Source organism: Frondihabitans sp. GW821-FHT04F02 (assembly GCF_059420045.1).
In genome coordinates, this window is sequence record NZ_JBWKSZ010000001.1 from 360,219 (window position 1) to 417,889 (window position 57,671).

The window sequence follows — 57,671 nt, forward strand, 5'->3', positions numbered from 1 at the left end:
GGCATCGGCCGGGGCAGGATCGGCGTGAGTGAGCAGCGACGCCACGAGGGCGCTTGCCGCGAGCGTGGCGATGGTAAAGCGACGGAACATGGAAACCCTTCTCACGTCACGGGTTACCCTGCCGACTCCGCGAGAATTGATGTATCGCGTCTAACCTATCCGGTCCAGACCGGTCGGTGCCACCTGCCCCGTCTCACACTGCCGAAACGGCTCGCCCCCGCCTGCGCAAAGGCGGGCGCATGCCAATTTGGCGGGGTGTCGCGCCGGAGAGACGGGCGCGTGCCGATTCGGCGGGGCACCGCTCCGGGGCGGAGGGGGTGAGCCGTTCCAGCGGGGCGCAGCGGGTCAGAGCGCCGCCGGCAGCCCCACCATCTCGGACGACTTGTTCCAGACGACCTCGGCGAGCTCGACGTTGCGCGCCTGCGGCGACTGAAGGCCCCCGGGCTTGAGCTGATCGAAGTAGGTGCCGCTCGCGACGCCGATCGTGGTGGGTCCGGCCAGCTGGATCAGCGGCACGGCTCCGGCGTCGGCCGAGATGCCGTAGTTGCCGTTCGTCAGGAGGTTGACCATGCGCATCGACCGCGAATCGCGACCGAACCCCGTCGACACGAACCCGGGGTGGAACGCGAACGCCTTGACGGGGGAGCGGCGCGCCAGCTGCGAGATGAACATGTTCGTGAGCAGCTTGCTGGTGCCGTACGCACCCCAGCCGCCGAGCCAGGGGCGCTTGGCCCAGTTCAGGTCGTCGAGCCGCACCCGGCCGAAGAAGTTCGCCGTGCTCGAGGTCGACACGACGCGCCCGCCCGATTCGACGATCCGGTCGAGAAGCAGACGGGTGAGCAGGAACGGCGCGAGGTGGTTCGACTGGAGTGTCCGCTCGAAGCCGTCCGCCGTCGTCGAGCGCTGGCTCACGAGGCCGCCCGCGTTGTTGGCTAGCACGTCGATGCGGGGGTGGGCCGCCAGGAGTTCCTGCGCCAGCGACCTCACATCGTCGAGCCGGTCGAAGTCGCACACGTGCGCCTCGCCGCCCACGTCGCGCGCCACCTGCTCGGTGCGCTGCCGGTCGCGGCCGACCACGACGAGGTCGGCACCGCCTTCGGCGAGGGCGATCGCAGCCTTGCGGCCGATGCCGCTCGAGGCTCCGGTCAAGACGATGGTGCGGGGTGCGGTCATCGGTAGCCGCCCTTCTCGAGGCCTGCCTCGATCTCAAAGCGATTGTTCAGAGGGTCCTGGCCGGCGATGCCGTAGAGCAGAGGCATGAGCAGGCCGTAGCGCTGCCACTGGCGCACGTGCACGGCCTCGTGCTCGAGGACGTCCGGCCCGAAGTTGCTTCGAGTCAGGTAGACGCGGCCGACGCAGGTGCCGCCGCGCCGGAAGACCCCCTTCGGCAGGCCGCTGCAGACGATGAGGTCGCCGACGAAGCGCACACGGCCGGTGCTTAGAGGCACGCCGATCGCCAGGCCGATGGCCGTGGCGACGGCGCAGCCCGCCCGGGAGACCGGGGAGTCGAGGAGGGGGTTCTTCACTCCGGACGGCCGTAGGCGTCGAGCAGGCGGAGCCAGATCTCGCTGACGGTCGGGTACGAGGGAACAGCGTGCCAGAGGCGGTCGATCGGCACTTCGGCGACGACGGCGACGGTGGCGGCGTGCAGCAGATCGGACACCTCGGGGCCGACGAACGTCGCTCCGACGAGGACCTTGCGCGACTCGTCGACGACGATGCGCGCCTGGCCCTTGTACGTGTCGGACTTCAGCGACGACCCGGCCAGCGCGGCGAGGTCGTAGTCGACGACCTTGACGTCGATGCCCTGCTTCGCGGCGGCGTCGGCGGTGAGCCCGATGCTCGCGACCTCGGGGCTGGTGAAGGTGACCTGGGGGACGGCGGCGTGGTCGGCGGTCGCGACATGGGCGCCCCACGGCTCGGCCTGGACGGGCTTGCCGAGGGCCCTCGCGGCGATGACCTCGCCGGCGGCGCGCGCCTGGTACTTGCCCTGGTGGGTCAGGAGGGCGCGGTGGTTGACGTCGCCGACGGCGTAGAGCCAGTCGGTGCCGTGCACGAGCAGGGTGTCGTCGACCTCGAGCCACTCTCCCGGAGTGAGGCCGACGTTCTCCACGCCGAGGTCGCCCGTGCGGGGCACTCGGCCGGTCGCGACGAGGATCTCGTCGGTGACGATCACGGAGCGGTCGTCGAGCGTCGTCTCGACGAGCCCGTGCTCGGTGCGGAGCACGGAGGTCGGCGACTGGCCGAGGCGGAGGTCGACGCCGAGCTCGCCGAGCGACTCGCCGACGAGCTCGCCGGCGAAGGGCTCCTGCCCGCCGAGCAGGCCGCTGCGGGCGACGAGCGTGACCTTGGCGCCGAGCTGCTGGTAGGCCGTCGCCATCTCGGCCGCGACGACGCCGCCGCCGACGATGAGGATGCTCGCGGGGACGACCTTGACGCTCGTGGCCTCGCGGCTGGTCCACGGCTTCGCGTCGAGCAGCCCGGGGATGTCGGGGAGGAGCGCAGCGGAGCCGGTGACGGCCGCGACAGCGTGGGTCGCCGTGTAGACGGTGCCGTCGATGGTGACCTCCTTGACCCCGGTGATGACCGCGTGGCCGCGGATGAGGTCGATGCCGGCGCTCGAGACCCAGTCGGCCTGCGACGAGTCGTCCCAGTTGCTGGTGAACGAGTCGCGGCGGTTCAGGACCGCCTGCACGTCGAGCTCGCCGGTGACGGCCTCGCGTGCGCCGCCCACGGCCTTGGCCGCGTCGAGCGCGGTGCTGCTCATCAGGAGCGCCTTCGAGGGCATGCAGGCCCAGTAGGAGCACTCGCCCCCGACCAGCTCCGCCTCGACGAGGGCGACCTTGAGGCCGCTGCGGGTGGCGTAGTCGGCCACGTTCTCTCCGACGGCGCCGGCGCCGATCACGATCAGGTCATAGGTAGTCGTCATGTAGTGACCGTATCGCCCGCGTGATTGCGGCGCCCTGCCAAATCCTGAGAGCGAGGGGGACACTCCGGGGTAACGTCCACGGCATCGATGACGACCGTCATCACCCGCAGAGCAATTGGAGGATCGCATGGCACTCGGAGACAAGATCCAGAACGCAGCCCAGGACGTCGCCGGCAAGGCCAAAGAGGCCGTCGGCAAGGCCACGGACAACCCCGACCTCGAGGCCGAGGGACACTCCGACCAGGCCAAGTCATCCGTCAAGCAGGCCGGCGAAGACGTCAAGGACGCATTCAAGTCCTGATTCGTCCGCACTGCACTACCGCGAAGCCCGTCCCGTCCTGGGGCGGGCTTCGCCGTGTCAGCGCCCGATGAAGGTAGCGTCGCCGCGAGCCTGGAACGACTTCATGCCGATGGCGGCGTCCTCCGTGGCGAGCAGGCGAACGAGCTCCGACTGCAGGATCGCGTGGGCAGCCGCCTCGCCCGACGACTCGGCGAGATGCGCGTTCGCGAGCACGGCCTGGACGGCCAGCGGCGCGGCGGTCCCGGCGATCCGATGGGCGATGTCGTAGGCGCGGTTGTAGATCTGATCGTTCAGCACGACCTCCTGCACGAGGCCGATCCGCAGTGCCTCGCGCGCGTCGAAGAGGTCTCCGGTGAGCATCCACCGCATGGCGTTGCCCCAGCCGACTCGGGCCGGGAAGCGCGTGGTGGCTCCGCCGAAGGGCAGGATCCCGCGCCGCACCTCCATCTGGCCGAACCTCGCGTTCTTGCCGGCGACCACGATGTCGCTGACCAGCGCGAGCTCGACACCGAGGGTGAGGCAGGTGCCCTGCACCGCGAGGACGACGGGCTTCGTGAGCTGCACCCCGTCGACCTGCCACGGGTTGATGCCGCCCTCGGGCACCGCGTCGAGGCCCTCGGGGGTGATCGCTGCCGCGACGTTGCCGAGGTCGAGGCCGGCGGTGAAGTGCTCGCCCCGCGCAGACACGAGTCCGCACCACAGGTCGGGGTCGGACTCGAGGCGACCGTAGGCGAGCGCGAGCTCGTGCAGCATCCGGAGGTCGGCCGCGTTGCGTTTCTCCTCGCGGTCGAGTCCGATCAGCAGGACGTGGCCGTCGACCTCGACGGTCACGCGGGGACGGGCGTCGTCGAGCGCGGCGAGCTGGGACTTGGTGCGGGGCGCGTGGGCGCCGGGAGGCGGGGCGGGGCTCATGGGTCGATGCTACGGCCGCTCGACGCACAGGACTCGGGCCGAACCGGCCCGAGCAGGGCTCCGCGGGGCGAAGACGCGTGAAACCGCCACGTGGGGCAGGAGATGCGCCTAGCGGGCGAGGGCGCCGATGACCCGCAGGATGGTCCCGAGGTCGTCCGCCGCAGACTCGGCCGTGGCCGGCGCGAACGAGCAGATGCCGGCCCCGACGAGCTCGAAGCGCTCGCGCAGGGCTCCGATGGTCGCGACGAGAGTCGCCGGCTCCAGCCCGAACGGCTGCGGGTCGAGCAGGCCGCCGAAGGAGCTGGGATCGAGCACGTCGAGATCGATGTGGATGTAGACCGACGTGGCGCCGCTCGCGGCGACGGCGTCGACGACGTCGGCCGGGTCGAGCTCGAAGGCGCTGACGCTGCGGATTCCCTGCTCGTCGGCCCAGTAGTCCTCGGCATCGTCGTAGCTGCGGGTGCCGGCGAGCACGACGCGTCCGGGGGCGAGCGGAACCGCCGCCGGCTCGAAGCCGCCCGAGCTGAGCTCGGCGTCGGCGCGCCCGAGCAGCGCGCCGACCACCATGCCGCTGAACGCCCCGCTCTCGCTCGAGTCGGGGGAGTGCAGGTCGGGGTGCGCGTCGAACCACACGACGCAGGTGTCGTCGCGGAGGGCGTGGCGTACCGCCGCGAACTCGACACCGCAGTCGCCGCCGACCACCAGAGCCGTCTCGGACGATCGCTGAAGCTCGTCGGTGAGAGCATGTGCCACGGACGCCACCGCCGAGAGGCGATGGATCGTGGTGCCGAGGGCGTCCCCGGCGCCGACGGGCACCTCGACCATGGTACTGGCCTTCGACGGAAGGTCGCCGAAGATGGCGCCCGCGCCGTCGGACAGCCTCATGGCACGCGGCGAGGGCGACCCCTGCCACTGCGGAACTGCGACGAACCTCACGATCGACAGTCTGGCACGCCCGAGCGCCGCGGTGGCAGAGGCTCTACGAGCCGACCGGCTTCGAGTCCCAGTGCTCGACGGGTGCGGCGCCGCCGCCCAGCTTGAGCTGAGCCAGCCGCGCCTCGACCTCGGTCTGCGCGTCGAGGTTCTCGAGGCTCTCGAACTGCGCGTCGAGGCTCGACGACTGGAGCTCCTGCTGGCCCATGACCTTCGCCTCCTCGCGTCGGATCTTGTCCTCGAAGCGGCCGAGGTCGCTCGTGGGGTCCATCACGTTGATGCTGCCGATGGCGTCGTTCACCTTCGACTGGGCGTCGGCCATCTTGGAGCGAGCGACGAGCTCGTTGCGCTTGCTGCTGAGCTCGGTGAGCTTCTGCTCCATGTTCGTCAGGCCGGACTTGAGCTTGTCGACGACCTGATTCTGCTGGGCGATGGTCGGCTCGGCGTCCTTCGCCTCCTTCTCGGACGACATCTGGCGGCCGATCGCGACCTTGGCGAGCGCGTCGAACTTGTCGGCCTCCGCAGCCTGGCCGCCGGTGCGGAGCTCGTCAGCCTTCTTGCTGGCGGCCAGGGCCTTGGTGCCCCAGTCGGCCGCGGCGTCGACATCCTCCTTGTGGTCCTGCTCGAGCAGGCGGAGGTTGCCGATCGTCTCGGCGACGGCGCTCTTGGCGTCGGCGATGTTGTTCGTGTAGTCGCGGACCAGCTGGTCGAGCATGAGCTGGGGGTCCTCCGCCTGATCGATCAGGTTGTTGATGTTGGCCTTCGTGAGCTGCGCGATGCGCCCGAAGATCGACTGCTTTGCCATCGGTGTTCCCTTTCGTCTGTGTCCGGTTATCTGTAGGTGAATCTCGGGTCAGAAGCGTCCACCGCTGGAACTGCGGCCGCCGCCGCCGCCGCCGCCGCCCCCGCCGAAGCCGCCCCCGCCGCCGAAGCCGCCGCCCCCGCCGAAGCCGCCCCCTCCGCCGAAGCCGCCGCCCCCGCCGCCTCCGTTGAGGAGCCCGCCGATGATGACGCCCGTCAGGATGCCGCCCAGGTTCGCTCCGCCTGTTCCGCGGCCCGCGCCGCCGCCGAGGAGCCCGCCGCCTCCGCCGAACATGCCCTGCTGCTGATAGCTGCCCACCTCGGAGTCGGCGTCGCGCAGGGCGGCATCGGCCATGGCCGCGGCCTGCTGGGCCTCGGCGACCGCCGTCTGCGGATCGGTCGTCGCGAGGCTGACGGCCGCGCCGAGGTGGCGCTCGGCCTCCGACAGGCGGGTCCGGGGCCCTGCGCTGATCGCGCCGCGGCGCGTCTCGATGAAGTCGCGCGCCTGGCTGATCTGCCCGCGCGCCGCGAGGAGCGCCTGGTCGAGTGCCTGCTGCGCGCGCTTCTGCGAGACCTGGGCGTCGCGGACCTTCGTCATCGCGGCATCGATCCTCGTGTTGGCGGTGGTCAGGCGGTCGAGCACGGTCAGCGGATCGTCGGGCGTCGCCTCGGCGAATGCGAGAGCGGCGCGGACGACCGAGACGGCTCCCGGCAGGTCGGTCCCGGCGGTGGCTGACTGCGGAGCCGATCCGGCGGTCTGGAGGTCGGACTGCAGGTCGGCGACCGCCGCGCTGATCGTGCTCTGTGCCGTGCGCAGCGACTCGCCGGCCGTGTCGACGGCGCCGAGAAGCTGCTCGACCTGAGTCAGGGCCTGACGGCCCTGAGCGACAGAGCCGACGGCCTCGCCCCGCTTGTCCGCGCTGATCTGGCCGTCCGCCTGCGCCGCGGCCTGGTCGGCGAACTCGAGCAGACGGTCGGCCTGGTCGGGATTGCCGGCGATGCTGCTGACCGCCTTCGCGGAGTACGTGCTGGTCAGGGACGCGACGGCGGTGTCGGCGTCCGCGGCGCGCTGCCGGAGGGCGGCGGTGTCGGTGCGGAGCGCGGCCGCATCCTTCTCGACCGTTGCCTCGGACGCCCGGAGCTTGTCGTAGGCCTCGGACTGGGCGGCGATGTCGGCGTGCGCCCCCTCGCAGAGCGCGATGATGCGCTCGGTCCACTCCCGCTTCTGCTGCGGCGTGTCGGGGACGGAGTCGTCGAGCTTCTGGCGCAGCTCGAACGCCTCCCTCGCCTTCGCCTTGGCCGCCTCGACGGCCGCGGCGAACGGAGCCGCGGCGGCGTCTCCGAACTGGGCGGAGGCGAAGCCGACCTCCTGGGAGGCCTGGGTGATCTGGTCGTCGATGCCGACGAGCAGCTCGCCGGCCCTGCGGTCGAGGCCCTGCTGCGACTCCGCTGCCGAAGCGGCCGCGGCCCTCCGGGAGCGGCTCCGCCTGACGACGACCAGCACGACGATCAACGCGACCACGATGACGACGACCAGGAGGACGATCGGGACCCAGCTGAGGTCGGCCGGACCCTTCGCGTCGTCGATTCCGCTGGTGAAGGCCGTGGCGGCGGCCGCCCAGTCTCCGGCCTGGAGCTGGGGAACGAGGTCGTCCTTCTCGATCGAGGCGAGCTGGGAGTCCGACAGGGAGGCGCCGGAGTCCTTCGAGACGTCGTACAGCTTGCTCTGAACCGCGACCGAAAGGAGGATATCCTCCTGACCGAGCGAGTTGACGCTCGCGGTCTCGGCTCCCCACGCCGCGCGGTCGCTCGGATCCGTGAAGGTCGGCACGAACGCCACGAGCACCGTGATGCCGGTGTCGGTCTGCGTCTTCTTGATCGCCGCGGTCAGCGACGCCTCGTCAGAGGCGCTCAGCGCATTGGCGGAGTCGACGACGTACGCGCCCTGGAAGTCGACCGGAGCGGTGGCGTGCGCCGCCGACGCGGGCAGCACGATCGCGGCGAGGGCCGCGCCGACCAGTGCGGCGAGGACCGCCAGCCGTGTCGTGACGCGAGGCGCCCGGTCGTCTCGAAGCGCCTTGCCGATCACGTGTCTCCCCAGATTCGAACAGCTCGGCGGGCCGACGTCGCCGCCGGATCCCGCCCTTGCCCCGGATTCTAGCCACGCCGGGTGTCGCGGGTGTGGGTTAATTGGCAGGTGCTCCGCATCCCCGCCCCGCTCCTCGCCGTGGCGGCGATCCTCTCGGTCCAGTTCGGCAGTGCCTGGGCCCGCACGCACTTCGATGCCGTGGGCCCGACGGGTGCGGCGACCCTGCGGCTGGTGTTCGCGGCGGTCATCCTGCTGGCCGTCGTCCGGCCGAAGGTGCGCTCGTGGAAGCGGCAGCAGTGGCTTGCGGCCGTCGTGCTCGGCCTCGCTCTCGCCGGCATGAACTCGCTCATCTACCTCGCGCTCGCCCGCATTCCGCTCGGCGTCGCCGTGACGCTCGAGTTCACCGGCCCGCTCGTGCTCGCTCTGGTGCAGACGCGGCGAATCCGCGACGCGCTCTGGGCGGCGCTGGCCTTCGCCGGCGTCGTGCTGCTCGGCGTCGGATCGACCGGGCAGGTCGCTCTCGCGGGAGTCCTGCTCGCATTCGGCGCCGCGGCGTTCTGGGCGACGTACATCATCGCGAACTCGCGGGCCGGCAGGGCCATCGAGGGGATCGACGGCCTGGCGGTGGCGGCGACGGTCGCCGCTGTCGTCGTTGCCCCCTTCGGAGCCGGGCAGGCCGCCGACGCCATCGTCGGCGAGCCGTCCCTCGTGCTCGTCTTCGTCGTCGTGGCGGTCCTGACCTCGGCGCTGCCGTACGCCCTCGAGATGGTCGCCCTCCGGCGGCTCAGTACCCGCGTCTTCGGCGTGCTCTCCAGTCTCGGCCCGGGCGTCGCCGCCCTCGCCGGCTTCCTCGTCGTCGGCCAGGCCCTCGATGTCCGGGAGATCGTCGCGCTCGCTCTCGTGACAGCGGCGAGCGTCGGCGTGACACTCGGAAGCGGTCGAGAGCCGCCGGCACTCCACCCGGTTGCCGGATGACCACGTTGTCGTGAGCGCTCACCTGAGCGTCCCCCGGAAATACGGGGCACGACGGGGGTTTTTGCGCGCGGACCCAGTGCTTTGTACCCCGGTGTCGGGGTACTCTTCGACATAGACCACCTCGGATTGTCCCGGGGCGACAACGATGTTGACGGAGAAGACAATGGGAGCAGTATTGGAGCGCACGTCCCGAGCGGAGATCGTGCCGCTGGGAGACGGCTACAGCCGGGTCTCGACGCCCACGGCGGGCGTGATCGGATTCATCCGCGAGAACGAGGGCCGATTCGAGGTCCTCCGAGGCCGCGTTCGCAGTGCGACACGCGCCGAGGGTGCCTACGGCTCGCTCGACGTCGCCGTGATCGCGCTGACCTACAGCTGAGAGATCACCACCGGGCTTCGCCCACGGCCTGGCACGCGAGTGTCAGGCCGTTTTGCGTGGGGCCGGGGGAGCGACGTCGGCCGGGAGCTGACTCCGCACGTGGGCGAGCAGGCGGCGGGCGGCCCTGGTCCGGAGCAGCGGCCGCGAGGAGTCGGGGTTCGTCGGCGTCGCGGCGAGTTCCTGCGCCAGAGCCCTGAAGGCGGGCGCGACGTCGTCGAGAGTCGACGAGCCCAGAAGGCGCAGGATCAGCTCCACTCCGTCGAACCGCCCCCACACGTAGTCGTTCTCGCGTCGCGCCCGCGACAGGAAGCCGCCGAAGTTCCGCACCGCCGTGCCCTGCAGCTTCGCGCGTCCCGGCATCGGCTCCAGGAGGGCGGCGTCGACCGGGCTGAATCGGCTGAGCCCGATCGGCGTCAGCTGCGGCAGCTTGGCGAGGGCGATGGTCGGGAAGACGGCGGCGTCCCACACCGGAAACCAGAGGAAGTCGCGGATGATGCCCTCGAACAGCGCGTTCGGCTCGCGGTGCTCGAAGAACTCCGTCAGGTGGGCGAGGCCGTCCCAGTGCTCCCAGAGCGCGTCGGCGTAGTCGGCGATCAGGGTCGTCAGGTCGGCGTCGTGCGCGCTGGCGAACGCCCGCGGCATCGCGACGTCGTCGGGCGTGAGCGACGGTGTCGCGAGGAACGCCGCCGACGACGCGACGAGTCGCTCCGCCACGTCGGCGCGAGCGCGGACCAGGTCGACCTGCGCCGCCCAGAGCGCGCCCTTCAGGTCGTCGAGGTGCCTGCGGTCGTCGAGGTGCCTGCCGTCGTCGCTGCTGGTCGCGGTCGCGTACAGATCGTTGACCCGGGAGATCAGGAACTGCAGGCGGCGCTCCTGGAACGGCAGGTCGGCCCGGCGCAGGAACGGCGTCGGGTCGTCGCCCTCGGATGAGAACGCGCCAGACGACCACGTGCTGAGCAGGTGCTCGACGCAGACCAGGTGCTGCGTGCCGGCCGGGTAGCCGAGTGCCGTCGAGAGATCCGAGCTCATCATCGCGCCGATGGCGTCGACCTTGAGGCGCTGGTAGGTGTCGCGGTTCCAGCCGTCGGCCGAGGCGCTGTCGTACACGTGCGGCGCCCACGCGGTCGCGGCGCGCCAGTAGTCCGGGCCGCTCGGAGCGGCGAACGCCGCCAGGGACGCATCGGCCGTGTCGTGGAGCCGCGCGGTCAGGGCGCCCACCCGGTCGATCTCGGCGTTCATGGCCTGGACGTCGGCGAGGTCGCCGAGGGTCGACCGCGACTTCATCAGGCCGAGCGCCGTCTGCAGCGCCGAGACGAACCCGTATGTCGGCAATGGTGCCGACGGCTCCTCCCAGGTCGCCGGATCCGGGTCGATGTGCACGATCCTGCGGTCGACCCGGGTCTGCGCGCTCTTCGACGCGATGGCGCCGATCATGACGTCGAACGGCCGGTTGTCGAGCACGCCGCCGTCGACGAACAGGCGCGTGCCGCCGTCGGCGCCGATGAGCCCGTACTGGGCGAGGTGCTCCCTCTCGAAGTCGGCCCTCACGAGCGGCACCGCCGCCGGAACCCGCCGCACCGCCTCCTCGAAATGGGCGACGCTCACCGGGGCGAAGGCGCCCGGGAAGCACGACGTCGCACGGGCGGCAAACGCGAGCCCGCCGTTCGCGCGGGGTCCGAAGCCGGAGTCGCGCGGCGTCGGCGCGAAGTGGAACACCGTGCGGTTCTGCCGGTCGACGTCTCCCTTGCCGCCGTCGTGCGACGGCACGCGTCTGAAGTAGCCGTGGAGGTCCGTCGCGGTGACGAACAGGTCGAGCTCCTGCCCGGTGCGCAGAAGGGACGCCGGATCCGCGGAGCCGGGCGTCGCCAGCCCTGTCGTCGCGTCCATCGCCTCCAGGGCCTCCAGCACCCAGCGCGCCATTGCATCGCCGTTGAACGGCGACCACGCCGGCTTCGGCGCGCGTGCCGCATCGGCGAGTCCCCGCCGCCGCGCGGGGCCCGAGGGCAGCAGCAGCCTCAGGATGCTCGCCTTGTCGAGCCACAGTGACGTGAGCGCGTCGGTGGCGTGATTGCCGCTGAGCGCCTTGGCGAGGAACACCCCGTTGATCCCGCCCGCCGACGACCCGGCGACGACGTCGACCACGACGGTGCGCAGAGGGCCGGCGTCGCGGGGATGCCGCAGGGCGTCGAGGTAGGCGGCCTGCACCGGGGTCAGGCTCGCGACCAGCTCGGCGTGCGGGCCACCGGGGTCGTCGCTCGTCTGGATGAGATCGAAGACCCGCGACGCGATGACGACGTTGTCGAGCTCGCGGGCGATGCCGTGCTCGTAGATGGCGAGGGAGACGCCGCCGTCGCAGACCAGGGCGAGGCGGAGCTCGTCGACGGGGGTGGAGTTCCTGCGCCCCGAGTCGGTTGCCCCTCGGGTTCGGGCTCCTGCTCCGACCTCGGTGTCATCAGGACCATGTCGGTGTCGCGATCGGTGAGAGGGAGGAACTGAAGGGTGGCGCGCTATCGAAGACGGGTGAATGAAAGCACCGTCGATCGTCGCCCGTCAAGGGTCGCTCGTGGTCGGCCGGGGTCAGTCGGCTCTGCGGCGGAGGCGGATGAGCAGGGCGCGCAGGGCGCCGAGCACGACGAAGAAGGCGACGGAGGAGAGCGCGTCGCCGATGCTGCGCTCGTGCCACACGCGCAGGACGAAGTAGTCGGCGCCGACGAACATGCCCGTCGCCAGGGCCGTCATGACGACGCCGTCGCCCGGCATGGTCGCGTTCTCGTCGTCCAGGTGCACGAAGAGGAAGTCGAAGAGCGCCACGCAGAGCCCCGCGCCGATCAGGCCCGCGTGAGCGGGAACGTCGCCGTCGTTCGCGAGGCCGATGCTCCCGGCCGCGATCAGCACGGCGCTCCAGATTCCGAGCAGGAGAGCGATGAGGCTCGAGAACGGGAAGCTCGACCGCCTCTCGCCGCTGTCGACGTCCGTCACGCTGTCCCCCCTGCGTCGCGCCTCGTGCGCGTCAGCCGATGGTATCCGCTGTCGGGCCATGGCAGGACTGCGGGGAGCTCTCGCGGTAGGCGCGAGAGGATGAACGGCGGGCGACGGGTGACACGCGAACGGGCCGACGGCAATAGAGTTGGACGCGGTCCGCCAGGCAACGCTGCGTGAGTCGCGGGCCTCGCACTGTTCAGGCGTTCTGGAGGACCCCTTGACCGATTCCGCTCCCGTAGACCCCACTTCGACGACTGGCTGGCAGACCCTCGCCGGCATCGCCGACGGCTTCACGCCCGACCTTCGCGGTTGGTTCGACGCCGAACCCGGCCGTGCCGACAAGTACACGTTCCAGGCCGCCGACCTCACCGTCGACCTGTCGAAGAACCTGCTGACCGACGAGATCCTCGCCGCCCTCCTCGAGGTCGCGAAGAGCGCCGACGTCGCCGGCCGCTACCAGGCCATGATCTCGGGCGAGCACATCAACGTCACCGAAGACCGCGCCGTGCTTCACACCGCGCTCCGCCGCCCGAAGAACGGCGAGGGCCTCGTGCCCCCGGCCGGCTTCACGGTCGACGGCCAGGACGTCGACGCCGACGTCCACGCCACCCTCGACAAGGTCTACGCGTTCGCGGAGAAGGTCCGCTCGGGCGAGTGGACGGGCGTCACCGGCAAGCGCATCGAGACCGTCGTCAACATCGGCATCGGCGGCTCGGACCTCGGCCCCGTCATGGTCTACGAGGCGCTCAAGCCCTACGTGCAGGAGGGCATCGAGGCGCGCTTCGTCTCGAACATCGACCCCAACGACGTCTACGAGAAGACCGCCGGCCTCGACCCCGAGACCACCCTCTTCATCGTCGCGTCGAAGACGTTCGGCACTCTCGAGACCCTGACCAACGCCCGCCTCGCCCGCGAGTGGCTCTGGGATTCGCTGACCGCGGCCGGAGCCATCGACGCCTCGGACGCGTCCCGCACCGGCGCCGTCGCCAAGCACTTCGTCGCCGTGTCGACCGCCCTCGACAAGGTCGCCGCCTTCGGCATCGACCCCGAGAACGCCTTCGGCTTCTGGGACTGGGTGGGCGGCCGCTACTCCGTCGACTCCGCCATCGGCACCTCGGTCGTCATCGCGATCGGACCCGACAACTGGCGCGAGTTCCTCGCCGGCTTCCACGCCGTCGACGAGCACATGCGCACCACCCCGCTCGAGCAGAACGTGCCCGTGCTGATGGGCCTGCTGAACGTCTGGTACTCGAACTTCCTCGGCGCGCAGAGCCACGCCGTGCTGCCCTATGCGCAGTACCTCCACCGCTTCGCCGCCTACCTCCAGCAGCTCACCATGGAGTCGAACGGCAAGAGCGTCCGCTGGGACGGCACCCCCGTCACCGTCGACACCGGCGAGGTCTTCTGGGGCGAGCCCGGCACCAACGGCCAGCACGCGTTCTACCAGCTGATCCACCAGGGCACGCGCATCATCCCCGCCGACTTCATCGCCGTCGCCAACCCCGGCCACCCGCTGAAGGACGCCACCGGAGACGGTGCCGGCGTCGCCCCCGGAACCGACGTGCACACCCTCTTTATGGCGAACTACTTCGCCCAGACGAAGGCGCTCGCGTTCGGCAAGACCGCCGATGAGGTCCGCGCCGAGGGCACGAAGGAGTCCGTGGTCCCGGCCCGCGTGTTCAGTGGCAATCGCCCGACCACGTCGATCCTCGCCCCGGCCCTCACGCCGAGCGTCGTCGGCCAGCTCATCGCCCTGTACGAGCACATCGTGTTCGTCGAGGGCACCATCTGGGGCATCGACTCGTTCGACCAGTGGGGTGTCGAGCTCGGCAAGCAGCTCGCCCTCCAGGTGACGCCCGCCGTCGGCGGCGACGCCGAGGCCCTAGACGCGCAGGACGCCTCGACGAAGTCGCTCATCGAGAAGTACCTCGAGCTGCGCGACTAGCGGCACCGTCGAATAGCGCCGTCGAGTAGCGCCGTCGTGTCGAACCCTCCCTTTCAGCCAGAATCCTCGTCCGCAGACGACAGTTCGGGCCGGACGGGAGGGTTCTGCCGTGCCGGGACGGAGCCCGCGGCGGGGGTGTGGCCGGCGACGGGCGGGGAGTTCCTGCGCTCGGAGGTCTCGGCCGTGATCGGATCGGGCGATGCCGCGTTCGAGCAGGCGGCCGATGAGGTGCTGCGCTGGGTGGTGAAGACCCGGAGCGGGTTTCGGGTCGACGACGAATCCGTCGTGGTGCCGGGGCGGCGGATGACGGTGACGGCGCGCGTGCTCGGCGTGACCGTGATCGAGCCGGTGGAGGTCGTCGACGTCGTGCAGACGGCTGACCGTGTCGGCTTCAGCTACCGGACGCTGCCCGGACACCCGGTCGACGGCGAGGAGGCGTTCGTCGTGCACCGGACCGGCGCCGTCGTGCGGCTGACGATCCGGTCGCTGACGAGGGCATCGGAGACTCAGCCGTGGCGGGCGCTGTTCCCGGTGCTTCGAGTGGCGCAAGTGGTCGCTCGCCGACGGTACCTGCGGGCGCTGTCGACGCTCTAGTGGGAGGGACTAGTCGGCGGGACTAGTCGGCGGGGCGGTCGGTGTAGGCCGGGTTCGCAGCGCTCGCCTGGACCGTGACGTCGGTTGCGGTGCGGGCCGCGCGCCAGCGGTCGAACCGGCGGCGGGCGAGGCGGAAGAGGACGGCGACGACGATCGCGGATGCCAGCGCGATGGCCGTCGACCACAGGAAGCCGAGCGAATCGGCGAGCGACTGGTACACGACGACGAACGTGGCACCGGGCACGGCCTGCTGGACGAACTCCCGAAGCGTCCGGCCCTTCTCGACGGGGACGTCCTCGACGCGCACCGGGCGCATGGGCTTCACGCCGTCGATGGTCTCCATGCCGAGAGTGTGACACGAGGCGAGCGGGGTGTCCATGGCGGCCCCGCCGGACTGCTAACGTGGATACCGCTCCTGGCCCCCATAGCTCAGGGGATAGAGCACTGCCCTCCGGAGGCAGGGGCGTAGGTTCGAATCCTACTGGGGGCACCGACTAGGGCTCTGCGTGTTCGTCGGCTTCGCGGACTCCCCCCGGCCCACCTGGTGCGTGTCTGTGCCCGCGAGTCGTTCCGCCTCGCGCGGGGCGCACGGCGACGGGCGCGATGCGGGGGACCGGTGCAAGGTGGGGGAGTGACCTCCGAGATCCGACAGCTGCTGCGCAGCGCCAAAGTCTTCCACCCCGACCTCCCCGACTTCGACACCGACGCCGCTCCCGACGAGCCGATGACCCTCTTCGTCGAGTGGCTGACCGCCGCGATCGACGGCGGAGTGGGCCAGCCCCACGCCATGACCCTGTCGACATCCGACCGAGCCGGCGCGGTGACCGCCCGCACGCTCCTCCTCAAAGACGTCGACGACGCCTTCTGGTTCGCCACCTCCTCGCTCAGTCCCAAGGGCCGGCAGCTCCGCGAGAACCCGCGGGTCGCGCTGACCCTCTTCTGGCGCGAGCAGGGGCGCCAGATCCGCATCTGCGGCGAGGCGAGCCCCGGGCCCCGCGACGTCTCGACCGCCGACTTCACGGCGCGGCACCCTGACTCGCGGGCCGTGGCGATCGCGATGCCGCAGAGCAGCCCCGTCGACGACCCGGCCGCGGCCGACGCCGCACTCGACGCGGCGAAGACGCGGATCGCCGACGACGACGAGTTCGCGCCGGATGACTGGACCGCCTTCCGGGTCGCCCCGATGCAGGTCGAGTTCTGGCAAGCCACCACCGGGCGCGACCAGGTGCGGCTGCGGTACGACCGGACCGACCCGAGTTCCTGGGCGAAATCGGTCCTCTGGCCGTAACGAGGCCCGGGCGGGCGTAACAGGGCGACACCTTCGCGACAGGGGCGCGCGCGGCGAGGCACAGTGGGGGCATGTCCCGCACCCGCCGCAGCCTCGCCGTGATCGAGGTGACCCGTTTCCGCCCGCACGCCGCTGAGTACCACGCCTACGTCGACACGTTGAACGGCCGCGTGCAGGGCATGGCCGAGGCCACCGGCTGGGAGGCGAGCCGCTACGGCGCCGCCGATCTGGGCGAGGCCGCGCTGCTTCAACTGACGGACGCCGCCGACGCCGTCGTCCTGATGGGCGGCGAAGACCTGGCGCCGGAGTGGTACGGCGGCGAGTCCGGCTACACCCGAGAGGGCCGGCACTACGAGGAGGCCGACGCGGCGCAGATCGCCGTGCTCCACCGTGCGCTCGACCGGGGAACCCCGCTGCTCGGCGTCTGCCGCGGCCACCAGCTGATCAACGTCGCGCTCGGCGGAGGGCTGATCCAGCACCTCGAGGGCGACACGGTGCACCTCAACGCCGGAGCATCGATCGATGCCCTCATGCAGCGGCACGCCGTCGACCTCAGCGAGGGCAGCCGTCTGGCCGCGATCCTGGGCGGCCACGCGTCCGTGCAGAGCGCCCACCACCAGGCGATCGGCCAGGTCGCGAGCGGCCTGCGGGTCGTGGCGCGGGCCCAAGACGGCGTCATCGAGGCCGTGGAGCACAACGTCGCCCCGATCACCGGAGTGCAGTGGCACCCCGAAGACCGGAAGGCCGAGCCGGCGCAGCTGCTGTCGCTGCTCGACGGGCTGGCCGGGCAGGTCGCCCTCGCCGCCTGAGCCCGCGGGAGTCCATGGCGAGGGGCGCAGGAACTCGAGGCGGTCGCCTCAGCAGACGGCCTCGCCTCAGCCGCCGGCCTGGAGCGCCGTGATGGCGGCATCGACGAGGGGCTCGGCGCCCCCTGGCTCGCCGAACACGGGGTCGTCCGACACGGCGACGACCCAGTACGACCCGGTGAACGCCTCGGCGGTGCCCGTCGTGCCGACGAGGTCGAAGTAGCCCTCGCCGTCGTAGGTGGGCACCGCGTTGCTGGTGCGGATGAGGCTGTTCTTGAGACGCGTGAGGCTGTCGTCGTCGAACCGGCCCACGGCGAGCGTCATGACGGCGGTGTCGCTCTTCCACTGGCAGACGGTGCCCTCGTAGGCGCCGATGACGGCAGCGTCGGTCTTCGCCGGAACGTCCGGCTCGGTCACGGGCGCCATGCCGGCGTAGGCGGCGGTGACCGCGGCGTCGGGCGCGAGCGTGTCGCAGGCCACCGACAGGGGCGTCGCCGTGAGGGCTCCCGCGCCGCCGGTCGGGCTCGGCGAGGGCGTGGCCGGGTCGGAGGACCGGGACGTCGCGCCGCCCTGGCCGACCCCCGCGGCGGACGACGCCGTCGGGCCCGCACCGGTGCCGCCCGAGGTGCAGGCGGCGAGCACCACGCTCGCGGCCGCCACGCTGAGAGCGAGCGAGAGGGCACGGACGGTTCGGGTTCGACAAGCCGTGGGCATGCCTCAATCTTGGCGGATCGACCCTGTGGAGAACGAGATCGCCGCACCATCGTGACCGGTAGGATTGACGACCGTGACTCCAGCCGAACTCTCCGCCACCCTGCTCGCCGTCGTCCAGGGAATCGCCGAGCGCCGACGCGAGTCCGACCCGTCGCTGGAGGCCCTCGAGGCGACCGTGGCCGACACCGTTCTCGAGCGGCCGAAGAATCGCGATCACGGCGACTGGGCGTCCAACGTCGCCATGAGGTTCGCGAAGCGCCTCGGCACGAACCCGCGCGAGCTGGCCACGGCCATCGCCGGCGAGCTCGCCGAGACCGACGGTGTCGCGGGCGTCGACGTGGCGGGCCCCGGCTTCATCAACATCACTCTCGAGGCGGCCGCCGCTGGCGCTCTCGCGAAGACCATCGTCGAGCAGGGCGAGGCCTTCGGCCGCGGCACCTACTACGACGGCGTGACGATCAACCTCGAGTTCGTCTCGGCCAACCCGACGGGGCCGATCCACATCGGCGGTGTCCGCTGGGCGGCGGTGGGCGACAGCCTCGCCCGCGTCTTCCAGGCGGTCGGCGGCATCGTCACCCGCGAGTACTACTTCAACGACCACGGGGCTCAGATCGACCGCTTCGCGCGCAGCCTGCTCGCGAGCGCGCTGAGCGAGCCCACGCCCGACGACGGGTACGGCGGGGTCTACATCAGCGAGATCGCCGCCCGCGTCATCGAGACGTACGACGGCGACGTGACTCAGATCCCGCGCGACGAGGCCCAGGAGCTCTTCCGCGCCGTGGGCGTCGAGTTCATGTTCGGCGACATCAAAGAATCTCTGCACGACTTCGGCGTCGACTTCGACGTGTACTTCCACGAGAACTCGCTGCACGAGTCGCACGCCGTCGAGCGCGCCATCGAGCGCCTGCGCGAGCTCGGCCACGTCTACGAGGCCGACGGGGCGACCTGGCTGCGCACGACCGACTTCGGCGACGATCGCGACCGCGTCATCATCAAGAGCGACGGGGAGGCCGCGTACATCGCGGGCGACCTCGCCTACTACCTCGACAAGCGCGAGCGCGGCTTCGAGCGCAACATCATCATGCTCGGCGCCGACCACCACGGCTACATCGGCCGCATGATGGCCATGTGTGCCGCCTTCGGCGACACTCCCGGCGTCAACCTCGAGATCCTGATCGGCCAGCTGGTCAACCTCGTCCGCGACGGCGAGCCGATGCGCATGTCGAAGCGCAACGGCACGGTCGTCTCGATGGAAGACCTCGTCGAGGCCGTCGGCGTCGACGCCGGCCGCTATTCGCTCGTGCGGTTCTCGGCCGACTCGATGATTGACATCGACCTCGATCTGCTGACCAAGCGCAGCAACGACAACCCGGTCTTCTACGTGCAGTACGCCCACGCTCGCACGCAGGCCGTCGGCCGCAACGCGGCGGCGTCCGGCGTCGACCGCAGCGTGTTCGACGCCTCGCTGCTCACCGACCCGACGGAGGCGTCGCTGCTCGGTGCGCTCTCCGAGCTCCCTCGCGTGGTGCAGCAGGCCGCCGAGCTCCGCGAGCCGCACCGCATCGCCCGGTACGTCGAAGAGGTGGCCGGCACCTATCACCGCTGGTACGACGCCTGCCGCGTCACGCCGCTCGGCGACGAAGAGGTCACCGACCTCCACCGCACGCGACTGTGGCTCAACGACGCCGCGGGGCAGGTGATTCGCAACGGCCTCGGCCTCCTGGGCGTGTCGGCTCCTGACAGGATGTAGCTCATGAGCTCGCAGACCCCAGCGCCGAACGGCTCGACCTCGTCGCCGAAGAGCTCGACCTCGGCGAGAGGGCGGCGACGTGGGCATCCTTTTGTCATCCTCGTCATCGTCGTCGTCCTTCTCGCCGCTCTCGTCGTGGCCGCGGACTTCGTCGTGCGCTCGTACGCCGAGGGCCAGGTATCGAAGCAGATCCAGTCGTCGCTCCCCGCCGGCTCGACGGGCTCGGTCGACGCCACGATCGGGGGATTCTCCGCGATCGCGCAGCTCGCGAAGGGTCGGTTCGACGAGCTCGACCTCCGGTCGCACGACCTCATCGTGGGCGGCACCCCGCTCTCGGCGACCGCTCGCATCGACGACGTCCCTCTGAGCGAGGGCGGCACGACCGGAGACGTCGACGCGACGATCACCATCGACCAGTCGGCCATCAACGACCTCGACGCCGTGAAGCGCCTCGGCACCCTGCGCCTCGGCAACGACCGGGTGTCGCTCGACAAGACGCTGACCGTGCTCGGCCTGAAGGTGTCCGGCACGATCACCGGCTCGGTGGCGCCCTCCGGCTCCGGCACGAGGGTGGCGTTCACGCCGACCGAGACCGACCTGAAGTCCGGGCTGATCCAGCTGTCGCCGTCGGCGATCCTGCAGTACGCCAAGACGCTCGACCTGAGCGTCTGCGCGGCCCAGTACCTGCCGAAGGGGGCGACGGTCTCGAAGATCGTCGTCTCGCCGAAGACGGCGAGGATCTCGGTGCACACCGACTCGCTGGCGCTGACCGACTCCACTTTCGAGACGACCGGGAGCTGCTCGTGACCGCGAACCCCCTCGCCCCCGACTGGCTCCTCGAGCCCGCCGACCCGAACGACCTCGCCGCCGGCGTCTGGTCGACGTCCGCGGTGCGCGGAGACGACGGCGTGCTGTCGCTCGGGGGAGTGACGGCGACCGAGCTCGCGAAGACCTTCGGCACTCCGCTGTACGTGGTCGACGAGGCCGACTTCCGTGCTCGGGCGTCCGAGGCGAAGCGGGTCTTCGACGCCGAGATCGGCCGGATCGGGTCGACGGCGAAGGTCTACTACGCCGCCAAGGCGTTCCTGTCGGGCGCCGTGGTCCGCTGGGTCACCGAGGCCGGCCTCGCCATCGACGTCTGCACCGGCGGCGAGCTCGCGGTCGCGCTGGCCGCCGGGGCCGATCCCGCCCGCATCGGGTTCCACGGCAACAACAAGTCTCCCGCCGAGATCGACCGCGCCGTCTCCGCCGGCGTCGGCGCCATCGTCATCGACAGCCTGATCGAGATCGAGCGCATCGCGGCCGCGGCCGAGCGCCACGGCGTCGTGCAGCCGGTGCGGCTGCGCGTGAACAGCGGGGTCCACGCGTCCACGCACGAGTACCTCGCGACGGCCCGCGAAGACCAGAAGTTCGGCATCACCCTCGCCGACACCCCGGCCACCGTCGCCGCCATCCGCTCGCACGCGTCATTGCGGTTCCTGGGCCTGCACTCGCACATCGGCTCGCAGATCTTCGGCACCGACGGCTTCGGCGAGGCCGCACGCCGCCTTCTCGAGGTGCACGCCGCGCTCCTCGCCGACGGCGACCTGCCCGAGCTCAACCTCGGCGGCGGATTCGGCGTCAACTACACGCGCGTCGACGACGCGGCTCCGATCGCCGACCTCGCGCGAGGCATCGCCGAGGTCGTCGCGGTCGAGTGCGCTCGGCTCGGAATCCCCGTGCCGGTGATCACCGTCGAGCCCGGGCGCGTGATCGCCGGGCCAGCGGGCACGACGCTGTACACCGTGGGCACCATCAAAGACGTCGAGGTCTCAGGCACGGAGGTCGACGACGGCACCGCCGTCCGCCGCTACGTCAGCGTCGACGGAGGCATGAGCGACAACGCCCGCACTGCGCTCTACCGCGCCGACTACTCGGTGCGCATCGCCAGCCGCACCTCGTCGGCCGCGCCCGCGCTCGTCCGCATCGCGGGCAAGCACTGCGAGTCGGGCGACCTGGTGGTGCTCGCCGACTACCTGCCCGGCGACGTCGCCCCCGACGACCTCGTGGCAGTTCCTGTGACCGGGGCCTACTGCTGGAGCCTCGCGAGCAACTACAACCACGTGGGGCGACCCCCGGTCGTCGCCGTCTCGGACGGAAGCGCCCGCATCATCGTCCGCGGGGAGACCGAGGCCGACCTGCTGGCGCGCGACCTCGAGCTCGACGACATCGTCGCGCGACCCGCAGCCTCCTCACGATCCGCACTCTGAACGGAAAGCACCACATGATCGAATACCGCAACGTCCGGGTCGCCCTCCTCGGCGCCGGCTCCGTCGGAAGCCAGGTCGCGCGGCTCCTGCTCGAGCAGTCCGACGAGCTCGCGGGCCGTGCCGGCGCGGGCCTCGAGCTCACGGGCATCGCCGTCCGCGACCTCGACGCCAAGCGCGACGTCGACCTGCCGCGCGAGCTGCTCACCACCGACGCCGAGTCGCTGATCCTGGGAGCCGACATCGTCGTCGAGCTGATCGGGGGCATCGAGCCCGCGCGCAGCCTCGTGCTCAAGGCCCTCAACTCGGGTGCCGACGTCATCACGGGCAACAAGGCGCTCCTGGCCAGCCACGGCCCCGAGCTGTTCCGAGCCGCGGAGCAGGTCGGCGCTCAGCTGTACTACGAGGCCGCCGTCGCCGGTGCGATCCCGATCATCCGCCCCCTGCGCGAGAGCCTCGCCGGCGACACCGTCGAGCGCGTCATGGGCATCGTCAACGGCACGACGAACTTCATCCTCGACCGCATGGACACCCTGGACGAGTCGCTCGACGACGCCCTCGCCTACGCCACCGAGCTGGGCTACGCCGAGGCCGACCCCACAGCCGACATCGAGGGCTACGACGCGGCGCAGAAGGCCACCATCCTCGCGAGCCTGGCCTTCCACACGAGCGTCCCGCTCGTCGCCGTCCACCGCGAGGGCATCACCGGCGTCACACACGAGCAGGTCGTCGCGGCGCGCAAGGCCGGCTACGTCGTCAAGCTCCTCGCGATCTGCGAGCGCCTCGTCGACGACGAGGGCGTGGCGGGCGTCTCGGCGCGCGTGCATCCCTCACTGGTTCCGCTGGGCCACCCCCTGGCCGCCGTCCACGGCGCCAAGAACGCCGTCTTCGTCGAGGCGCAGGCCGCCGGCGACCTGATGTTCTACGGCGCGGGCGCGGGCGGCGTCGAGACGGCCTCGGCCGTGCTCGGCGACCTCGTGTCGGCGGCGCGACGCCACGTCATCGGCGGCCCGGGCCTCGCCGAGTCGAACCACGCCGACCTGCGGATCCTGCCCATCGGCACCGTCACGACCCGCTATCAGATCACGCTCGACGTGACCGATCAGCCGGGCGTCCTCGCGACGGTGGCCGGCATCCTGTCGCACCACGGCGTCAGCGTCGAGACGGTCCAGCAGACCTCGGGGTCGCAGAGCGTCACGGGGCCGGGCGAGGCCCCGGCCACCGCTACGCTGATCATCGGAACGCACCGCGCGCGCGAAGCCTCGCTCGCGGCCACGGTCGCCGACCTCACCACCGCACCCGTCGTGAACTCCGTCACGAGCGTGCTTCGAGTTGAAGGAGCCTGATGGCCCACCAGTGGCAGGGTGTCCTGCGCGAATACGCCGACCGTCTCGACGTCACGGAGGCGACCCCCATCGTCACGCTGGGCGAGGGCGGCACTCCGCTCATCCCGGCGCGCGCCCTCAGCGAGCGCACCGGCGCGAAGGTCTACGTCAAGTACGAGGGCATCAACCCGACCGGCTCGTTCAAAGACCGCGGCATGACGATGGCCATCTCGAAGGCCGTCGAGCACGGCGCCAAGGCCGTCATCTGCGCCTCGACCGGCAACACGTCGGCCTCGGCGGCCGCCTACGCGGCGCACGCCGGCATCACCGCCGCGGTGCTCGTGCCCGAGGGCAAGATCGCCATGGGCAAGCTCAGCCAGGCCGTGGCGCACAACGGCCAGCTGCTTCAGATCCAGGGCAACTTCGACGACTGCCTCGACATCGCTCGCGACCTCGCTGCGAACTACCCCGTGCACCTGGTCAACTCCGTCAACAACGACCGCATCGAGGGCCAGAAGACCGCCGCGTTCGAAGTCGTCGACGTGCTCGGCGACGCGCCCGACTTCCACTACCTCCCGGTCGGCAACGCGGGCAACTACACGGCGTACACCCGCGGCTACCGCGAAGACCTCGCTGCGAACCGCACGACGAAGATGCCCCGCATGTTCGGCTTCCAGGCCGCCGGCTCCGCCCCGATCGTGGGCGGCTCGGTCGTCAAGCACCCCGAGACGATTGCCAGCGCCATCCGCATCGGCAACCCGGCGTCGTGGCAGTTCGCCCTCGAGGCGCGCGAGCTCACCGACGGCTACTTCGGTGCGATCACCGACGACAAGATCCTCGAGGCGCAGCGCATCCTGTCGCAAGAGGTCGGCGTCTTCGTCGAGCCCGCCTCGGCGATCAGCGTCGCCGGCCTGCTCGAGCGCGCCGAGGCCGGGCACGTTCCTGCGGGTGCGACGATCGTCCTCACGGTGACCGGCCACGGCCTCAAAGACCCGCAGTGGGCTCTGAAGACGGCCGATGGCGGCGAAGTGACGCCCACCGTCGTGTCCGTCGACACCGCCGAGGTCGCCGACGTGCTCGGCCTGGTGCGAGCGTCGGCGTGACCCACGCTCCCGTCGGGGCGACCAGCCCGGTCGGCCGCTCGGTGCTCGTGCGAGTGCCCGCCACCTCGGCGAATCTCGGCCCCGGCTTCGACACGCTGGGCATCGCGCTGTCGCTGTACGACGAGCTCGTCGTCACGGCCACCGCGACGCCCGGCGTCTCGGTCCACGTGACCGGGGTGGGGGAGGGCGAGGTCCCCGTCGACGACACGAATCTCGTCGTGCGGTCCATCGCACACGCCTTCAGAGCACTGGGGCAGGAACTCCCCGGCCTCGAGCTGCACGCCGTCAACGCGATCCCCCACGGTCGCGGCCTCGGCTCGAGCGCTGCCGCCATCGTCTCCGGGATCATGGCCGCGAAGGGCCTCCTCGAGGGGATCGTCGAGGTCGACTCCACCACCCTGCTGGCTCTCGCCACCGAGCTCGAGGGGCACCCCGACAACGTCGCGCCGGCGCTGTTCGGCGGCCTGACCATCGCCTGGACCACATCCGAGGGTCCGTCGCACAAGCGGCTGCTCGTGCACCGCGGCGTCTCGCCGGTCGTGTTCGTGCCCGAGACCACGCTCTCGACGAAGCTGGCGCGCAGCCTGCAGCCTGCGTCCGTGCCCCACGAGGACGCCACGTTCAACGTGTCGCGTTCGGCCCTGCTGGTCGCCGCACTCATTCAGAGCCCCGAGCTGCTGCTCGCAGCGACGGAGGACCGCCTGCACCAGAGCTACCGCGCGAGCGCCATGCCCGAGACGGACACTCTCATCCGCATGCTGCGCGACGCCGGCCTCGCCGCCGTCGTCTCGGGCGCCGGGCCATCGCTCCTCGTGCTCGGAAGTGACCCGGCCCAGCGCCTCTTCGCCGCCCGCCTGGTCGACGAGCACTCCATCTCGACATGGCGCGCGCTCATGCTGGCCGTCGATCTCAAGGGTGCTACAGTGGTGCCGCACCCGGTAGAAAGCGCCGTTCACTAGTTCCATCTCTTGAACGGCCGCGAATCCCGGGGCAGAACACAACGAAATTCCGTGTTCCTGCGCCGCACACCCATTGCGCTGATCTCTCGAACTGTGCATCCGTACACGTTCGGGTGAGTCGTCTGCGCGGCCGTTGCCCAAGGCACGGCAAGCTCACCCCCGCCTATCTGTGCCGGGGAGCGAAAGGAAACCATCTCCGTGACTGACACGACCACCGCTGAACTCACAGCTCAGCGTCTGCCGGCGCTCCAGGCTCTCGCCTCGTCGCTCGGCATCTCCGGCATCTCCAAGCTCCGCAAGGGCGATCTCATCGCCGCGATCGAGGCCGCTCAGGCCGGTGCGGGCGCTGTGGCCCCCGCCGCTGCGGTGTCGGCCGACGCCCAGCCCGAGCTGACGTTCGAGGCGCCGGCCGAGGTCGAGGCTCCCGCAGCCGAAGCCGCCGTCGAGGCTCCCGCGGCCGAGACCGCCGTCGAGGCTCCCGCCGCGCCGGCCAAGGCCAAGCGCGCCCCGCGCCGCGCCACCACCGCCACCGCGACGGCTCCCAAGTCGGCCGTCGAGCACGCCAACCAGGGCGAGTCGGGCGTTCTCGAGATCCCCACCGAGACGCCCGCCGCCGTCGAGGCGCCCGCGGCCGCCGTCGCGCCCGTCATCGACGCGACCGCTGACGAGGCGGCTCCGGCCGAGCCTCGTGAGGGCGGCAACCGCCGTCGTCGCGGTTCGCGCCGTGCCGGCGACTCCGGCCAGACGGCCGAGGCGCCCGCCGCCGCCGAGCCCAAGACCACCGACGACATCGTCCTCGACCTCCCGCCCCGCCAGTCGCGCGCCGACCGCACCCGTGCCGAGCAGGCACGCCTGCGCGAGCAGCGCGAAGCCGAGGCCGCTGCCGAGGGCGGCTCGAACGGGGTCGAGGCCGACACCTCGACGGCCGAGCAGGGCGGCGCTTCTCAGCAGGCCCCCGCGGCCGACCAGGCGTCGTCTGATCAGGGTGGCAAGTCCGACTCGAACTCCGACCAGCAGCCGCAGCAGGGCGGCGGCCGTCGCAGCCGAAACCGCAACCGCGGCGACCGCCAGAACAACCAGAACGGCGACCGCCAGAACGGCGGCAACCAGGGTGGCGACCGCCAGAACGGCGGCAACCAGAATGTCGACCGTCAGAACAACGACCGTCAGAACAACGACCGTCAGAACAACGACCGCCAGAACAACGACCGCCAGAACGGCCAGGCCCCGCAGTCCGCTCCGACCGTCGGCAACCAGGGCGGTCAGAACGACCAGCGCTCGGCGCAGAACAGCCAGCAGAACCAGCAGGGCGGCCAGAACGGACCCGTCGACGACGAGAACGAGGGCGGCCGCAGCCGCAACCGTCAGCGCGACCGCAAGCGCGGCCGCTCCAACCAGAACGACGACTTCGAGCCCGAGATCACCGAAGACGACGTGCTCATCCCCGTCGCGGGCATCCTCGACGTGCTCGACAACTACGCGTTCGTCCGCACCACCGGCTACCTCCCCGGCGCCAGCGACGTGTACGTGTCGCTCGGCCAGGTGAAGAAGTACCACCTCCGCAAGGGCGACGCCGTCGTCGGCGCGATCCGTCAGCCGCGCGAGGGCGACAACCAGCAGGGCCGCCAGAAGTACAACGCGATCGTGCGCATCGACTCGATCAACGGCCAGAACATCGACGACGCCGCCAAGCGCGTCGAGTTCTCGAAGCTGACGCCCCTCTACCCGCAGGAGCGCCTCCGCCTCGAGACCGAGCCCGGCAAGCTGTCGACGCGCATCATCGACCTCGTGTCGCCGATCGGCAAGGGCCAGCGCGGCCTGATCGTCTCGCCGCCCAAGGCCGGCAAGACCCTCGTGCTGCAGGCCATCGCGAACTCGATCGCCAAGAACAACCCCGAGGTCCACCTCATGGTCGTCCTGGTCGACGAGCGTCCCGAAGAGGTCACCGACATGCAGCGCACGGTGAAGGGCGAGGTCATCGCCTCGACCTTCGACCGTCCCGCCGAAGACCACACCACGGTCGCCGAGCTGGCCATCGAGCGCGCCAAGCGCCTTGTCGAGCTGGGCCACGACGTCGTCGTGCTGCTCGACTCGATCACCCGCCTGGGCCGCGCCTACAACCTCTCGACCCCGGCCTCGGGCCGCATCCTCTCCGGCGGCGTCGACTCATCGGCTCTCTACCCGCCGAAGCGCTTCTTCGGTGCTGCGCGCAACATCGAGAACGGCGGCTCGCTGACCATCCTCGCGACCGCGCTCGTCGAGACCGGCTCGAAGATGGACGAAGTGATCTTCGAGGAGTTCAAGGGCACCGGCAACATGGAGCTTCGCCTGTCGCGCCACCTGGCCGACAAGCGCATCTTCCCGGCCGTCGACGTCAACGCGTCGGGAACCCGCCGCGAAGAGATGCTCCTCAGCCCCGACGAGGTCACGATCACGTGGCGCCTGCGCCGCGCTCTCGCCGGCCTCGACCAGCAGCAGGCGCTCGAGATCGTCCTCCGCAACCTGAAAGAGACTCAGTCGAACGTCGAGTTCCTGGTCCAGGTGCAGAAGTCGGTCCCGGCGGCGGCCGGCCACAAAGAGGACTGAGCGTGTTCGAGTCGGTAGCAGTGCTGCTGGCCGAGCATGAGGATCTCCAGCACCAGCTGTCAGACCCCGCCGTTCACGCGGATGCGGCCAGAGCCAAGAAGATCAACCGCCGGTACGCCGAGCTCAGCCGCATCGTCGCTGCGCACACGGCGTGGCTGCAGGCTGGCGAAGACCTCGACGCCGCGCGCGAGCTCGCGCGCGAAGACGAGGCCTTCGCGGCCGAGGTGCCCGCGATGGAGGACACCCTGGCCGAGACCCAGGAGAAGCTCCGGCGACTCCTGATCCCGCGCGACCCCGACGACGGCCGCGACGTCATCATGGAGATCAAGGGCGGCGAGGGCGGTGCCGAGAGCGCGCTCTTCGCAGCCGACCTCCTCCGCATGTACTCGCACTACGCCGAGTCCAAGGGCTGGAAGACCGAGCTCCTCGAGCGCGACGAGTCCGACCTGGGCGGCTACAAGAACGTCCAGGTGGCCATCAAGTCGAACTCGTCGGATCCCGCGCAGGGCGTCTGGGCCCACCTCAAGTACGAGGGCGGCGTGCACCGCGTCCAGCGCGTGCCGGCGACCGAGTCGCAGGGGCGCATCCACACGTCGACCACCGGCGTGCTGGTCTTCCCCGAGGTCGACGAGCCCGAAGAGGTCGAGATCAACCAGAACGACCTCAAGATCGACGTGTACCGCTCGTCAGGCCCTGGCGGCCAGTCGGTCAACACGACCGACTCCGCCGTGCGGATCACGCACCTCCCGACCGGCATCGTCGTGGCCATGCAGAACGAGAAGTCGCAGCTGCAGAACCGCGAGGCCGGAATGCGCGTGCTCCGCGCCCGCATCCTCGCCCGTCAGGCGGAGGAGCAGGCGGCTGTCGACTCCATCGCCCGCAAGAGCCAGATCCGGGGGATGGACCGCTCCGAGCGCATCCGCACCTACAACTTCCCCGAGAACCGCATCGCCGACCACCGCACCGGCTACAAGGCCTACAACCTCGACGCTGTCATGGACGGCGCGCTCGAGCCGGTCATCGAGTCGTGCATCCAGGCCGACGAAGAGGCGCGTCTGGCCGACATCGGCGACCAGGGCGAGTGACCCTCGGCGTCGGCGACGCGCTCCAGCAGGGGCGCGCCGCCCTCGATCAGGTCGGCATCCCGTCCGCGGGCGCGGATGCCGAGCTGCTCCTCGCGCACGTCCTCGAGGTGGGCCGGGGTGAGATCGCGGTCAAGGCGATCGTCGGCACGGTCCTGACCGACGCGCAGGAACTCGCCTTCGAGTCCGTCCTCGCCCGTCGAGCGACCCGTGAGCCGCTCCAGCACATCACCGGTCTGGCACCGTTCCGCCACCTCGTGCTCCACGTCGGGCCCGGCGTCTTCGTCCCGCGCCCCGAGACCGAGGGGGTCGCGCAGATCGCCATCGACGCGCTCTCGGCGCGTGCTGAGCCGCAGCCCGTGGCCGTCGACCTCGGCACTGGCAGCGGCGCCCTTGCGCTGTCGATGGCCACCGAGGTTCCCCGCGCCCGCGTGTACGCCGTCGAGCTGTCGCCCGCGGCCGCCGTGTGGACGCGCCGCAACATCGCGTCGACCGGGGCCGACGTCACCCTCGTCGAGGGCGACATGGCGTCGGCCCTGCCCGAACTCGACGGAGCCGTGCAGGTGGTCGTCTCGAACCCGCCGTACATCCCGCTCGGGATGGTGCCGCGCGACCCCGAGGTGCGGCTGTTCGACCCCGAGCTGGCGCTGTACGGGGGAGTGGACGGCCTCGACCTCGTCCGCGCGCTCTCGCAGCGCGCGCTCGCGCTCCTGGTGCCCGGAGGGACGCTCGTCATCGAGCACGGCGAAGAGCAGGGCCCCGCGATCCGCGAGCTGCTGTCTCGCGACGGATGGCGCGGCGCGGCCACCCACGAAGACCTGACGCGGCGCGATCGGGCGACCACGGCGGTGCGCTGAGGGCGGCAGTTCCTGGCTTCTCATGCAAGCCGTGGGCGGGACGTCAGGATCAGCGCACTACAATCGTCGAGTCATGGCCTCCCTCTACGACTGCGCGGTCGACGCAGAACTCCTCACCGGCATGCGCCTCGCGCGTGCCGCCATCGGGCGCGGCGAACTCGTCGTCGTCCCTACCGACACCGTCTACGGCATCGCCGCCGACGCCTTCGACCCGGAGGCCGTCGAGCGGCTTCTCGCGGCCAAGGGGCGTACCCGCCAGTCGCCGCCGCCCGTGCTGGTCAAGGGGCAGGACACCCTCGCCGCTCTGGCCGAGTCGGTGCCGTCGCTGATCCAGCCGCTGCTCGACGAGTTCTGGCCGGGTGGGCTGACCGTGATCCTCACGGCGCAGCCGTCGCTCGCCTGGGACCTCGGCGAGACCCGGGGCACCGTCGCCCTGCGTCAGCCAGACAACAAGCTCCTGCTGGAGCTCCTCGAAGAGACCGGCCCTCTGGCCGTGTCGAGCGCCAACCTCACCGGCAAGCCAGCCGCGCTCACCGCGCACGAGGCGATGGCGATGCTCGGCGACGACGTCGAGATCTACCTCGACGGCGGCCAGGCCGGCACCGGCTACGAGCAGCGCCCCGGCGCCAACTCCGGCTCCACGATCGTCGACGCGACGGGCGCTGCCGACGGCGTGCTGCGCATCGTGCGCCACGGCGTCATCAGCGACGACGACATCCGCCGGGTGGCGGGCAGCGACGTCGTCGTATGAGGCCGACGCGATGAGGGCCGAGTCGTGAGGGCCGCGAGGTGAGGTACTACCTCCTCGCGGCGGCGATCTCGGCGATCGTCAGCTTCGCCCTCTCGGTCCTGGCCTGGCGGCTCGGCACGAAGTACCGCATCGCCCCGAAGATCCGCGAGCGCGACGTCCACGTCAACCCGACGCCGCGGCTCGGCGGGATCGCCATGTTCGGCGGCATCGTCGTCGCCCTGCTGTCGGCGTGGTTCGTCTTTCCGCTGATATCGAAGGCCGACTACTTCCGCCTGGTGTTCGCCGAGCCCGGCCACATCCTCGCGATCCTCGCCGCCGCGCTGATCATCGTCGCGGTGGGCGTCATCGACGACCTCTACGACCTCGACTGGATGACCAAGCTCGCCGCGCAGATCATCGCGGCCGGCGTGCTGGCCTGGCAGGGCGTGCAGCTGCTGTCGCTGCCGATCGGCGGCCTCACCATCGGGTCGAGCTACATGTCGCTGATCCTAACGGTGCTCGTCGTGGTGCTCGTGATGAACGCGGTCAACTTCATCGACGGCCTCGACGGCCTGGTCGCCGGCGTGACGATCATCGCGAACGGCGTGTTCTTCATCTACAGCTTCATCCTGACGAACGCGAACCAGGGCGTCGAGTACTTCAACCTCGCCGCCCTGCTCACCGCCGTGCTGATCGGCGCGGCGGTCGGCTTCCTGCCCCTCAACTGGCACCCCGCGCGCATGTTCATGGGCGACGCGGGCGCGCTGCTGACCGGCCTCCTCATGGCGACCAGCGCGGTCTCGGTCACCGGCAACCTCAACCCGGGCTCGGTCGACAAGACGACGCTGCTGCCGGTCTTCATCCCGATCCTGCTGCCCTTCGCAGTCCTGATCGTGCCGCTCCTCGACTTCGGCCTCGCAGTGCTGCGCCGCGTCAGTGCCGGCAAGTCGCCCTTCAGCGCCGACCGCAAGCACCTCCACCACCGGCTGCTCGACATGGGCCACTCGCACTTCCACGCCGTCCTGATCTTCTACGGCTGGACCGCCCTGGTCTCGGTCGGCTGCCTTCTGTTCTTCTTCCTGCCCGTGCACTGGGTCGTGGTGTTCCTCGCCGCCGGCCTGGTCGTCTGCGCGGCCATCACCCTCGCGCCGCTGAGCCGCCGCAAGCGCGTCGAGATCGCCGTGCAGAGCGCCGCGCCGTCTGCCGCCGCCGAGACCGGGGCTGACCGCTTCGACGCGCTCGACCAAGCCGGTGCCGCTCGTGCCAAGAGCGTTCCGGGCGCAGGAACTCCGAAGCCCACCGCCGACGACGAGCGCGTCGCGGTCACGGCCCTCCGCGGCACCACGGGCCCTGCCCCGCAGCTCCCGTCGGCGACGGACTCGGCCTCCGCTCGGCCCGAGCCCGGCCGTCCGGCTCCCTCGTCCCGTCCCGAGCCCGGCCGCCCCGGCACCACCGGCTCGACCCCCGCACGCTCCGAATCAGGAAGATCCGCATGAACCCCGCCGGCAATCGCCTCTACGTCACCATCGTCCGGTACGGAGCCCTGCTCGCCCTCGTCATCGCCGTCGTCGGCTCGGTCATCGGCGGCATCGCCGCGGGCAGTCACGGCGTGGCCGGCGCCCTCATCGGCACGGCCCTCGCGCTCGTCTTCACGGGCCTGACGGCGGTGAGCATCCTGCTCGGTCTCAGGGCATCGGGCGGCAGCCTCATCAGCGGCGCCTTCTTCGGCATCGTGCTCGGCGGCTGGCTGCTCAAGTTCATCATCTTCCTGGTGCTGGTGGTCCTGCTCAAAGACCAGACGTGGGTCAACACGGTCGTCCTGTTCGTCTGCATCGTCGCCGGGGTGCTCGGGTCGCTCGTGGTCGACGTCGTCGTCGTGATGCGCTCGCGCGTGCCCTACGTCGACTCGTCCGTGCTCGACTCGGCTGCATCGGGTGCAGACGGCGCAATATCAGACCAATAGGCCCGCCACCGGCCCGATTGGTTCGTCTCCGGGCGAATCTGTTGATAGGCTGAACTCGTTCGTGTCCCCGGCCTGTTCACTGCCGAAGGGTCGCTTCCCCACAGATCATCGCCGCATCTCGCGGAGGTGAAACCAGGCTAGAAAAACCGCACGTGTTGCAGTTGGTCTTCCCGGCTTCATCACTGAGAGCTGCGTCCCGAATCAGGAGATAGCGCTGTTAGCTAACGCCATCACCCTGGTGCATCCTCTCGCCGCAGCGAGCGACAGCACCGGCGGTTTCCAGGGCCCATCGATCGACGAGTTTTTCCCGTCGGTCCTCCTCTTCGACGGCACCCCCTTCGAGATCAACCGAATCATGCTGGCGCGCTTCTTCGCCGTCATCGTGCTCTTCCTGGTCTTCTGGCTCGGTACCCGCAAGATGAAGCTCGTCCCCGGTCGCTTCCAGAGCATCGTCGAGATGGGCCTGGACCTCGTCCGCGTCAACATCGCCGAAGACCTGCTCGGCAAGAAAGACGGCAAGCGCTTCCTGCCGATTCTGACGACCGTCTTCTTCATGGTCCTCTTCATGAACCTGACCGGCATCATCCCGGGCTTCAACATCGCCGGCACCTCGCTGATCGGCATCCCGTTGATCCTGGCCGCCGTCGCCTACGTCGTGTTCATCTACGCCGGAATCCGGAAGCACCCGGGCGCGTTCTTCAAGAACGCCCTCGTGCCTCCGGGCGTGCCATGGCCGCTGTACATCATCGTGACGCCGATCGAGCTCGTCTCGACGTTCGTGCTCCGACCGGTCACGCTGACCCTGCGACTCCTCATGAACATGATCGTCGGGCACCTCCTGCTGGTGCTGTTCTTCACGGCGACCTCGTTCTTCCTCTTCGAGTCGGGCAATCTCTTCGCCCTGTTCGGAATCGGCACGATCGCCTTCGGCTTCGTGTTCACCCTGTTCGAGATTCTGGTGGCTGTCCTCCAGGCTTACGTCTTCTCGCTGCTCACTGCTGTTTACGCTCAGCTCGCGCTGAACGACGAACACTAACAACGGTCCGGGCGCCTGCCCGAACCGCCATCACGGAAGGAAACACACGTGGACGCATCAACCGTTCTCGCTGCAATCGACGGAAACATCGCGACGGTCGGTTACGGCCTCGCGGCAATCGGCCCGGCCATCGGCGTGGGCATCGTGGTCGGCAAGACCATCGAGTCCGTCGCCCGCCAGCCCGAGCTCCAGGGCCGCCTCACGGTCCTCATGTACATCGGTATCGCCTTCACCGAGGCCCTGGCCTTCATCGGCATCGCCACGTACTTCATCTTCGTCTAAGAGAGGCTGACGAATGCTCAGCACTACTTCCACCGTGGTTGCGGCGGGTGAGTCACACAACCCGTTGCTGCCCGCGACGCCGGACCTCGTTTGGGGTGCTGTGTGCTTCGTCGCGATCCTGCTCATCTTCTGGCGCCTGGTCCTCCCGCGCATGAAGACGATGCTCGACGAGCGCGCCGAGGTCATCGAGGGCGGCATCAAGAAGGCCGAGAACGCTCAGGCCGAAGCGGCTGCCGCGCTCGAGGAGTACAACAAGCAGCTGGCCGACGCTCGTGCCGAGGCAGCCAAGATCCGCGAGCAGGCTCGTACGGATGCGACTCGCATCGCCAACGACGTCAAGGCGCAGGCTCAGGCCGACGCCGACCGCATCACGGCGAACGCGACCGCCCAGATCGAGGCGGAGCGCCAGAGCGCCCTCGTCTCGCTCCGCGGCGAGGTCGGCTCGCTGGCGATCGATCTCGCGTCGGGCGTCATCGGCGAGAGCCTCACCGACGACAGGAAAGCATCGGCCATCGTCGACCGCTTCCTGTCCGAGCTCGAGGCCGACGAAGCGTCGAAGGCAGGCAAGTAACCATGGGATCCATGACCAGAGAAGCACTCGCGTCCGCGCGGGGCGTGCTCGCCGATCTCGGCGACGCGGCTGACCTGGCCACGGGAGAACAGCTCCTCAACGCGGGTCGAGTCATCGGATCGTCGTCGAAGCTGCTGGCCTACCTGGCCGACCCTGCCGAAGACGTCACCGGCAAGAAGGCGTTCATCGACCGCGTCTTCGCCCCATTCACCGAGTCCGCTCGTGCCCTGCTGACCTCCGTGGTCGGCAGCCGCTGGTCGTCTCACAGCGACCTCCTCGCGGGTGTGGAAGAGATCGGCATCCGCACGATCGCGAAGTCGGCTCCGGCCGATCTGTCGATCGAGGGCGAGCTGTTCTCGTTCGGCGAGGTCGTCTCCTCCGACGCCTCGCTCGAGCTGGCGGTCGGCACGAAGCTCAGCGACGGGCCAGCGAAAGCCGGCCTCGTCGAGAAGCTCCTCGCCGGCAAGGCGTCGCAGCAGACGATCTCCATCGTCTCGCAGCTCGTGCAGCAGCCCCGTGGCCGCCGAATCGGCGAGCTCCTGCGGAACGCCGCCGCCATCGTCGCCGACCAGTCCGACGAGCTCGTCGCAGTGGTCACGACCGCCGCGCCGATCGCCGCCGAGCAGGTGACGCGTCTCGAGCGCGGCCTCGCGAAGCAGTTCGGTCGTAGCCTGCGAGTGAACCTGGTGATCGATCCGTCGATCCTGGGCGGGCTCCGGGTCCAGGTGGGCGACGAGGTCATCGACGGCACGGTGTCGACGAGACTCACCGATCTGCGCTTCAGCTCGCCGGCTGATCGCACCCACACGCACCAAGGCTCGCTGACGCGGGCTCACCCGACCACGCGGGGCATACGCCTTGCACGGTTATCGTCACAGACACAACGACAAAGGAATCCCAATGGCAGACATCAAGATCAGCCCTGATGAGATTCGCGACGCCCTCAAAGACTTCGTCTCGGCGTACGAGCCCTCGCAGACGTCCACGACCGAGGTCGGTCACGTCATCGATGCCGCTGACGGCATCGCGCACGTCGAGGGTCTCCCCGGCGTCATGGCCAACGAGCTCATCCGATTCGCCGACGGCACCCTGGGCCTCGCCCAGAACCTCGACGAAGACGAGATCGGTGTCATCGTCCTGGGTGAGTTCAGCGGCATCGACGAGGGCCTCGAGGTCACCCGCACCGGCGAGGTCCTCTCCGTCCCCGTCGGCGAGGGCTACCTCGGCCGCGTCGTCGACCCGCTTGGCAACGCAATCGACGGCCTCGGCGACATCGAGACCTCCGGCCGCCGCGCTCTCGAGCTCCAGGCTCCCGGCGTCATGCAGCGCAAGTCGGTGCACGAGCCCATGCAGACGGGCATCAAGGCGATCGACGCCATGATCCCGATCGGCCGCGGCCAGCGTCAGCTCATCATCGGCGACCGCCAGACCGGCAAGACGGCCATCGCGATCGACACGATCATCAACCAGAAGGCCAACTGGGACTCGGGCGACATCAACAAGCAGGTCCGTTGCATCTACGTCGCCATCGGCCAGAAGGGCTCGACCATCGCCTCGGTGAAGGGCGCGCTCGAGGACGCCGGAGCGATGGAGTACACCACCATCGTCGCGTCGCCCGCGTCCGACCCCGCCGGCTTCAAGTACCTCGCCCCGTACACCGGCTCGGCCATCGGCCAGCAGTGGATGTACGAGGGCAAGCACGTCCTCATCGTGTTCGACGACCTGTCGAAGCAGGCCGAGGCCTACCGTGCCGTCTCGCTGCTGCTCCGTCGTCCGCCGGGACGCGAGGCCTACCCCGGCGACGTGTTCTACCTGCACTCGCGTCTCCTCGAGCGATGCGCGAAGCTGTCCGACGAGCTCGGCGCCGGCTCGATGACGGGTCTGCCGATCATCGAGACCAAGGCGAACGACGTCTCGGCATACATCCCGACCAACGTGATCTCGATCACCGACGGCCAGATCTTCCTCCAGTCCGACCTCTTCAACGCCAACCAGCGTCCTGCGGTCGACGTCGGGATCTCGGTCTCGCGAGTGGGCGGAGACGCTCAGGTGAAGTCGATCAAGAAGGTCTCGGGCACGCTGAAGCTCGAGCTCGCCCAGTACCGCTCGCTCGAGGCCTTCGCGATGTTCGCGTCCGACCTCGACCAGGCCAGCCGCCGTCAGCTCGCCCGTGGCGCCCGCCTGACCGAGCTGCTCAAGCAGCCGCAGTACTCGCCGTTCCCCGTCGAGAAGCAGGTCGTCTCGATCTGGGCCGGTACCAACGGCAAGCTGGACGAGGTCCCCGTGGCCGACATCCTGCGCTTCGAGGCCGAGCTGCACGACTATCTCTCGCGCACCGGTGACGTCCTCACGACGCTCGCCGAGACCAACGTGCTCTCGGACGACCTCGTGGCTCAGCTCGACTCGTCGATCGAGGAGTTCAAGAAGGAGTTCCAGACGGGCGAGGGCAAGCCGCTGGCTTCCGTCGGCCGCGAGGAGTTCACCGCCACGGACGCCGAAGACGTCAACCAGGAGAAGATCGTCAAGTCGCGATAGCGACTGCCGACCTTCGCCCGCACCGATACCAACAGGAGACACATGGGAGCGCAACTTCGGGTCTACCGACAGCGCATTCGCTCTGCCCAGACGACCAAGAAGGTCACCCGGGCCATGGAGCTCATCTCGGCTTCTCGGATCCAGAAGGCCCAGGCGCGCATGGCCGCGTCCGGTCCGTACTCGCGCGCTGTGACGCGGGCCGTCTCGGCCGTGGCGACGTTCTCGAACGTCGACCACGTGCTGACGACGGAGCCCGAGTCGATCGATCGCGCGGCGATCGTCCTCTTCACGTCCGACCGGGGCCTCAACGGCGCCTTCTCGTCGAACGTGCTGAAGGCGGGCGAAGAGCTGGCGACGCTTCTGCGCAGCCAGGGCAAGGAGGTGGTCTACTACCTCGTCGGTCGCAAGGCCGCCGCCTACTTCACCTTCCGTCAACGGGGTTCCGAGCAGAGCTGGACGGGCAACACCGACCAGCCCGAGTTCGCCACGGCGAAAGAGATCGGCGATGCGGTCGTATCGAAGTTCCTGACCGATTCGGCCGAGGGCGGAGTCGACGAGATCCACGTCGTCTACAACCGCTTCATCAGCATGGTCACGCAGACCCCCGAGGTCGTGCGTCTCCTGCCGCTGGAGGTCGTCGAAGGCATCGAGCAGCCCGAGGAGAACGCGATCCTGCCTCTCTACGAGTTCGAGCCCGACCCTGAGAACGTCCTCGACGCGCTGCTCCCCGTCTACATCGAGAGCCGTCTGTTCAACGCCATGCTGCAGTCGGCCGCTTCCGAGCACGCCGCCCGTCAGAAGGCCATGAAGGCGGCGAGCGACAACGCCGACACCCTGATCCGCGACTACACGCGCCTTGCCAACAACGCGCGCCAGAGTGAGATCACCCAGCAGATTTCCGAGATCGTTGGCGGCGCAGACGCCCTCAGCTCGGCCAAGAAGCACTGAGCTCGCAGAGCTAGAGAAGAGAGAGAAATGACTGACATCGCCACCGCGCCAGTCGCGACCGAGAAGGCACCGGGCGTCGGCCGCATCGCGCGCGTCACCGGTCCCGTCGTCGACATCGAGTTCCCGCACGATGCAATCCCCGGCGTCTACAACGCGCTGAAGACGACCATCGTCATCGGCGACCAGACGATCGAGCTGGTGCTCGAGGTCGCTCAGCACCTCGGCGACGACCTCGTCCGTGCCATCGCCCTCAAGCCCACCGACGGCCTCGTCCGCGGCCAGGAGGTCACCGACACCGGTTCGCCCATCTCGGTGCCCGTCGGCGACATCACCAAGGGCAAGGTCTTCAACGTGACCGGCGACGTGCTCAACGGCGCGCCCGGCGAGACGATCGAGATCACCGAGCGCTGGCCCATCCACCGCAAGCCCCCGGCATTCGACCAGCTCGAGTCGAAGACCGAGCTCTTCGAGACCGGCATCAAGGTCATCGACCTGCTCACCCCGTATGTCCAGGGTGGCAAGATCGGTCTCTTCGGCGGTGCGGGCGTCGGCAAGACCGTCCTCATCCAGGAGATGATCCAGCGCGTCGCGCAGGACCACGGCGGCGTGTCGGTGTTCGCCGGTGTCGGCGAGCGCACTCGTGAGGGCAACGACCTCATCATGGAGATGGAAGAGGCCGGTGTCTTCGACAAGACGGCCCTCGTCTTCGGCCAGATGGACGAGCCGCCGGGAACGCGCCTCCGTGTGGCCCTGTCGGCGCTGACGATGGCGGAGTATTTCCGCGACGTGCAGAAGCAGGACGTCCTGCTCTTCATCGACAACATCTTCCGCTTCACGCAGGCCGGCTCCGAGGTCTCCACGCTGCTCGGCCGCATGCCGTCCGCGGTGGGATACCAGCCGAACCTCGCCGACGAGATGGGTGTGCTCCAGGAGCGCATCACCTCGACCCGCGGTCACTCGATCACGTCGCTCCAGGCGATCTACGTCCCTGCCGACGACTACACCGACCCCGCGCCGGCGACCACCTTCGCGCACCTCGACGCCACGACCGAGCTCTCTCGCGAGATCGCGTCGCAGGGTCTGTACCCGGCCGTCGACCCGCTGACGTCCACCAGCCGCATCCTCGACCCCCGATACCTGGGCCAGGACCACTACAACACGGCCATCCGCGTCAAGGCGATCCTTCAGAAGAACAAGGAGCTCCAGGAGATCATCGCGATCCTCGGTGTCGACGAGCTCTCCGAAGAGGACAAGATCACCGTCTCGCGTGCTCGCCGTATTCAGCAGTTCCTCTCGCAGAACACCTACATGGCGAAGAAGTTCACCGGTGTCGAGGGCTCGACCGTTCCGCTGAAGGACACCATCGAGTCGTTCACCGCGATCGCCAATGGCGATTTCGACCACGTCGCCACGCAGGCGTTCTTCAACGTCGGCAGCATCTCCGACGTCGAAGAGAAGTGGGCTCAGATCCAGAAGGAGAACAGCTGATCGTGGCTGCTCTCACTGTGAACGTCGTGTCGGCCGACCAGCAGGTCTGGTCGGGCGAGGCGGCGCAGGTCACGGCTCGCACCGTCGAGGGCGAGATCGGAATCCTGCCGGGGCATGAGCCCCTGCTGGCGGTTCTCGCCTCCGGGCAGGTCCGCGTTCGTCAGGCTGGCGGTGCCGTCGTCGAGGCCACGGCCGAAGACGGGTTCCTGTCGGTCGAGAACGACACGGTTACCATCGTCGCCCGTAACGCGGCACTGGTCTGATCTCTCCGGCCCGGGTGGAAGGCGCTTCGAGCGTCGTCCACCCGGGCTTCTTCCGTTAACGCCCTCCTCCTCAATGAGCTCAATCAGTCGATGACATCCCTGCTCTTCGTCATGCCTCCGTCCGAGACCAAGCGGTCGGGTGGTGAGCCCGAGTCGACGCTCGATTTCGACGCGCTGTCGTTCCCGACGCTGGGGCGAGTCCGGCGCAGTGTCGCGGCGACGGTGGTGCGCCTCAGCCGAGACGCCGACGAGGCGGCCCGGCTGCTCAAGATCAGCCCGGCGCTGGCCGTCACCGAGGTCGCCCGCAACCGCACGCTGAAGATCTCGCCCACGATGCCGGCTCTCGAGCGCTACACCGGCGTGGCCTTCGATCCGATCGACGCGCCGTCGCTCGCGGTCGAGGCTCGCGACTGGGCGAGGGAGCACGTCGCCGTGCACTCGGCCCTCTTCGGCCTCGTCCGCGCCGCCGATCCGATCCCTGCCTACCGGCTCTCGCATGACACGAGGCTGCCCGAGAAGTCGCTCAAGTCGCTCTGGGCGGGTCCGGTCGCCCGGGCGCTGGCCTCCAGCGGCCAGACTGTCATCGATCTGCGCAGCGAGGGGTACTCCGAGCTGGGGCCGGCGCCTCTGCGGAGCGCCTACGTGCGCGTGGTGTCCGACGAGGGAGGCCGCCGACGCGCGCTCAACCACTTCAACAAGAAGACGAAGGGCACGCTGATCGCCCGCCTGCTGGCCGCGCGGCCCGACCTGGCGACCGTGGAGGACTTCGTGGGATGGGCACGAGGCGAGGGGATGGTCGTCGAGCCCCACGGCGGGGAGCTCGTCGTCGTGGCGGAGAGCGTGCTCCGAAGCTGAGCTGTCGAGTTCCTGCAGTCGTGCCGGTCACGCCGGTGCCGAGGCGTCGGCACTGCTCGCTCTCACCTCCCTGCGAAGTCGATGCCCTCGTGCTCGAGAAGCCACTTCTTCGTCGCCACCCCGTCGCCGGGGCTGTAGCCCGTGACTCTCCGCCCCGCACCGAGGACCCGGTGGCACGGCACCAGGATCGCGAGCCGATTGGCCCGGATCGCGCCGCCGACGGCACGGGCGCCGGTCGGCCGCCCCGACAGCTCCGCGAGGTCGCCGTAGGTCGTCGTCGTGCCGAACGGGACCTCGTCGAGGAGCTCCCACACGGTCTCCTGGAAGGGCGTGCCCCAGTACTCCAGGGGAAGGTCGAAGCGGTCACGGCGATTGGCGAAGTAGTCGTCGAACTGCCGCCGGGCCTCATCATGGAGAGGGGTGGGCGTGCAGTCGAGCGCGGTGTCGCCGAGCGCCGTCTCAGTGGCCGCCACGATGACCGCGGCCGTCTGGATGTCGACCCGGGTGATGCGATCGGCCGCGACATGGATGGCCAGTCGGCCGACGGGGGAGTCGTGGTGGACGAGGGACGAGGTGAGGAATGTCGTGGTCATGGCGTCGACCGTAGGAGCGCGGCGACCGGCCGAACGAGGATGCCCCTCGCCTGTGGAGAACCCGGGGCCTGTGGAGGAGGCATCTGCGCAGGACCACGGGGTGACCTGTTGGTAGCGTGTTCCCACCGGGCGACAGGGCACGGCCGGAGATCGAGCGAGGAGGCGGCGTGACCACGACCGATCCGTCGAACCGCTACCACCGGATCCTGGTCGGCTCGTCGACCGAGACGCTGGACGCCGTGCTCATCATCGGACGCCGCCCCTCGTCCCACCGCATCGAGCGACGGGGCGATCCTCGCCTGGTCACGGTCCGGTCCCCGCGCAACGAGGTGTCGGCGACGCACGTCGAGATCCGTCAGGAGGGCACGGCCGTCGTCGTGACCGACCTGAAGTCGACGAACGGCACGAGGGTCACGATTCCGGGCCGGCTTCCCGTGGCACTCCGGCAAGGCGAGTCGATCGTCGTGCTCGTGGGCACCATAGTGGACATCGGCGACGGGAACCGACTCGAGGTCCTGCCCACTACACGCTCCATTCCCCAGGAAGAATCCATCCCGTGACAGAGATTGGTCGTCCGACGACCGCACACACCGTCCGACTCGGCGACGAGGGCTCCGTCCTCCTCGACTGGGCCGGCGTCACCGATGTCGGCAAGCGCCGCGCCCACAACGAGGACAGCTTCATCGCGAAGTCGCCGCTGTTCGTGGTCGCGGACGGCATGGGCGGCCACAGCGCCGGCGACGTGGCGAGCGATGCCGTCGTGACGCGCCTCGACGCCGCGGCATCCGGCGACTTCTTCGACACCGACTCGCTCGAGAAGGCTCTGCGACTGGCGACGGACGACATCGAGGTGGCGGCCGTCGGCACCGAGCTCGGCGTCGGCACGACGGTGACCGGGGCGATCCTGACGAAAGACGGTGACGCCCCGTACTTCACGATCTTCAACGTCGGCGACTCGCGTGTCTACATGCTGGACTCCGACGTGCTGCGCCAGGTCACCGTCGACCACTCGGTCGTCCAGGAGATGGTCCAGGCGGGCATGCTCCACCCCGACGATGCCGAGAGCCACCCCGACAGCAACGTCATCACCAAGGCCATCGGCTTCGGCGCCGAGCCCAGCCCGGACTACTGGCGGGTTCCGGCACGACCGGGCCTCCGACTGCTCATCTGCTCCGACGGCCTCACCAAGGAGCTCAATCCCCGCGCGATCGCGACGCTCCTCGGTGCGAACGCGTCCTCCGAGGCGGCGGCGCAGGCGCTCGTGACAGCAGCCGTGGCCGCGGGCGGCCGCGACAACGTCACCGCTGTGGTCGTCGACGTGCGCGGCGCGCGGCGCGCTCACGAGGCCGACGCGACTCTTCCGACCGACCAGGTCCCGCGCCTCTAGGCTGCTGGACCGTCGCCCCACGACGGCGGAGGTCGATTTTCCCCACCCCCGAAGTGGGGCCGAGACTATCCACAGATGCGCCGTGCCCCGCCTCGTCGGCGCGAGGGGGCCATTTACAATTGCGAAGATCGGCAAATCGACGGGGCGCTCCGAAAGCGTTTCCCATGCAAGCTTCTAAGGGGGCGAAATGGCCAGGCGCCTTCCTTCGCAGCCCCCTGTGCTGCCGGGCTTCTCGCACCTCCACGTGCTCGGCTCGGGCGGCTTCGCCGACGTCTTCCTGTACGAGCAGAACATGCCCCGACGCCAGGTGGCCGTCAAGGTCATGCTCAGTGAGGTCGTGAACGACCAGGTGCGGCAGATGTTCCAGGCCGAGGCCAACCTGATGGCGCAGCTCAGCGCCCACCCGTCGATCCTCACCGTCTACCAGGCGAGCGTGTCGGCCGACGGCCGCCCCTACCTCGTCATGGAGCTGTGCTCCGCGTCGCTGAGCGAGCGCTACCGCCGCGAGCGGATCCCGGTCGCCGACGTCCTCCGCATCGCCGTCAAGATCGGCAGCGCCATCGAGACGGCGCACCGCCAGGGCGTCCTGCACCGCGACATCAAGCCGTCGAACATCCTCATGACGGCGTACGGGCACCCCGTGCTGTCCGACTTCGGCATCGCGTCCTCGCTGGGCGAGAGCGAGCCGAACGAGGTCGTGGGTCTGTCGATCCCGTGGTCGGCCCCGGAGGTGCTCCGCGACGACACCTCCGGCACTATCGCCTCCGAGGTCTGGTCGCTCGGCGCGACCGTCTACTCCCTGCTCGCCGGCCGCAGCCCGTTCGAGGTGCTCGGCGGCTCGAACTCGTCGAGCGACCTCATGGCCCGCATCGAGAAGGGCAAGCTGCAGCCGATCGGGCGCACCGACATCCCGGCGGGTCTCGAGGCGACGCTCACGCGCGCCATGTCGCACAAGCCCGAGAACCGGCACGAGAGCATCCTCGAGCTGATCCGCGAGTTCCAGCAGGTCGAGTCCGAGATCGGCGTCGCGCAGACGCCGATCGAGGTGGCCGTCGACGACTGGGCGCTGGCCACGGTCGCGGATCTCGAGGAGCGCACCCGCATCCGCGGCTCCGACGGCTCCGCCGTCGGCGTCCCGAACCGCCGTCGTCGTCGCCGGTCGGCCGCGGCGACCTCGACGAGCATCGTCGCGACGCTCGACCCCGCGGTCCGCAACTCGAACGCGATCCCTCGATCGACCGGGACGCGTCCGGCCAGAGCTCCGAAGAAGGTCCAGTACCTGGCGTGGGCGCTGATAGCGGCGTCGGTCGTCGTCATCGTGCTCGGCGGCATCGCAGTGCTGTTCCTGGTGCGGTCGACGTCGAGCGACATCCCGCGGGTGAGCGACATCTCCGCCACGACGACCGGCAGCTCCGTCGAGTTCCAGTGGGCCGACCCCGGCCTCCGCAGCGGAGACACCTACGTCGTCACGACCGGCACCGACAGCAGCACGCAGACGGCGACGACGTTCACGACCACCGGCACGAGCGGTCAGCAGGTGTGCATCACGGTGACCGTCACGCGCGCCGGCAAGGCAGGGCCGGTGAGCGCCCAGAAGTGCGCCGCCCCGGGAGTGGGGCAGTGAAGAGGCTCGTGCAGTTCCTGCGCTCCCGTCGCTCGTTCACGGCGACCGCGGTCGCGACCATCGCCATCGCGGCGGTGGCCGCGACGATCGGGCTCACGAGTCCCGGGTACCAGGCTCAGCGACTCGACCTGAACGACGGCACCGTCTGGGTGGCGAACCAGTCGAAGTCGGCGATCGGCCGCGCGAACCCCGCCGTGCTCGAGCTGAACTCGGCCGTGCGCAGCAGCGGGACCGATGTCTCCGTCGTGCAGGACGCCTCGCACGTGCTGCTGGTCGACCGCAGCAACGCGACGGTCGGCGTCGTCGACCCCGCCACGGCGGAGGTGTCGCAGACCGTGCCGTTGCCACCCGACAAGCCGGCAGTGCTGCTGGCCGGTGGGACGGCGGTGATCGTCTCGGGCGAGACGGGCGAGTTCTGGTCGACGCCCGTATCGGCGCTCGGGGCCTTCGACGCCTCGGCGCAGGCCGATCTCAGCCTCGGGTCGTCGGTCGTCACCGGCATGACGCCCTCGGGCACGATGATCGCCTACTCGCCCGACAGCGCCGAGGTCTCGCGCATCGACAGCCTCAGCGAATTCGGGGTGTCGAGCCATTCCAAGCTCCGGCTGCCGAAGCGCGACGCCTACCAGGTAGCCACGATCGGGTCGCACTGGGCCGTGCTCGACACCGACACGAACAGGCTGGTCATCGACGGCGACCCGGTCGACCTGTCGCCGGAGGTCACCGGCACGGTGGCGCTGCAGGAGTCGTCCGACATCGGATCGGGGGTGACCGTGGCGTCGGAGGAGGGCCTCCTCGACGTCTCGTTCGGCGGCAGCGTGTCGAAGGTCGTCACCGGCCGCGCCGGCGATCCCGCTCGCCCGGTCGTCGCGGGCGGCTGCACGTACGCGGCCTGGGCCGACGGAACCGGCTGGAACGACTGCTCCTCGGCGGCGGGGTCCGACACCGTGCTCAGGTCGATGGCGGCGTCGGCGTCTCTGGCCTTCGCGGTCAACGGATCGAAGGTCGTGCTCAACGACGAGGCCAGCGGCGACTCGTGGGCGGTTCAGCGGGGCGGCCAGCTGATCGACAACTGGTCCGACCTGATCAACGACGAGACCGACACGACCGATCCGAATCAGAAGCCGAGCGACGACCCCGACAAGCTCGAGGTCCAGCAGAAGCCGCCGGTCGCCAAAGACGACCTGCTCGGCGCCCGGCCCTCACGGGCGACTCTCCTGCCGGTGCTGCTGAACGACTACGACCCGAACGGCGACCCGATCGTCATCACGGACGTGTCGACGCCGTCGCCGAGCTCGGCCAAGGTCGAGATCGTCGCGAACCGGCAGCAGATCCTCCTGACGCTCCCGGCGACCGCCGCCGGGTCGGTCACCTTCGACTACTCGATCTCGGACGGCCGCGGCGGCTCCGACTCCGCTCACGTCACCGTGGGGGTCCACCAGCTCGGCACGAACAGCCCTCCGCAGCAGGTGCGGGTCGAGAGCGCCGACGTCTCGTCGTCCGGACGCGTCACCGTGAACACGCTGGGATCGTGGGTCGATCCGGACGGCGATCCGTTCTACCTGACCGGAGCGTCGGGTGCCTCCGGGGGCACGGTCACGTTCAAGCCCACCGGCGAGGTCGTCTACCAGGACTCGGGCGAGGGCCCGTCCACGCAGGAGATCGTGCTGTCGATGTCCGACGGCACGGCGGTCGGCCGCGGCACTCTGTCGATCAAGGTCTCGGCGGGCGGCGACGTCCCCCTCACGGCGAGCTCGTTCTCGGTCGAGACCGACAAAGACAAGGTCACGACCATCAACCCGATGCCGTACGCGTCGGGCGGCACCGGTTCACTCAAGCTGAACAGCGTCCCGGCCAAGTCGGGCGCGACGATCACGCCGAGCTACTCGGCAGGCACGTTCACCTTCACGTCGTCCGTCGGCGGGCCGCACCTGCTCGAGTACACGGTGACGGACGGCGACAAGACCGCCACAGGCACAATCCGCGTCGACGTCGTCGATCCGCCCGAGCCGAACACCGCGCCGATCACGATCCCGAAGACGGTCTTCGTCCAGACTCTGAGCACGCAGACCGTCGATATCACGGCGAGCGACTTCGACCCGGCGGGCAACGTCCTCATGGTCACGAAGACCGCGACTCCGTCGATCGACTCCGGGGTGCAGGTGCAGACGCTCGAGCAGCGCGACCTCCGGATCACCCTGACCAGGGTGCTCGAGGCTCCCGTCACCTTCACGTACACGGTCTCGAACGGCCTGGCGTCGGCACCCGGCTCGGTGACCGTCGTGCAGATCCCGAAGCCCGACCGCCTCCAGCCCCCGATCGCGACGAACGACCAGGTCACGGCGCGAGTCGGAGCGGCGGTCGACATCGACGTGCTTTCGAACGACGAGCAGCCCGACGGCGAGGACATCGCCCTCGAGCCGAAGCTGGTGAAGAACGTCACCTCCGGCGGCGGGCTGCTGTTCGTGTCGGGCACCAAGCTCCGCTACCTGGCGCCCAAGACGCCGGGCAACTTCACCGCCGAGTACGCAATCGAAGGACCCGACGGTCAGCGGGCGACCGCTCAGGTGAGCATCGCGGTCCGCGAGTCCGACGCGTCGACCAACACGGCCCCCGTGCCCGAGACCCTGACCGGCCGGGTCGTCGCGGGACAGAGCGTCCGGGTCCAGGTGCCGCTCGACGACATCGACCCCGACGGCGACAGCGTGCAGCTGCTCGGCGTCGACACGAACCCCGAGAAGGGCAATGTCGCGTCGGTCGGCTCCGACTACATCGACTACGACGCGGGCAGCTACTCGGCCGGCACCGACACCTTCACCTACACGGTCGTCGACGGGCTCGGTGCTCGCGCGACCGGCACGATCCGGATCGGCATCGCTCCCAAGGCGCAGGGGTCGAGCAACCCGATCGCCGTCGCCGACTCCGTCACGATGCGCCCCGGCGGCAGCATCCTGGTGAGGGTCCTCGCGAACGACTCCGACCCCGACGGCGGCTCCCTCCGCGTCACCGGCGTGAAGCCCAACGACGCCGACGTGACGGCGACGATCCTCGCCGGCGGCGTGGTCCGGGTCACGCCGCCTCGTGCGGCCAAGACCTACGGGCTCGTCTACACGGTTGCCAACGACTCCGGCGGCACCAGCTCGACCTTCATCTCGGTCAAGGTCGACCCGAACTCCGAGCTCAACTACCCCGAGGCTCAAGACAGCGTCCTGACGCTCACCGACGTGCTCAACCGCAAGACCGTCGACGTGAACGTGCTCGCGAACGTCTTCTTCGCCGACGGCAACGTCTCGACCCTCGGCCTCGGCCTCGTGCCGGGCTACGGCGACACGGCCCAGGTGACGGCGAACCACCGGATCCGCGTCACGATCACCGACACCAGCCAGATCATCCCGTTCTGGGTGTCGCACCCCGACGACCCGTCCATCAAGGCCTACGCCTTCATCCGAGTGCCCGGCTTCGACGACGCCCTCCCGCAGATCAACGAGACCGCCCCCGCGCTGTCCGTGGTCAGCGAGAAGGCGCTCACGATCGACCTCAACCGCTACGTGATCTCGACCGGCAGCAACGGCGTCCGTCTCACCGACAGCTCGACGGTCCGCGCGACGCACGCCGACGGTGCCGACCTCGTTCAGAACGCGACGACCCTCGTCTTCACCTCCGAGAAGGGGTTCTTCGGCCAGGCGTCGATCTCGTTCCAGGTGACCGACGGCTCTTCCGCGACCGATCCCGACGGCCACACCGCGACGCTGGTGCTCCCCATCACGGTCACGGCGCGGCAGAACCAGCCGCCGGTGCTCGAGGCGTCCGCTCTCGACCTCGAGCCGAACGAGTCGCGCACCCTCGATCTCACGCGCCTGACGACCTACAACTACCCGAACGACATCGGCGAGCTGAGGTACGCCGTCACGACGTCGTCGGTGCCGGGGTTCAGCGTCCGGCTCTCGGGCACCCAGCTCACGGTCACGGCGAGCTCGTCGGCGACCAAGGGCACCACGGCCAGGATCGGCCTCACCGTGCGCGACACCACCTCGGCTCCGCAATCAGGCACCATCGGCCTGACCGTCGTGGGCTCGACGCGTCCGCTGGCGATAGCGGCGTCCGACGAGGCCGTCGCCAGGCGCGGCTCGACGACCGTTGTCGACGTGCTCGCCAACGACCAGGCCACGAACCCCTTCCCGGGCCAGCCCCTCCGCGTGATCGCGATCCGCGGCCTCGAGGGCGCGTCGCTCCCGGCCGGCGTCGCGGTCAAGCCGTCCGCCGACAACAGCAAGCTGACCGTGACGGTGGCGAAGTCGGCGAAGCCGGTCAACGCCCACCTCCAGTACGAGATCGCCGACGTCACGGGCGATCCCGACCGGGACGTCTTCGGCGACATCACGATCTCGGTCCAGGACGTCCCCGACGCCCCCGCCGCGCCGATCCGCTCGGGCACGTTCATCGGCGGCCAGCTGACTCTGACGTATCAGGCCCCGGTGTCCAACAACTCGGCGATCACCTCGTACCGCCTGACGGGCACGTCGTCGGCCGGGTCGTACACGAAAGACTGCGGCACGTCGACCGTCTGCACCCTGACCGACCTCGACCCCGGGGCGCTCTACCGCTTCAGCGTGCAGGCCATCAACAGCATCGGGGCCTCCGCGTCGAGCCCCCAGAGCATCCAGTACAGCGCCGACTTCGTGCCGGCCGCCCCCACCGGCGTCTCGGTCTCTCCCTCCACCGTCACCCCCGGCGCCGTCGTGGTCTCGTGGAACACCGTGCCGAAGCCGGCCAAGGGCACGTCGGTCACGGGTTACACGGTCGAGATCGCAGGATCCGGAGCCCCCGGCTCGGTCGACGTCGCGGGCGGCAGCACGTCGACCACCATCACCGGGCTGTCGCCGGGCGCGCAGTACAGCGTGCAGGTGTACGCGAAGAACTCCGCGCAGGTGTCGAGCACCGCCGACTGGGCGCGGAGCGCCACGGCGACCGGCTCGCCGGCCGGCACCCCGTCGAGCGTGACCGGCATCACCGCGTCCAGCGACAAGTCAGGCGTCATCGCCCTTGCATGGGCGGGAGTCGGCTCGAACGGCGGCTCGGGTATCAGCTACACCGTCGGCCGAGCCGATGCGAACACGCCCGCCGGCACCCCGGCGTGCTCGACGTCCTCGAAGCCGGGTGCGATCGGGGGAGCGCAGTCGGCCACGACCTACCGCGACGCGACCGCCGTCGACGGCCGCTCGTACGTCTACTACGTCTACGCCGACAACGGCTACTTCTGCTCGTCGGCCCGCATCGACGGGGTGCAGAGCCTGACGGCGCCCGGGCAGGCGACGGCGACTCTCAGCCTGAGCAACAGCAGCAACGGCAACTTCGACGTGCACGTCGACTCCCTGGGTGTCGCCAGCGGGACGTCGCCCTACTACCAGCTCAAGCGAGGCGGCGTCTGGACCTCGGTCGCGGTGAACGACACGCTCACGAGCGCGGCCGACTCCTCGGTCTACGGAACGGCGCAGTCGTACACGTTCCGCGGCTGCCGAGACGCCACGACCTCGTTCTGCGGGCCCGCCTCCGATGCGGTGTCGATCACGCCGGTCAGCACCAACGTCTCCGGGCTCGACTACCAGAACCCGGACGGCACTCAAGGCACCTGGTCGTTCAACTACAGCGTCGTGTCGAACCCGGACTACGAGCAGTTCGAGTACCAGTGCTCGGGCGGAACGTGGACGGCGGCGGTCGACGGGGTCAACTCGTGCCAGATCACGGGCGTCGATCTGCTGCTGCCGACCCTGGACATCCGTGTCACTGCCAACGGCGGCCAGACTTACGAGAAGACTTACCGGACGAGCGACACGCCGTGACCGCCCGCGCACCCGATCCAACGCCGCCGACAACGAATGGGACCATCAGACAATGAGCATGACGCCTGAGCAGGCCACCTGGTTCGCCGACATCTTCGCGCGCCTGGTGTCCAACGTCGACAAGGTGCTCCTCGGCAAGTCCTTCGTGATCAAGCTCTCGTTCACCGCGCTCCTCAGCGAGGGCCACCTGCTGCTCGAGGACTTCCCGGGCACGGGCAAGACCTCGCTCGCGCGCGCTGTCGCGCAGACTGTCCAGTCGTCGTCGAGCCGCATCCAGTTCACGCCCGACCTGCTCCCCGGCGACATCACCGGCGTGAGCATCTACGACCAGAAGACCGGCGAGTTCGAGTTCCACGCGGGCCCGATCTTCGCGAACATCGTCCTGGCCGACGAGATCAACCGCGCCAGCCCGAAGACGCAGTCAGCGCTCCTCGAGGTCATGGAGGAGTCGCGAGTGACCGTCGACGGCGTCTCGCACGAGGTCGGCGCGCCGTTCATGGTCATCGCGACTCAGAACCCCATCGAGCAGGCCGGCACCTACCGTCTGCCCGAAGCGCAGCTCGACCGCTTCCTCCTCAAGACCTCGATCGGCTACCCCGACCACGCCGCGACGCTCCGGATCCTCGAGGGCAGCGCGACGCGCGTCCACGAGGTCGAGCTGCCGCCGGTCGTCGAGGCCGGCGTCATCAGCGAGATGGCGCGCCTCGCCCGCACCGTGCACGTCGACCCCGTGATCGCCGACTACGTGGCGCGCATCGTGGAGGGCACCCGGACCGCACCCGAGGTGCGCCTCGGCGTCAGCGTCCGCGGTGCGCTCGCGCTCGTCCGCGTCGCGAAGACGTATGCGGCCTCGACCGGGCGCCACTACGTGACCCCGGACGACGTGAAGCTGCTGGCGGAGCCGGTCCTCGCGCACCGGATCGTCCTCGATCCCGAGGCCGAGTTCGACGGCGTCACGCCCACCAGCATCATCAGCCAGCTCCTCATCGAGATCGCGCCCCCGGCCGAACGGGTCTCTGCGTGACGACGAGCCGGACGACCGACGGGGAGGCCGAGTGACGGTCCAGCCCCCGGAGCGAACGCGGCCGCACGGCTCGGACGCGCGTCAGCCTTCCGACGCACCCCGGCTCGCGAACACGCGTCAGCCGTCGGCCGCGGCGAAAGCGCGTTCGACGGTCCACTCCAGCACGCGCGACCGATCGCGTCAGTCCGCGACCGACGCCCACTACGGCACCGGAACACAGGGGCTCACCAACGCACGCACGCGGATCGTCGGCGACCGCCAGGGCGTGTCGGCCGACGTCGTCATCCTCCTCGTCCGCATCTGGCGCCGGATCACCGCCGTGCTCCGCCGCTGGGGGGCTGTCGCGTCGGGAGTGGTGACCCCGCTCGGCTGGGTGATCCTCGCGCTGACCCCGATCGCCCTGATCGTCGGCTACACCCTGGGGTGGCTGGAACTCGTCGCCGTCGGCTTCGCGCTGGTCGTGCTCCTCTGTCTCGCCGCCCTCTACGCGGTCGGCCGAAACGCCTTCACCGTCACGCTCGACCTCCCGCACAGCCGCGTGTCGGTCGGCGACGAGGCGTCTGGCCGCGTGACGATCACCAACCCGACCAGGCGCCGCGTGCTGGGGGTCACCGTCGAGATCCCGATCGGCCCCGGCCTCGCCGAGATCTCGCTCCCCGGCATGCGCGGAGGCGACTCCGTCGAGGACGCCTTCCAGGTGCCGACGTACCGGCGCGGCGTGATCCCGGTCGGCCCCGTCCGCACCGTGCGCGGCGACCCGATCGGCGTCGTGCGGCGCGAGCTGGAGTGGACGGGCGTCACCGAGCTCTTCGTCCACCCGCGGACGATCGGAATCCCCTCGACGAGCACCGGCCTCATCCGCGACCTCGAGGGCAACCCGACCCGCGACCTGTCGGCGAGCGACATCTCGTTCCACGCCCTGCGCGAGTACGTCCCCGGCGACGACCGGCGCCACATCCACTGGAAGTCGAGCGCCCGCGCGGGCCAGTACATGGTCCGCCAGTTCGAGGAGACCCGGCGCAGCCACATCGTGATCGCGCTGAGCCTGGCCAACGCCGACTTCGCCACCGAGGAGGAGTTCGAGCTCGGCGTGAGCGTGGCCGCCTCCCTGGGCGTCCGCGCCATCCGCGACGCGCGCGAGGTCTCGGTCGTCGTGTCCGAGCGCACCCCCGAGTTCGCCAAGCGCAAGACGCTGGCGGTCCGCGCTCTCGCGACTCTCACCCGGGTCCGCCTGCTCGACGAGCTGGCCCTGGTTACCTACGACGAGTCGGCGCTCGGCATCACCGACGTCGCGCGGGTGACCGGCGAGCAGGTCGCCGGCATCTCCGTGGCCTTCCTCGTGGTCGGCTCCACGACGGGAATCACGCAGCTCCGTGCGGCCGCGTCGGCGTTCCCCGCCGGTGTCGAGGCTGTGGCCATCGTGTGCGATCCCGAGACCGTGCCCGGCATGCGCCGCGTCGCCGACCTCACGATCCTGACGGTCGGCTACCTCGAAGACCTCCAGCAGTCCCTCGCGAAGACGGTGACCGGATGAGCGCGATCGCGGGCCGACCGCTTCCCGTCGCCGATGCCCGTCAGGGCCTCCGACCCCGTTCGAGGACTCCGCGGGTGCGGGTCGGCTTCGCGCTCGCGCAGACCGGCGCGTTCTTCGTCATCGTCGCGGTGGCGTCGTCGACCTTCTGGCCGGTGTACCGCGACGGCGCGTTCGTGGTGCTGGTGGCGGCCGCGTTCGCGCTCGGCGCCGCGATCGCGTTGGCGGGCACGTTCCTGCGCCTCTCGAGCTTCTGGCTCCTCGTGCTGCTCGTGATCGCCTTCGCGCTGTTCGGAGTCGCCCTGGCCGTGCCGAACCAGGCGATCTACGGAGTGCTCCCGTCGCTGGAGGGCCTGCGCGAACTGGTCGTCGGCGTGTCGACGAGCTGGAAGCAGCTGCTCACGATCACCCTGCCGGTGGGCAGCTACCAGGCGCTGCTCGTGCCGGCGCTCGTGCTGGTGCTGGTCGGCACGACCGTCGGGCTGTCCACTGCGCTGCGAAGCCGTCGCGGCGAGCTGGCTCTGATCCCTCCCGTCGTCATCTACATCGCCGGGATCGTGTTCGGCCCGACGGAGGCGCTGCTGCCCCTCGTCACCGGGCTCGTGCTCTTGGCCGCGTCGATCATCTGGGTGGTCTGGTGGCGGCTGCGGCGCCGCCGGCAGTCCATCGAGCGCCTGCTGCGGATCACGCCGGGCGCGAACGTGTCGTCGCAGCGCACCGGAAACAGCGCCGTGGCGCGCCGGGCCATCGGGGGAGCGGTGCTCACGCTGGCGATCGCCTCGGCGGCGGCCGTGGCGGCCACCACGACGCTCGCACCGGCGGGCGCACGCTGGGTCGCTCGAGACGCCGTGGTGAAGCCGTTCGATCCCCGCGACTACGTGAGCCCGCTCAGCGGCTTCCGCGCCTACGAGCAGACGCCGACGGTCGACCGCCCCCAGCTCACGGTGACGGGATTGACGTCGGGGCAGTTCCTGCGCATCGCCGCTCTCGACACGTACGACGGGGTCGAGTACTCCGTCGGCAGCGACCAGGTGTCGACGGCATCGGGCACGTTCACCCGGGTGCCGACGTCGTTCGACCAGTCGAAGGTGAGCGGCACCCAGCAGTCCATCGACGTCACGGTCGACGGGTACTCCGGCGTCTGGCTCCCGACGGTCGGCAAGCTCGAGTCGATCGACTTCTCGGGCAGCGACGCCGGAACCCTCCGCGACTCGTTCTTCTTCAACGACACGACCGGCACGGCGGCCGTGGTCGGCGACATCGGGCGAGGGGTGTCGTACCGGCTGACCGCCGTCGACCCGCGGCAGCCGTCGACGGGCGATCTCGAGGGCCTCACTCCGGGCAGCTCGTCGGTTCCGAGCCCGACGAACGTGCCGCAGGCGCTCAAGACGCGCCTGCAGTCCTACGTCGACGGCGTCAGCGGCCAGGGCGCGCGGCTGCAGGCGGCCCTCAAGGGCCTGAGGAGCGACGGCTACGTGAGCCACGGCGTGGGAGCAGACGAGCCGGTGAGCCGCTCCGGCCACGGGACGGACCGCCTCACCCAGCTGTTCACCGACCCGATCATGCTCGGCGACGCCGAGCAGTATGCGGCCGCCGCCGCGCTGATGGCCGACCAGCTGGGATTCCCGGCTCGAGTCGTGCTCGGATTCTCCTCGGCCGAGTCGACCGGCGGCACGACGACGTTCACGGGCGGCGACATCACGGCGCGCATCGAGGTCGACACCGCGCAGTACGGCTGGGTGTCGCTCGACCCGAACCCCGAACCGCGCACGATCCCCAAAGACACGCAGACCGACCCCGACCAGGTGTCGCGGCCGCAGTCGGTCATCCAGCCTCCGCAGCAGGAGGCCGACCCGCAGAACAACCAGGCGCAGCCCCAGAGCAAGCAGGACAACCCCGCCGACCAGCCCGCCTGGGTGGCGATCCTGCTTCTCGTCGGCCGCATCGCCGGCTGGGTCGCGCTCGGGGCCGGCATCGTGATGGCGCCGTTCCTCACCATCGTGGCGCTGAAGGCGCGGCGGCGGGCGAAACGACGGCGGCTGCGGGATCCTGCGCAGAGAATGACGAGCGGCTGGCAGGAGTACCAGGACGCCGTCGTCGACCACGGCATCGAGCCGGTGCCGACCGCGACGCGCTCCGAGGTGGCGACCACCGTCGGCAGCTCGCGCGCGGGCGTGCTCGCGCGGGTCGTCGACCGGTCGGTGTTCGCACCCGAACCGGCAGGCAAGTCGGAGGCCGATCGCGTCTGGAAGGCCGTCGGCGAGATGCGCGGCGGCCTCGACGACAACCTGACCCGCTGGCAGCGCTTCGCCGCGGCGGTCTCGACCCGGTCGCTGCGCGGATACCATAGCCGGAAGCCTTCGAAGCGTTAGGGATCCTCTCTTCACATGCGTTGCCCCACCTGCTCGAGTCCGCTGCCGGACGGAGCCATGTTCTGCGGCCAGTGCGGCCGCGCGATCACGACCTCCGACTGGGCAGCGTTCCGCGCCTCCGAGGGCGCGACGCCGCCCGTCGACGAGCGGCCCGAGGGCGTGCGTCCGTGGGCGCTGCGCGAGCCTCCCGTCGCGTCCGTGCCCGCCGGGACGCCGTGGTGGGTGAACGAGGGCGACGAGCCCCGTGACGAAGACGACGACTCCGACGTGGTCGACGACCCGGTCCCCGCGCCCGCACCTGCGTCGCAGCCGGCGCCCCTCTCGCAGCCCGCCTCGGCATTCGACGAGTCGTCGGCATTCCTGAACGACACGGCGGCAGTCGCCTCCTCGAGCGTCGACGACGAGTCGGGGGCGCAGGAACTCCGGGCCGCCCCCGCCGAAGCCGCACCCCCGCCGGCGGCTCCGGTCGCCGGGGCTCACGCCGCGCCGTCCGCCCCCGCGCCGTCCGCCCCCGCTCCTGCCGAGCTCCCTCCGCCCGCCGCGTCGTCACCCACGCCCCTCCGCCCGCCCGGTGCGGCCGAGAGCGGAACGCGCCCGGGTTCCGTCCCTCTCTGGACGGCGTCGATCACGCCGATCACCGCCGATGGAGAGCCGGTGTCCGCCGCGCCTCAGGCGCCGGAGTCGGAGTCGGACTCGGTGACGCCCGCTGCCGTGCGTCCCGCATCGCCACTCGCGCCGACCTCGTCCGCCGCCGTGCCCTCGTCTGCCGCGGCGCCCGCGCCGGCCGCCGCGCCCGCCCCGGCGTCAGCTCCGGTCTCGGCTCCGGCCGACGTGCGTCCCGCCGCCACGCAGGCCGCCCGCGACGCGTCCGCGCAGGGCGACACCGACGTCATCTCGCCGCTCGTCCCGCCGCTCGCCTCAGTGGCGCCTGCCGCCGCCCCCTTGGTAGCCCCCGGTGCCCACCGGGAGGCGGGACGGGTCCGCTGCACGAACTGCGGCGCGCCCATCGGCGAGGACGACATCTTCTGCGGCGAGTGCGGCATCGTCGTCGAGCACATCGCGCAGGCGTTCACCGGCCCCATCCCGTCGCTGCCGCCCGCGTCAGCGCAGTCGGCACCGGCCTCCGCGCCGGCTCCGACACCGAATCAGGCCGCGTCTGCTCCGGGGCCCGCCAGCACGCCGGTCGCCGCACCCGCCGACGTCCCCGCCCCGCGCGAGGCCCCGCTCGCCCCGACGCCGCTGCCGTCCGCGTCGACGCCGGCCCTGCCGCCGTTCGTCGCCGACCCTGAGCCCGCGGCGAAGCGCCGGCGCCTGTTCGGCCGTCGCCAGGCCGACCGCGGGCCTCAGCTCTGGTCGGGATCCAGCGCCTCATCGCCCACGGCCGAGGTGCCGCCGATGCCTGCGGCCGGCCCGGCGACACCGGCCTCGGCGCCGGCGCCGTCGGAGCCGCCGGTGGCCACGCAGGCCGTTCCCGCGCCGCTGCCGTCCTCGGTGCCCGCGCCGGCCTCGGGGCCGAGCGAGCCTCCGGTGCGGGCGACCCCGACGTCAGAGGTCCAGCCGCTTCCCGCCGCCATCCCCGACGTGCCGCCGGTGCCGCAGCCGGAGCCCTCGGCAGCCCCGTGGGCCGTGCACCTCGGCGCGCCCGCCGACGACACCGAGAACACCCGGATCGTCGCGCGGGCCCCCCTCGGCGAGCCCTTCGTGCTGCAGTTCTCGACGGGTGAGAGCTTCACGGTGCAGGGGACCGGCCTCGTCGGCCGCGCCCCGACCCCGCAGCCCGGCGAGGCGATCGACCTGCTCGTGCGCATCTTCGATCCGGGCCGCTCGGTCTCGAAGACTCACCTCGAGTTCGGCCAGGACGACGGCGCCCTCTGGATCTCCGACCGCTGGAGCGGCAACGGCACCGTCGTGCACATGCCGACGAGCGAGGTGCGCCGGGTCGAGCCGGGCAAGCGCGTCCGAGTCGCCCGCGGCTCGCGGATCGAGATCGGCGAGCAGTTCTTCATCGTCAACTGACTCGCCGACGGCGCGGCTCTCGACAGCACGGCTCACAAGAGGCGCAGCTCATAAGAGGCGCAGCTCATAAGAGGCGCAGCTCATAAGAGGCGCAGCTCATAAGAAACACGGCTGACAGCGGGGCGCAGCTCTCCACAGGCCTCGCGGGGCCGGAGTTCTCCACAGATCGCGCCGGATGACGACCGGCTGGCCCTGGACTCCGCTTCGCTGATGGCATGAGAAGACGAACTGCTCCACGGCGTGGTCCGGTAGCCGAAGCGCCGTCGGTCGCCGACGATCGGCGACGGCTCGAACGCCGCGCCGGCGAAATCCCAGTCGGGGCCGCGGGGGTCGAGGTGGTGCTGGGCCGGGGCGCCGTCGTCGGCGTGCGGATGCCCGGGGTCGGGGCGCCCGACGTGGAGGACGCCCCGATGGCGACGCGCGCCCCGGAGGTGCGGGTGCATGCCCCGGGGCGGCTGGCCGAGGCGGTGGCGCAGGAGTTCCTGCGCCAGATCGCCTCGAGATACGGGCGCCACGCCGTGCGAGCGGCCCGCGTGCAGCACCCGGGCGCCGGGCCGTGGTGCGTCGACGTGGCGGTCGCCGGCGTGCCGCTGCCGGTGCGGATCAGCACCGCGCGGCGGTCCGGGCCGACGCCTGGCCGGGCGGTCCAGCCGGGAGTGGCCGAGGTCTGGATCAGCCCCGATGGTCGCTGCTGCGCGAGGGAGGCCGGTCAGGCCGACGGCCAGTGGGTGCCTCTCGAGCCGGCGATGGGCTGGCCGCTGTGAGCCGCCTTCGGCGGAGAGGTCAGGCGGCGAGCAGCCCTGCCCCCGGCAGCACGGCGCCGACGGGATGGCCGGCGCCGAGCACCGGGTCGAGGATCCTGTCGAGCACGCGCTGCGCGGCGGCGGCGTCGACGGCGCCCTCGGCGACGAGCAGGTGCAGGGCCGTCAGGGTTCCGGCGCGCAGGTTGCCGTCGAGCACCTTGACGGCGACACCGAGCCCGGCCCGGGTGCCCATGACCATGACGCCCTCGGTGCCGAGCTTGGCGAACACGCCGAGCTCGTCGATCGTGACCGTG

The 57,671-nt window shown here is 70.3% G+C and carries 50 protein-coding genes, 1 tRNA gene and 1 pseudogene (2 of these 52 cut by a window edge); 38 read left to right on the forward strand and 14 right to left on the reverse strand.

Annotated elements, in window-relative coordinates; genetic code table 11:
- The 4 genes from AC07TY_RS01740 to AC07TY_RS01755 all read right to left on the reverse strand — a co-directional run.
- Positions 1-45: the 5' portion of a hypothetical protein gene (locus AC07TY_RS01740; RefSeq protein WP_494784159.1), read on the reverse strand. It extends 759 nt beyond the left edge of the window; 45 of the gene's 804 nt are visible here — the first part of the coding sequence; its start codon is at positions 43-45; its stop codon lies beyond the left edge, outside the window.
- 300 nt (positions 46-345) lie between these two features.
- The gene (locus AC07TY_RS01745; protein WP_494784160.1) at positions 346-1,173 is read right to left on the reverse strand and encodes an SDR family NAD(P)-dependent oxidoreductase; all 828 of its coding nucleotides are present in this window, start codon (positions 1,171-1,173) and stop codon (positions 346-348) included.
- On the reverse strand, positions 1,170-1,526 hold the full coding sequence (locus tag AC07TY_RS01750; protein WP_494784161.1) for a Fe-S oxidoreductase: 357 nt from the start codon (positions 1,524-1,526) through the stop codon (positions 1,170-1,172). Before AC07TY_RS01750 ends, AC07TY_RS01745 begins: the two co-directional genes overlap by 4 nt.
- The gene (locus AC07TY_RS01755) at positions 1,523-2,929 is read right to left on the reverse strand and encodes a dihydrolipoyl dehydrogenase family protein (RefSeq protein WP_494784162.1); all 1,407 of its coding nucleotides are present in this window, start codon (positions 2,927-2,929) and stop codon (positions 1,523-1,525) included. Before AC07TY_RS01755 ends, AC07TY_RS01750 begins: the two co-directional genes overlap by 4 nt.
- Before the next feature lie 127 nt (positions 2,930-3,056).
- Between AC07TY_RS01755 and AC07TY_RS01760 the strand changes: the two genes are divergently transcribed.
- Entirely contained in the window at positions 3,057-3,230 is a 174-nt protein-coding gene (locus AC07TY_RS01760; protein WP_123504854.1) for a CsbD family protein, read from the forward strand.
- 57 nt (positions 3,231-3,287) lie between these two features.
- On the opposite strand, the gene AC07TY_RS01765 is transcribed toward AC07TY_RS01760, so the two are convergent.
- From AC07TY_RS01765 to AC07TY_RS01780, 4 genes are all read right to left on the reverse strand, one after another.
- On the reverse strand, positions 3,288-4,142 hold the full coding sequence (locus AC07TY_RS01765; protein ID WP_494784163.1) for a crotonase/enoyl-CoA hydratase family protein: 855 nt from the start codon (positions 4,140-4,142) through the stop codon (positions 3,288-3,290).
- 108 nt (positions 4,143-4,250) lie between these two features.
- Positions 4,251-5,078 carry an arginase family protein gene (locus AC07TY_RS01770; RefSeq protein ID WP_494784164.1) on the reverse strand — a complete coding sequence of 276 codons (828 nt, stop codon included), beginning with the start codon at positions 5,076-5,078 and terminating at the stop codon, positions 4,251-4,253.
- A gap of 43 nt (positions 5,079-5,121) precedes the next feature.
- Positions 5,122-5,880, reverse strand: coding sequence for a PspA/IM30 family protein (locus AC07TY_RS01775; RefSeq protein ID WP_494784165.1), 759 nt, complete (start codon positions 5,878-5,880; stop codon positions 5,122-5,124).
- Between the two features lie 48 nt (positions 5,881-5,928).
- Positions 5,929-7,965 (reverse strand): TPM domain-containing protein, encoded by a 2,037-nt coding sequence (locus tag AC07TY_RS01780; RefSeq protein ID WP_494784166.1) that lies wholly within the window; start codon positions 7,963-7,965, stop codon positions 5,929-5,931.
- A gap of 108 nt (positions 7,966-8,073) precedes the next feature.
- Between AC07TY_RS01780 and AC07TY_RS01785 the strand changes: the two genes are divergently transcribed.
- The gene (locus AC07TY_RS01785; protein WP_494784167.1) at positions 8,074-8,940 is read left to right on the forward strand and encodes an EamA family transporter; all 867 of its coding nucleotides are present in this window, start codon (positions 8,074-8,076) and stop codon (positions 8,938-8,940) included.
- 163 nt (positions 8,941-9,103) lie between these two features.
- Positions 9,104-9,319: a hypothetical protein gene (locus AC07TY_RS01790; RefSeq protein WP_148061128.1), complete on the forward strand. Its 216-nt coding sequence runs from the start codon at positions 9,104-9,106 to the stop codon at positions 9,317-9,319.
- Positions 9,320-9,361: 42 nt separating this feature from the next.
- On the opposite strand, the gene AC07TY_RS01795 is transcribed toward AC07TY_RS01790, so the two are convergent.
- Both AC07TY_RS01795 and AC07TY_RS01800 read right to left on the reverse strand, forming a co-directional pair.
- Positions 9,362-11,860 (reverse strand): patatin-like protein, encoded by a 2,499-nt coding sequence (locus AC07TY_RS01795; RefSeq protein WP_494784544.1) that lies wholly within the window; start codon positions 11,858-11,860, stop codon positions 9,362-9,364.
- Between the two features lie 36 nt (positions 11,861-11,896).
- On the reverse strand, positions 11,897-12,298 hold the full coding sequence (locus AC07TY_RS01800; RefSeq protein WP_494784168.1) for a hypothetical protein: 402 nt from the start codon (positions 12,296-12,298) through the stop codon (positions 11,897-11,899).
- 220 nt (positions 12,299-12,518) lie between these two features.
- On the opposite strand from AC07TY_RS01800, the gene pgi reads away from it, so the two are divergent.
- Positions 12,519-14,246, forward strand: a complete 1,728-nt coding sequence (pgi, locus tag AC07TY_RS01805; RefSeq protein ID WP_494784169.1) for a glucose-6-phosphate isomerase — start codon at positions 12,519-12,521, stop codon at positions 14,244-14,246.
- A 135-nt stretch (positions 14,247-14,381) separates the two neighbouring features.
- Positions 14,382-14,840 carry a DUF1990 domain-containing protein gene (locus AC07TY_RS01810; protein WP_494784170.1) on the forward strand — a complete coding sequence of 153 codons (459 nt, stop codon included), beginning with the start codon at positions 14,382-14,384 and terminating at the stop codon, positions 14,838-14,840.
- A gap of 22 nt (positions 14,841-14,862) precedes the next feature.
- Here the strand turns inward: AC07TY_RS01810 and AC07TY_RS01815 are convergent, their stop codons facing one another.
- On the reverse strand, positions 14,863-15,183 hold the full coding sequence (locus AC07TY_RS01815) for a hypothetical protein (RefSeq protein ID WP_494784171.1): 321 nt from the start codon (positions 15,181-15,183) through the stop codon (positions 14,863-14,865).
- 75 nt (positions 15,184-15,258) lie between these two features.
- Here AC07TY_RS01815 and AC07TY_RS01820 point away from each other — a divergent pair.
- The 3 genes from AC07TY_RS01820 (at position 15,259) to AC07TY_RS01830 (ending at position 16,937) form a co-directional block, all read left to right on the forward strand.
- Positions 15,259-15,330: transfer RNA gene (locus AC07TY_RS01820), tRNA-Arg, on the forward strand.
- Positions 15,331-15,471: 141 nt separating this feature from the next.
- Positions 15,472-16,128, forward strand: coding sequence for a pyridoxine/pyridoxamine 5'-phosphate oxidase (locus tag AC07TY_RS01825; RefSeq protein WP_123504842.1), 657 nt, complete (start codon positions 15,472-15,474; stop codon positions 16,126-16,128).
- A 71-nt stretch (positions 16,129-16,199) separates the two neighbouring features.
- Entirely contained in the window at positions 16,200-16,937 is a 738-nt protein-coding gene (locus AC07TY_RS01830) for a gamma-glutamyl-gamma-aminobutyrate hydrolase family protein (protein ID WP_488626446.1), read from the forward strand.
- 66 nt (positions 16,938-17,003) lie between these two features.
- Here the strand turns inward: AC07TY_RS01830 and AC07TY_RS01835 are convergent, their stop codons facing one another.
- Positions 17,004-17,648, reverse strand: coding sequence for a hypothetical protein (locus AC07TY_RS01835; RefSeq protein ID WP_494784172.1), 645 nt, complete (start codon positions 17,646-17,648; stop codon positions 17,004-17,006).
- 73 nt (positions 17,649-17,721) lie between these two features.
- On the opposite strand from AC07TY_RS01835, the gene argS reads away from it, so the two are divergent.
- The 21 genes and pseudogenes from argS (at position 17,722) to AC07TY_RS01940 (ending at position 40,227) form a co-directional block, all read left to right on the forward strand.
- A complete protein-coding gene (argS, locus tag AC07TY_RS01840) occupies positions 17,722-19,398 on the forward strand; it encodes an arginine--tRNA ligase (RefSeq protein ID WP_494784173.1) in 1,677 nt (558 codons plus the stop codon).
- Positions 19,399-19,401: 3 nt separating this feature from the next.
- Entirely contained in the window at positions 19,402-20,205 is an 804-nt protein-coding gene (locus tag AC07TY_RS01845) for an LmeA family phospholipid-binding protein (protein WP_494784174.1), read from the forward strand.
- Positions 20,202-21,647, forward strand: coding sequence for a diaminopimelate decarboxylase (lysA, locus tag AC07TY_RS01850; protein WP_494784175.1), 1,446 nt, complete (start codon positions 20,202-20,204; stop codon positions 21,645-21,647). Before AC07TY_RS01845 ends, lysA begins: the two co-directional genes overlap by 4 nt.
- Before the next feature lie 14 nt (positions 21,648-21,661).
- Positions 21,662-22,990: a homoserine dehydrogenase gene (locus AC07TY_RS01855; RefSeq protein WP_494784176.1), complete on the forward strand. Its 1,329-nt coding sequence runs from the start codon at positions 21,662-21,664 to the stop codon at positions 22,988-22,990.
- Positions 22,990-24,072 (forward strand): threonine synthase, encoded by a 1,083-nt coding sequence (gene thrC, locus AC07TY_RS01860; protein WP_123504835.1) that lies wholly within the window; start codon positions 22,990-22,992, stop codon positions 24,070-24,072. Before AC07TY_RS01855 ends, thrC begins: the two co-directional genes overlap by 1 nt.
- The gene (gene thrB, locus AC07TY_RS01865; protein ID WP_123504834.1) at positions 24,069-25,031 is read left to right on the forward strand and encodes a homoserine kinase; all 963 of its coding nucleotides are present in this window, start codon (positions 24,069-24,071) and stop codon (positions 25,029-25,031) included. The genes thrC and thrB overlap by 4 nt, the downstream gene beginning before the upstream one ends.
- Before the next feature lie 198 nt (positions 25,032-25,229).
- Positions 25,230-27,617 carry a transcription termination factor Rho gene (rho, locus tag AC07TY_RS01870; RefSeq protein WP_494784177.1) on the forward strand — a complete coding sequence of 796 codons (2,388 nt, stop codon included), beginning with the start codon at positions 25,230-25,232 and terminating at the stop codon, positions 27,615-27,617.
- 2 nt (positions 27,618-27,619) lie between these two features.
- Positions 27,620-28,702, forward strand: coding sequence for a peptide chain release factor 1 (gene prfA / locus AC07TY_RS01875; RefSeq protein WP_123504832.1), 1,083 nt, complete (start codon positions 27,620-27,622; stop codon positions 28,700-28,702).
- On the forward strand, positions 28,699-29,556 hold the full coding sequence (gene prmC, locus AC07TY_RS01880) for a peptide chain release factor N(5)-glutamine methyltransferase (RefSeq protein WP_494784178.1): 858 nt from the start codon (positions 28,699-28,701) through the stop codon (positions 29,554-29,556). Before prfA ends, prmC begins: the two co-directional genes overlap by 4 nt.
- A gap of 73 nt (positions 29,557-29,629) precedes the next feature.
- The gene (locus AC07TY_RS01885; protein WP_123504830.1) at positions 29,630-30,307 is read left to right on the forward strand and encodes an L-threonylcarbamoyladenylate synthase; all 678 of its coding nucleotides are present in this window, start codon (positions 29,630-29,632) and stop codon (positions 30,305-30,307) included.
- Between the two features lie 38 nt (positions 30,308-30,345).
- A complete protein-coding gene (locus AC07TY_RS01890) occupies positions 30,346-31,782 on the forward strand; it encodes an undecaprenyl/decaprenyl-phosphate alpha-N-acetylglucosaminyl 1-phosphate transferase (protein ID WP_494784179.1) in 1,437 nt (478 codons plus the stop codon).
- A complete protein-coding gene (locus AC07TY_RS01895; protein WP_123504828.1) occupies positions 31,779-32,249 on the forward strand; it encodes a Cg1360 family ATP-synthase-associated protein in 471 nt (156 codons plus the stop codon). Before AC07TY_RS01890 ends, AC07TY_RS01895 begins: the two co-directional genes overlap by 4 nt.
- Before the next feature lie 238 nt (positions 32,250-32,487).
- The gene (gene atpB / locus AC07TY_RS01900; RefSeq protein WP_370454044.1) at positions 32,488-33,285 is read left to right on the forward strand and encodes a F0F1 ATP synthase subunit A; all 798 of its coding nucleotides are present in this window, start codon (positions 32,488-32,490) and stop codon (positions 33,283-33,285) included.
- Positions 33,286-33,333: 48 nt separating this feature from the next.
- Positions 33,334-33,567: an ATP synthase F0 subunit C gene (atpE, locus tag AC07TY_RS01905; RefSeq protein WP_123504826.1), complete on the forward strand. Its 234-nt coding sequence runs from the start codon at positions 33,334-33,336 to the stop codon at positions 33,565-33,567.
- A gap of 13 nt (positions 33,568-33,580) precedes the next feature.
- Entirely contained in the window at positions 33,581-34,138 is a 558-nt protein-coding gene (locus AC07TY_RS01910; RefSeq protein WP_123504825.1) for a F0F1 ATP synthase subunit B, read from the forward strand.
- 2 nt (positions 34,139-34,140) lie between these two features.
- Positions 34,141-34,917: pseudogene (locus tag AC07TY_RS01915) on the forward strand (F0F1 ATP synthase subunit delta); the annotation flags it as partial.
- Between the two features lie 121 nt (positions 34,918-35,038).
- Entirely contained in the window at positions 35,039-36,673 is a 1,635-nt protein-coding gene (atpA, locus tag AC07TY_RS01920; protein WP_123504823.1) for a F0F1 ATP synthase subunit alpha, read from the forward strand.
- A gap of 42 nt (positions 36,674-36,715) precedes the next feature.
- Entirely contained in the window at positions 36,716-37,621 is a 906-nt protein-coding gene (locus AC07TY_RS01925; protein ID WP_123504822.1) for a F0F1 ATP synthase subunit gamma, read from the forward strand.
- A gap of 27 nt (positions 37,622-37,648) precedes the next feature.
- Entirely contained in the window at positions 37,649-39,109 is a 1,461-nt protein-coding gene (atpD, locus tag AC07TY_RS01930) for a F0F1 ATP synthase subunit beta (RefSeq protein WP_123504821.1), read from the forward strand.
- Positions 39,110-39,111: 2 nt separating this feature from the next.
- Positions 39,112-39,372, forward strand: a complete 261-nt coding sequence (locus AC07TY_RS01935; protein WP_123504820.1) for a F0F1 ATP synthase subunit epsilon — start codon at positions 39,112-39,114, stop codon at positions 39,370-39,372.
- A gap of 90 nt (positions 39,373-39,462) precedes the next feature.
- Entirely contained in the window at positions 39,463-40,227 is a 765-nt protein-coding gene (locus AC07TY_RS01940; protein ID WP_494784180.1) for a YaaA family protein, read from the forward strand.
- Between the two features lie 62 nt (positions 40,228-40,289).
- Here AC07TY_RS01940 and AC07TY_RS01945 read toward each other — a convergent pair whose 3' ends face one another.
- Positions 40,290-40,820, reverse strand: coding sequence for a methylated-DNA--[protein]-cysteine S-methyltransferase (locus tag AC07TY_RS01945; RefSeq protein ID WP_494784181.1), 531 nt, complete (start codon positions 40,818-40,820; stop codon positions 40,290-40,292).
- Positions 40,821-40,987: 167 nt separating this feature from the next.
- On the opposite strand from AC07TY_RS01945, the gene AC07TY_RS01950 reads away from it, so the two are divergent.
- The 9 genes from AC07TY_RS01950 (at position 40,988) to AC07TY_RS01990 (ending at position 57,378) form a co-directional block, all read left to right on the forward strand.
- Complete coding sequence (locus tag AC07TY_RS01950) at positions 40,988-41,380, forward strand: FHA domain-containing protein (RefSeq protein WP_494784182.1); 393 nt, start codon at positions 40,988-40,990, stop codon at positions 41,378-41,380.
- Entirely contained in the window at positions 41,377-42,207 is an 831-nt protein-coding gene (locus AC07TY_RS01955; RefSeq protein WP_123504817.1) for a PP2C family protein-serine/threonine phosphatase, read from the forward strand. The genes AC07TY_RS01950 and AC07TY_RS01955 overlap by 4 nt, the downstream gene beginning before the upstream one ends.
- Before the next feature lie 187 nt (positions 42,208-42,394).
- Positions 42,395-43,831 carry a serine/threonine-protein kinase gene (locus tag AC07TY_RS01960; RefSeq protein WP_488626430.1) on the forward strand — a complete coding sequence of 479 codons (1,437 nt, stop codon included), beginning with the start codon at positions 42,395-42,397 and terminating at the stop codon, positions 43,829-43,831.
- Entirely contained in the window at positions 43,828-49,671 is a 5,844-nt protein-coding gene (locus AC07TY_RS01965; RefSeq protein ID WP_488626429.1) for an Ig-like domain-containing protein, read from the forward strand. Before AC07TY_RS01960 ends, AC07TY_RS01965 begins: the two co-directional genes overlap by 4 nt.
- 52 nt (positions 49,672-49,723) lie before the next feature.
- Entirely contained in the window at positions 49,724-50,695 is a 972-nt protein-coding gene (locus AC07TY_RS01970; protein WP_488626428.1) for an AAA family ATPase, read from the forward strand.
- A 31-nt stretch (positions 50,696-50,726) separates the two neighbouring features.
- Positions 50,727-52,229 (forward strand): DUF58 domain-containing protein, encoded by a 1,503-nt coding sequence (locus AC07TY_RS01975; protein WP_488626427.1) that lies wholly within the window; start codon positions 50,727-50,729, stop codon positions 52,227-52,229.
- Entirely contained in the window at positions 52,226-54,598 is a 2,373-nt protein-coding gene (locus AC07TY_RS01980; RefSeq protein WP_494784183.1) for a transglutaminaseTgpA domain-containing protein, read from the forward strand. Before AC07TY_RS01975 ends, AC07TY_RS01980 begins: the two co-directional genes overlap by 4 nt.
- 15 nt (positions 54,599-54,613) lie before the next feature.
- Entirely contained in the window at positions 54,614-56,614 is a 2,001-nt protein-coding gene (locus AC07TY_RS01985) for a zinc-ribbon domain-containing protein (RefSeq protein WP_494784184.1), read from the forward strand.
- Positions 56,615-56,829: 215 nt separating this feature from the next.
- Entirely contained in the window at positions 56,830-57,378 is a 549-nt protein-coding gene (locus AC07TY_RS01990; protein ID WP_494784185.1) for a hypothetical protein, read from the forward strand.
- Positions 57,379-57,397: 19 nt separating this feature from the next.
- On the opposite strand, the gene AC07TY_RS01995 is transcribed toward AC07TY_RS01990, so the two are convergent.
- On the reverse strand, positions 57,398-57,671 hold the final stretch of the coding sequence (locus AC07TY_RS01995; RefSeq protein WP_494784186.1) for an asparaginase. It continues 746 nt past the right edge of the window; the window shows 274 of its 1,020 coding nt (coding positions 747-1,020); its start codon lies beyond the right edge, outside the window; its stop codon occupies positions 57,398-57,400.

What these genes read in the sequence shown, in the direction of transcription:
- AC07TY_RS01745 (WP_494784160.1), bottom strand. Translation starts at nt 1,173, where the DNA reads ATGACCGCACCCCGCACCATCGTCTTGACCGGAGCCTCGAGCGGCATC.
- AC07TY_RS01755 (WP_494784162.1), bottom strand. Translation starts at nt 2,929, where the DNA reads ATGACGACTACCTATGACCTGATCGTGATCGGCGCCGGCGCCGTCGGA.
- AC07TY_RS01760 (WP_123504854.1), top strand. Translation starts at nt 3,057, where the DNA reads ATGGCACTCGGAGACAAGATCCAGAACGCAGCCCAGGACGTCGCCGGC.
- AC07TY_RS01765 (WP_494784163.1), bottom strand. Translation starts at nt 4,142, where the DNA reads ATGAGCCCCGCCCCGCCTCCCGGCGCCCACGCGCCCCGCACCAAGTCC.
- AC07TY_RS01775 (WP_494784165.1), bottom strand. Translation starts at nt 5,880, where the DNA reads ATGGCAAAGCAGTCGATCTTCGGGCGCATCGCGCAGCTCACGAAGGCC.
- AC07TY_RS01790 (WP_148061128.1), top strand. Translation starts at nt 9,104, where the DNA reads ATGGGAGCAGTATTGGAGCGCACGTCCCGAGCGGAGATCGTGCCGCTG.
- AC07TY_RS01815 (WP_494784171.1), bottom strand. Translation starts at nt 15,183, where the DNA reads ATGGAGACCATCGACGGCGTGAAGCCCATGCGCCCGGTGCGCGTCGAG.
- AC07TY_RS01830 (WP_488626446.1), top strand. Translation starts at nt 16,200, where the DNA reads ATGTCCCGCACCCGCCGCAGCCTCGCCGTGATCGAGGTGACCCGTTTC.
- AC07TY_RS01835 (WP_494784172.1), bottom strand. Translation starts at nt 17,648, where the DNA reads ATGCCCACGGCTTGTCGAACCCGAACCGTCCGTGCCCTCTCGCTCGCT.
- AC07TY_RS01845 (WP_494784174.1), top strand. Translation starts at nt 19,402, where the DNA reads ATGAGCTCGCAGACCCCAGCGCCGAACGGCTCGACCTCGTCGCCGAAG.
- AC07TY_RS01855 (WP_494784176.1), top strand. Translation starts at nt 21,662, where the DNA reads ATGATCGAATACCGCAACGTCCGGGTCGCCCTCCTCGGCGCCGGCTCC.
- thrC (WP_123504835.1), top strand. Translation starts at nt 22,990, where the DNA reads ATGGCCCACCAGTGGCAGGGTGTCCTGCGCGAATACGCCGACCGTCTC.
- AC07TY_RS01885 (WP_123504830.1), top strand. Translation starts at nt 29,630, where the DNA reads ATGGCCTCCCTCTACGACTGCGCGGTCGACGCAGAACTCCTCACCGGC.
- AC07TY_RS01895 (WP_123504828.1), top strand. Translation starts at nt 31,779, where the DNA reads ATGAACCCCGCCGGCAATCGCCTCTACGTCACCATCGTCCGGTACGGA.
- AC07TY_RS01910 (WP_123504825.1), top strand. Translation starts at nt 33,581, where the DNA reads ATGCTCAGCACTACTTCCACCGTGGTTGCGGCGGGTGAGTCACACAAC.
- atpA (WP_123504823.1), top strand. Translation starts at nt 35,039, where the DNA reads ATGGCAGACATCAAGATCAGCCCTGATGAGATTCGCGACGCCCTCAAA.
- AC07TY_RS01925 (WP_123504822.1), top strand. Translation starts at nt 36,716, where the DNA reads ATGGGAGCGCAACTTCGGGTCTACCGACAGCGCATTCGCTCTGCCCAG.
- atpD (WP_123504821.1), top strand. Translation starts at nt 37,649, where the DNA reads ATGACTGACATCGCCACCGCGCCAGTCGCGACCGAGAAGGCACCGGGC.
- AC07TY_RS01940 (WP_494784180.1), top strand. Translation starts at nt 39,463, where the DNA reads ATGACATCCCTGCTCTTCGTCATGCCTCCGTCCGAGACCAAGCGGTCG.
- AC07TY_RS01945 (WP_494784181.1), bottom strand. Translation starts at nt 40,820, where the DNA reads ATGACCACGACATTCCTCACCTCGTCCCTCGTCCACCACGACTCCCCC.
- AC07TY_RS01960 (WP_488626430.1), top strand. Translation starts at nt 42,395, where the DNA reads ATGGCCAGGCGCCTTCCTTCGCAGCCCCCTGTGCTGCCGGGCTTCTCG.
- AC07TY_RS01970 (WP_488626428.1), top strand. Translation starts at nt 49,724, where the DNA reads ATGAGCATGACGCCTGAGCAGGCCACCTGGTTCGCCGACATCTTCGCG.
- AC07TY_RS01980 (WP_494784183.1), top strand. Translation starts at nt 52,226, where the DNA reads ATGAGCGCGATCGCGGGCCGACCGCTTCCCGTCGCCGATGCCCGTCAG.
- AC07TY_RS01985 (WP_494784184.1), top strand. Translation starts at nt 54,614, where the DNA reads ATGCGTTGCCCCACCTGCTCGAGTCCGCTGCCGGACGGAGCCATGTTC.
- AC07TY_RS01990 (WP_494784185.1), top strand. Translation starts at nt 56,830, where the DNA reads ATGAGAAGACGAACTGCTCCACGGCGTGGTCCGGTAGCCGAAGCGCCG.